The 57,671-nt window shown below is 66.2% G+C and carries 41 protein-coding genes, 2 pseudogenes and 1 riboswitch (2 of these 44 cut by a window edge); of the genes and pseudogenes, 24 read left to right on the top strand and 19 right to left on the bottom strand.

What is annotated here, in order from left to right:
* The 3 genes from ACCQ15_RS15955 to ACCQ15_RS15945 all read right to left on the bottom strand — a co-directional run.
* Window positions 1-1,084, bottom strand: the 5' portion of a protein-coding gene (locus tag ACCQ15_RS15955) for a glycoside hydrolase family 15 protein (protein WP_372380786.1). The gene continues 695 nt to the left of window position 1, outside the view; 1,084 of the gene's 1,779 nt are visible here — the first part of the coding sequence; the start codon lies at window positions 1,082-1,084; the stop codon falls past the left edge of the window.
* A gap of 48 nt (window positions 1,085-1,132) precedes the next feature.
* Window positions 1,133-1,891: a trehalose-phosphatase gene (gene otsB, locus ACCQ15_RS15950; RefSeq protein ID WP_031423849.1), complete on the bottom strand. Its 759-nt coding sequence runs from the start codon at window positions 1,889-1,891 to the stop codon at window positions 1,133-1,135.
* A 113-nt stretch (window positions 1,892-2,004) separates the two neighbouring features.
* Window positions 2,005-4,440 carry a TonB-dependent receptor plug domain-containing protein gene (locus tag ACCQ15_RS15945; RefSeq protein WP_372380785.1) on the bottom strand — a complete coding sequence of 812 codons (2,436 nt, stop codon included), beginning with the start codon at window positions 4,438-4,440 and terminating at the stop codon, window positions 2,005-2,007.
* Between the two features lie 219 nt (window positions 4,441-4,659).
* Here ACCQ15_RS15945 and ACCQ15_RS15940 point away from each other — a divergent pair, with 219 nt between their 5' ends.
* The 5 genes from ACCQ15_RS15940 (at window position 4,660) to ACCQ15_RS15920 (ending at window position 10,191) form a co-directional block, all read left to right on the top strand.
* Window positions 4,660-5,133, top strand: a complete 474-nt coding sequence (locus tag ACCQ15_RS15940) for a DUF3574 domain-containing protein (RefSeq protein ID WP_029820050.1) — start codon at window positions 4,660-4,662, stop codon at window positions 5,131-5,133.
* A complete protein-coding gene (locus ACCQ15_RS15935; protein WP_372168057.1) occupies window positions 5,100-6,164 on the top strand; it encodes an XAC2610-related protein in 1,065 nt (354 codons plus the stop codon). The genes ACCQ15_RS15940 and ACCQ15_RS15935 overlap by 34 nt, the downstream gene beginning before the upstream one ends.
* 137 nt (window positions 6,165-6,301) lie before the next feature.
* Window positions 6,302-7,903: a SulP family inorganic anion transporter gene (locus tag ACCQ15_RS15930; RefSeq protein WP_039416445.1), complete on the top strand. Its 1,602-nt coding sequence runs from the start codon at window positions 6,302-6,304 to the stop codon at window positions 7,901-7,903.
* Between the two features lie 8 nt (window positions 7,904-7,911).
* Window positions 7,912-9,069 (top strand): lysozyme inhibitor LprI family protein, encoded by a 1,158-nt coding sequence (locus ACCQ15_RS15925; protein ID WP_277574827.1) that lies wholly within the window; start codon window positions 7,912-7,914, stop codon window positions 9,067-9,069.
* Window positions 9,070-9,363: 294 nt separating this feature from the next.
* Window positions 9,364-10,191, top strand: coding sequence for a DUF3014 domain-containing protein (locus tag ACCQ15_RS15920; RefSeq protein WP_372380784.1), 828 nt, complete (start codon window positions 9,364-9,366; stop codon window positions 10,189-10,191).
* 222 nt (window positions 10,192-10,413) lie between these two features.
* Here the strand turns inward: ACCQ15_RS15920 and ACCQ15_RS15915 are convergent, their stop codons facing one another.
* A complete protein-coding gene (locus ACCQ15_RS15915; protein WP_372380783.1) occupies window positions 10,414-11,121 on the bottom strand; it encodes a glutathione S-transferase in 708 nt (235 codons plus the stop codon).
* 44 nt (window positions 11,122-11,165) lie between these two features.
* Window positions 11,166-11,492, bottom strand: coding sequence for a GIY-YIG nuclease family protein (locus ACCQ15_RS15910; protein ID WP_031423835.1), 327 nt, complete (start codon window positions 11,490-11,492; stop codon window positions 11,166-11,168).
* Window positions 11,493-11,671: 179 nt separating this feature from the next.
* On the opposite strand from ACCQ15_RS15910, the pseudogene ACCQ15_RS15905 reads away from it, so the two are divergent.
* From ACCQ15_RS15905 to ACCQ15_RS15840, 14 genes and pseudogenes are all read left to right on the top strand, one after another.
* Window positions 11,672-12,197: pseudogene (locus ACCQ15_RS15905) on the top strand (ATP-binding cassette domain-containing protein); the annotation flags it as partial.
* Window positions 12,198-12,466: 269 nt separating this feature from the next.
* Window positions 12,467-15,052 carry an ATP-dependent chaperone ClpB gene (clpB, locus tag ACCQ15_RS15900; protein ID WP_372380782.1) on the top strand — a complete coding sequence of 862 codons (2,586 nt, stop codon included), beginning with the start codon at window positions 12,467-12,469 and terminating at the stop codon, window positions 15,050-15,052.
* 149 nt (window positions 15,053-15,201) lie between these two features.
* Window positions 15,202-15,425: riboswitch (cobalamin riboswitch) on the top strand.
* Between the two features lie 114 nt (window positions 15,426-15,539).
* Window positions 15,540-17,417 (top strand): TonB-dependent vitamin B12 receptor, encoded by a 1,878-nt coding sequence (gene btuB, locus ACCQ15_RS15895; RefSeq protein WP_277574690.1) that lies wholly within the window; start codon window positions 15,540-15,542, stop codon window positions 17,415-17,417.
* A 279-nt stretch (window positions 17,418-17,696) separates the two neighbouring features.
* Window positions 17,697-18,290 (top strand): hypothetical protein, encoded by a 594-nt coding sequence (locus ACCQ15_RS15890; protein WP_372380781.1) that lies wholly within the window; start codon window positions 17,697-17,699, stop codon window positions 18,288-18,290.
* Complete coding sequence (locus ACCQ15_RS15885) at window positions 18,290-18,901, top strand: hypothetical protein (protein WP_008571050.1); 612 nt, start codon at window positions 18,290-18,292, stop codon at window positions 18,899-18,901. The genes ACCQ15_RS15890 and ACCQ15_RS15885 overlap by 1 nt, the downstream gene beginning before the upstream one ends.
* Window positions 18,898-19,509 carry a cob(I)yrinic acid a,c-diamide adenosyltransferase gene (gene cobO, locus ACCQ15_RS15880; RefSeq protein ID WP_372380780.1) on the top strand — a complete coding sequence of 204 codons (612 nt, stop codon included), beginning with the start codon at window positions 18,898-18,900 and terminating at the stop codon, window positions 19,507-19,509. Before ACCQ15_RS15885 ends, cobO begins: the two co-directional genes overlap by 4 nt.
* A 70-nt stretch (window positions 19,510-19,579) precedes the next feature.
* Window positions 19,580-20,494, top strand: a complete 915-nt coding sequence (gene cbiB, locus ACCQ15_RS15875) for an adenosylcobinamide-phosphate synthase CbiB (protein ID WP_029820040.1) — start codon at window positions 19,580-19,582, stop codon at window positions 20,492-20,494.
* Between the two features lie 93 nt (window positions 20,495-20,587).
* Window positions 20,588-21,571: a threonine-phosphate decarboxylase CobD gene (gene cobD, locus ACCQ15_RS15870; protein ID WP_372380779.1), complete on the top strand. Its 984-nt coding sequence runs from the start codon at window positions 20,588-20,590 to the stop codon at window positions 21,569-21,571.
* Window positions 21,568-23,043 (top strand): cobyric acid synthase, encoded by a 1,476-nt coding sequence (locus ACCQ15_RS15865; protein WP_372380778.1) that lies wholly within the window; start codon window positions 21,568-21,570, stop codon window positions 23,041-23,043. The genes cobD and ACCQ15_RS15865 overlap by 4 nt, the downstream gene beginning before the upstream one ends.
* A complete protein-coding gene (gene cobU, locus ACCQ15_RS15860; RefSeq protein WP_372380777.1) occupies window positions 23,031-23,555 on the top strand; it encodes a bifunctional adenosylcobinamide kinase/adenosylcobinamide-phosphate guanylyltransferase in 525 nt (174 codons plus the stop codon). The genes ACCQ15_RS15865 and cobU overlap by 13 nt, the downstream gene beginning before the upstream one ends.
* Window positions 23,548-24,579: pseudogene (gene cobT / locus ACCQ15_RS15855) on the top strand (nicotinate-nucleotide--dimethylbenzimidazole phosphoribosyltransferase); the annotation flags it as partial. The gene cobU and the pseudogene cobT, both read left to right, overlap by 8 nt.
* A 12-nt stretch (window positions 24,580-24,591) precedes the next feature.
* Window positions 24,592-25,206, top strand: a complete 615-nt coding sequence (locus ACCQ15_RS15850) for a histidine phosphatase family protein (RefSeq protein WP_122272434.1) — start codon at window positions 24,592-24,594, stop codon at window positions 25,204-25,206.
* Entirely contained in the window at window positions 25,203-25,937 is a 735-nt protein-coding gene (locus ACCQ15_RS15845) for an adenosylcobinamide-GDP ribazoletransferase (RefSeq protein WP_372380776.1), read from the top strand. Before ACCQ15_RS15850 ends, ACCQ15_RS15845 begins: the two co-directional genes overlap by 4 nt.
* Before the next feature lie 233 nt (window positions 25,938-26,170).
* Window positions 26,171-27,082: an AraC family transcriptional regulator gene (locus ACCQ15_RS15840; RefSeq protein WP_372168052.1), complete on the top strand. Its 912-nt coding sequence runs from the start codon at window positions 26,171-26,173 to the stop codon at window positions 27,080-27,082.
* On the opposite strand, the gene ACCQ15_RS15835 is transcribed toward ACCQ15_RS15840, so the two are convergent.
* From ACCQ15_RS15835 to ybaL, 8 genes are all read right to left on the bottom strand, one after another.
* Entirely contained in the window at window positions 26,986-28,275 is a 1,290-nt protein-coding gene (locus tag ACCQ15_RS15835) for a type III PLP-dependent enzyme (RefSeq protein WP_372380775.1), read from the bottom strand. The two genes, ACCQ15_RS15840 and ACCQ15_RS15835, sit on opposite strands and share 97 nt — an antisense overlap.
* Window positions 28,272-30,041 (bottom strand): IucA/IucC family protein, encoded by a 1,770-nt coding sequence (locus ACCQ15_RS15830; protein ID WP_372380774.1) that lies wholly within the window; start codon window positions 30,039-30,041, stop codon window positions 28,272-28,274. Before ACCQ15_RS15830 ends, ACCQ15_RS15835 begins: the two co-directional genes overlap by 4 nt.
* On the bottom strand, window positions 30,019-31,215 hold the full coding sequence (locus ACCQ15_RS15825; protein WP_372380773.1) for an MFS transporter: 1,197 nt from the start codon (window positions 31,213-31,215) through the stop codon (window positions 30,019-30,021). Before ACCQ15_RS15825 ends, ACCQ15_RS15830 begins: the two co-directional genes overlap by 23 nt.
* Window positions 31,212-33,014 carry an IucA/IucC family protein gene (locus ACCQ15_RS15820; protein WP_372380772.1) on the bottom strand — a complete coding sequence of 601 codons (1,803 nt, stop codon included), beginning with the start codon at window positions 33,012-33,014 and terminating at the stop codon, window positions 31,212-31,214. The genes ACCQ15_RS15825 and ACCQ15_RS15820 overlap by 4 nt, the downstream gene beginning before the upstream one ends.
* Window positions 33,011-34,237 (bottom strand): ATP-grasp domain-containing protein, encoded by a 1,227-nt coding sequence (locus ACCQ15_RS15815; RefSeq protein ID WP_029820031.1) that lies wholly within the window; start codon window positions 34,235-34,237, stop codon window positions 33,011-33,013. The genes ACCQ15_RS15820 and ACCQ15_RS15815 overlap by 4 nt, the downstream gene beginning before the upstream one ends.
* Before the next feature lie 236 nt (window positions 34,238-34,473).
* The gene (locus tag ACCQ15_RS15810) at window positions 34,474-36,615 is read right to left on the bottom strand and encodes a TonB-dependent receptor family protein (protein ID WP_055026846.1); all 2,142 of its coding nucleotides are present in this window, start codon (window positions 36,613-36,615) and stop codon (window positions 34,474-34,476) included.
* Window positions 36,616-37,377: an HpcH/HpaI aldolase family protein gene (locus ACCQ15_RS15805; RefSeq protein WP_277572556.1), complete on the bottom strand. Its 762-nt coding sequence runs from the start codon at window positions 37,375-37,377 to the stop codon at window positions 36,616-36,618.
* Window positions 37,378-37,714: 337 nt separating this feature from the next.
* Entirely contained in the window at window positions 37,715-39,412 is a 1,698-nt protein-coding gene (gene ybaL, locus ACCQ15_RS15800) for a YbaL family putative K(+) efflux transporter (protein ID WP_008571076.1), read from the bottom strand.
* Between the two features lie 431 nt (window positions 39,413-39,843).
* Between ybaL and ACCQ15_RS15795 the strand changes: the two genes are divergently transcribed.
* Window positions 39,844-41,037 carry a cytochrome P450 gene (locus ACCQ15_RS15795; protein WP_127167267.1) on the top strand — a complete coding sequence of 398 codons (1,194 nt, stop codon included), beginning with the start codon at window positions 39,844-39,846 and terminating at the stop codon, window positions 41,035-41,037.
* A 199-nt stretch (window positions 41,038-41,236) separates the two neighbouring features.
* Here ACCQ15_RS15795 and ACCQ15_RS15790 read toward each other — a convergent pair whose 3' ends face one another.
* From ACCQ15_RS15790 to ACCQ15_RS15775, 4 genes are all read right to left on the bottom strand, one after another.
* Entirely contained in the window at window positions 41,237-43,636 is a 2,400-nt protein-coding gene (locus ACCQ15_RS15790) for a TonB-dependent receptor plug domain-containing protein (protein WP_029820026.1), read from the bottom strand.
* A gap of 339 nt (window positions 43,637-43,975) precedes the next feature.
* Complete coding sequence (locus ACCQ15_RS15785; protein WP_372380771.1) at window positions 43,976-46,363, bottom strand: TonB-dependent receptor plug domain-containing protein; 2,388 nt, start codon at window positions 46,361-46,363, stop codon at window positions 43,976-43,978.
* 273 nt (window positions 46,364-46,636) lie between these two features.
* Window positions 46,637-47,062, bottom strand: coding sequence for a VOC family protein (locus tag ACCQ15_RS15780; RefSeq protein WP_008571081.1), 426 nt, complete (start codon window positions 47,060-47,062; stop codon window positions 46,637-46,639).
* A gap of 434 nt (window positions 47,063-47,496) precedes the next feature.
* The gene (locus tag ACCQ15_RS15775) at window positions 47,497-49,881 is read right to left on the bottom strand and encodes a TonB-dependent receptor plug domain-containing protein (protein ID WP_372380770.1); all 2,385 of its coding nucleotides are present in this window, start codon (window positions 49,879-49,881) and stop codon (window positions 47,497-47,499) included.
* A 179-nt stretch (window positions 49,882-50,060) separates the two neighbouring features.
* Between ACCQ15_RS15775 and ACCQ15_RS15770 the strand changes: the two genes are divergently transcribed.
* Entirely contained in the window at window positions 50,061-51,977 is a 1,917-nt protein-coding gene (locus tag ACCQ15_RS15770; protein WP_372380769.1) for an ABC-F family ATP-binding cassette domain-containing protein, read from the top strand.
* A 192-nt stretch (window positions 51,978-52,169) separates the two neighbouring features.
* Complete coding sequence (locus tag ACCQ15_RS15765; RefSeq protein ID WP_372380768.1) at window positions 52,170-52,664, top strand: YcxB family protein; 495 nt, start codon at window positions 52,170-52,172, stop codon at window positions 52,662-52,664.
* A 15-nt stretch (window positions 52,665-52,679) separates the two neighbouring features.
* Here the strand turns inward: ACCQ15_RS15765 and ampR are convergent, their stop codons facing one another.
* Entirely contained in the window at window positions 52,680-53,555 is an 876-nt protein-coding gene (ampR, locus tag ACCQ15_RS15760; RefSeq protein ID WP_008578086.1) for a LysR family transcriptional regulator AmpR, read from the bottom strand.
* 100 nt (window positions 53,556-53,655) lie between these two features.
* Here ampR and bla point away from each other — a divergent pair, with 100 nt between their 5' ends.
* Together bla and ACCQ15_RS15750 are read left to right on the top strand one after the other, a co-directional pair.
* Window positions 53,656-54,549, top strand: coding sequence for a class A beta-lactamase (bla, locus tag ACCQ15_RS15755; protein WP_014090815.1), 894 nt, complete (start codon window positions 53,656-53,658; stop codon window positions 54,547-54,549).
* A gap of 112 nt (window positions 54,550-54,661) precedes the next feature.
* The gene (locus ACCQ15_RS15750) at window positions 54,662-55,609 is read left to right on the top strand and encodes an alpha/beta hydrolase (RefSeq protein WP_372381572.1); all 948 of its coding nucleotides are present in this window, start codon (window positions 54,662-54,664) and stop codon (window positions 55,607-55,609) included.
* Window positions 55,610-55,826: 217 nt separating this feature from the next.
* Here ACCQ15_RS15750 and ACCQ15_RS15745 read toward each other — a convergent pair whose 3' ends face one another.
* Window positions 55,827-57,671, bottom strand: partial view of a phosphocholine-specific phospholipase C gene (locus ACCQ15_RS15745; protein ID WP_122272446.1) — the 3' portion only. It continues 303 nt past the right edge of the window; only the last 1,845 of its 2,148 coding nucleotides appear in the window; its start codon lies beyond the right edge, outside the window; the stop codon is at window positions 55,827-55,829.

Raw genomic sequence — 57,671 nt, 5'->3', positions numbered from 1 at the left:
TCAGGCGCAGGTCGAAGAACAGCTGTGTGGACGCCAGCACCACGCTGCCATAGACATCGTGCTGCTGCTGGATCCACGCCAGGTTGCCGCGCCGCACCGGGCCCATGCCGCGGTAGCCGGCCATGGTATCGACTTCGTGTTCTTCCAGTTGCGATTCGAAGCCGATGCCGTACAGCGGCTGCATGGTGCCGTCGGTAGTGGCGATATTGAAGATGTAGCCGATGAACTGCTCCATCGTGCGGGTCGCGCCGAGCCGGTTGAGCGCACGCACCACGAAGGCGGCGTCGCGCAGCCAGCAATAGCGGTAGTCCCAGTTGCGCGGCGTGTTGGGCGCTTCCGGAATCGAGGTGGTCATCGCCGCGATGATCGCGCCGCTGTCTTCGTACTGGCACAACTTCAGCGTGATTGCGCTGCGAATCACCGCTTCCTGCCAGTCCAGCGGAATGGACAGGTAGCGCACCCATTCGCGCCAGTATTCTTCGGTGCGTTCCTGCGCTTCCTGCACGTAACCGGTGAGCGAGCGGGTCAGCGATTCGTCCACGCCCAGCACCAGGCTCACCGGATGGCTGAGCACGAACGGCAAGCCGTCGCGTACAAAGCGCACCGGCACATCGGTGGTCAGGCGCAGGGTGAATTCCGGCAACACCCAACGGATGTGATTGCTGCCCCAGGTGGTGTCCGGCGTGCGGCCGCCCCAGTCGACCAGCGGGCGGGCGCGCACGATGATGCGCGGGTTGCCGCTCAGTGGCCGGATCTGGCGGATGATGCTCACAGGTCGATAGAAGCGTCCGTTGTTGCGCCAGCGCGGCGCGAAGTCGATGACTTCCAGCTCGCCACCGTGGCTATCGCGCAACACTGTGCGCAGCACGGCGGTATTGGGCAGGTAGTGCTGCTCGCTGCTGGCGAAATCTTCCAGTTCCACGGCAAAGTCGCCGCCTTCGGTCTTGGGCGAAAGCAGCGTGCAAAAGGCCGGGTCGCCGTCGAATGCCGGCAGGCAACTCCACACCACACGTGCCTGCCGATCGACCAATGCACCGAAACTGCAGTTGCCGATGACGCCCAGATCCAGGTTTGGCTCGGTCATGGAGTGCAAACGATCCTGTTGAAGTGAATGAGAGAAGGTGCGCTGTGCTCAGCGGCTGCGTGCGTTGCGTTGCAACCACGCGTGTACGTCGGCGGTGCCACCGACGCGAAAGCGCGCGCTGGTCTGTGCGCGATCGCCGACCAGCACGCTCCAGCCACCGAGCCGGTTGGCGGCGTCGAAGCCGAATTCGTCGGTGAGATCGTCGCCGACGAACACTGGGGTGCGGCCGGCGAAGGTGCCGTGCTGCATCAGCTGCTCGACCGCCAGACCCTTGTTGCTGCCTTCGGGCACGAATTCCACCACGTGGTCGCCTGGCTGCAGGCGATAACCGGAAAGCTGTGCGATTTCCTGCTGCGCGAAGGCGAGCACCTCGGGGCCGGCCTGCGGCCGGGCGCGCCAGTGCAGTGCCACGCTGACGCCCTTGTCTTCGACCAGCACGCCTGGATGCTGGTGCGTCAGCGCCGCGGCACGTTGATGCAGGCCGTGCAGCCACTCGGACGTGTCTTGCGGCATTGCCGCGCGTGCCGCGAGATCGCTACGCAGTTGGTGCCCGTGCAGACCGGCGGCCGGCAGCAGCAATGGCGCGAACAGGGCGTCCAGCTGGGCAAGCGGCCGGCCGCTGACCAGCGCAACGGCGCCGTTGAGACGCTCGCTCAGCAGGCCGATGGCCTCGCGCACTTCGGGCAATAGCTGCACCGCCTCGGGGCGGTCGGCAAAGTCGATGAGGGTGCCGTCCACGTCCAGAAACAATGCACAGGCATCGTCCAGCAATGGCGGCGACGGTAGGGGGGAATGCGCGTCTGCCATTGCGCTAGTGTGCGCAATGGGGTGTGAGATTCAGGTTATGGAACGGCCGGGATTTGGGAGTCGGGATTGGGGATTCGCACGAAGTACGATGTTTGCCAATCCCGAATCCCGAATCAGAAGCTGTACCGCACCCGCCCATACCAATACGCGCCGTTGCTGCCGATCGGCGAGAGCACGTCGTAGGGCAGGTTGCCGAAGTAGGCGATGTCGTCGATGGAACGGTCCGAGTAGTTGTCCAGGATGTTCTGCCCGCCGATGGCCAGCGTCCATTGCGTGCCCAGGTGGTATTCGGCTTCCAGGTCCAGTTGCCACTCGGTGCCGTAGGTCTGGCGCGGCACGAAGCCGCCACCGAAATCGAACACGCGCGTGGCGCTGCCGTAGCGGTTGACGCGGGTCTGCAGGTTCCAGTGCTCGTTGCTCCAGTTGGCGGCAAGCGAGGCGCGGGTGCGCGGTGCGGCGTCGGTGAGCGTGTTGCTTTCTTCCACGCCGAACAGCACGTACTCCGGGTTCAACGCGAGCAACTGGGCCGGGGTGGCGATGATGTTTTCCAACTCGGTCTTGGCGTAGCTGTAGGTGCCGGTCAGCAGCAGGTCGCCGCCGAAGGCGTACTGACGCCAGTTGGCGACCAGCTCGGCGCCGCGGGTGCGGGTATCGGCGGCGTTGAGGAAATAGCTGGCGCTCTGCACGCCGGTGACGCCGTAGTTCTGCTGCACGAAGCTGGTCAGCGCATCGCCGGTGATGTCTTCGGACAGCGCAATGCGGTCGTCGATATCGATCTGGAAAAAGTCCAGCGACACGTCGAAGTGATCGCCCAGCTTGCTGGTGAAGCCCAGGCTGTAATTGACCGACTTTTCCGGCTTCAGATCGGTGGCGCCCAGTCCGCGCGCGATGGGGTTGTTGACCGACAGCAGGCGACCCTGGGTCAGGCGGCCGGCGGCGTCGTAACCGGTGGAAGTGGCTTCATAGCCGATCTGGCTGAGCGAAGGCGCACGCACGTTGTTGGAGATGGCGCCACGCAGCGCAAAGGCCGGTGCGAATGCGTAGCGTGCGGCCAGTTTGCCGGTCCACTGGCTGCCGAAATCCTGGTAATGCTCGTAGCGGCCAGCCAGGTCGGTGGAGAACTTGTCGCCGAACTGGCTGGAGACGTTGGCGTAGGCGCTGGCCACGTTGCGCGACAGGTCGGCTTCGTCCTGCGGGGTGAGCCCGCCGCCGGCCTGCGAGCCGGTGGGACGATCGGTGAACGGGCCGGCCGCGTAGCTGGCCGGATCGCCGGCGTGGGTGCGGTACTGCTCGCGGCGGAACTCGGCGCCGGTGCCGAAGGTATGGGTGGCGCCGGCGGCATCGAACACGCGGGTCAGGTCGAAATTGCCCACCGTCTGCGCGAAGGCGAAATCACCGGTCTTGAAGCGTGTGGGGCTGCCGGGTCCCAGCGATGCATTGAGCGAGTTGCGTAGCCGGTAGGTGAAGTCGTTGCGGCCGTAGTTGACGCTGGCGTCGTAATCCCAGCTGCCCCATTGCCCGCGCGCACCGGCCACGAGTTGCAGGTCGCGATTCTCGCCTTCGGAGATCGGGCGGTAGCCATTGGGGTAGATCTCGCGCCAGTTGGCGCTGCCGTCCGGGTAACGGAAGTAATTGGCGCCTTCGGTATCGCGCTGGTTGTAGGTGCCGAAGGCGTAGAACTCGCCGCTGGCGCTGAACGGCACCTTGGTGTTGAGCCAGGCATTCAGGCCCTTGGTGGCGCCATCGCCGAGCACGTAATTGCGCTGGCCCCGCAGCGCCAGACTGGCCGGGGTCTGTTCTTCGAACGAGGGAATCTGGTCGAAGCCGGCGCGGTTGGTCGCCTCGCGGTTCTTCAGCTCCACGCCGACCTTGAAGAAGCCGCCGTCGTCGCCCAGCAGCGTGCCCACCTTTGCGCTGGCATAGCTGGTCTGGCCGTCGGTGACGCGGCGGTCGATCGGCTTCACGTCGGTGTTGTAGGCGCCGAAGCTGGCTTCCAGTTCGCCGCGCTCGGGGTTGTCGTCCAGGATCACGTTGATGACGCCGGCAATCGCATCCGAGCCGTATTGCGCGCCGGCCCCGTCGCGCAGCACTTCGATGCGCTTGATCGCGTTGATCGGGATGGAATTGAAATCCACCGGCGTGGTGCCCTTGCCGATCTTGCTGTCGGTGTTGACCAGCGCCGAGGTATGGCGGCGCTTGCCGTTGACCAGCACCAGCACCTGGTCGGGCGAGAGCCCGCGCAGCTGCGCGGCGCGGATATGGTCGGCGCCGCCGGAGTTGGACTGACGCGGGAAATTGAAGGAAGGCAGCAGCGCCTGCAGGGCGCTGCCCAACTCGCCGTTGACCACGCCGGCCTTGCGGATGTCTTCGGCGGTGAGCACGTCCACCGGCACGGTGGATTCCAGCACGGTGCGGTCGCTGGCACGGGTGCCGGTGACGATCACGGTGTCCAGGGTGGTGGCACCGGCATCGGCCTGCTGGGCTTGCGCGTTGGCGCTGAGCACGGCGGCGATGGCCAGGCCAATCACCGAAAGGGTGGGGCGGGTCATGCTGTTCTCTCTCCTGCAACTGCAACGCGCCGCGCGGTCGGCATCCGGCCGGGCTGGGGCGCAAGGGGGCGGATCGTCCACATTCATCCGGATGGAAAGATATTATCGCGTTGTTCAGGGCGGCGCGAGATGGCACAGTGCGTGCGCGCCGGCATGAGCTGATATCGGCCTTGCATGAGCCTGCCCCAAGTGCCCCCCAGACCTGTTGTGGAGAAGTCGATGAAGTTGCTGCCGTCTTGCCTGCTTGCCGCCATGCTGGCGTTGACCGCTTGCGCCACCACGCCCGGCACCGTGCCGACCGCGACCACTGCCAGCCTGCAGGGCGATGCAGCGCGGCCGGCGGCGGCACGGGGTTGGGTGCGCAGCGAGTTGTATTTCGGCGTGGGCGAAGAATCCGGCCCGGCCGACCGCCCGCAGACCCGCACCATCGACGAAACCCAATGGCGCGCGTTTCTGGACAAGGAAGTGACCCCGCGCTTTCCCGATGGTCTGACCGTGTTCGACGCCTACGGTCAATGGCTGTTCCGCGGCGCAAAGGAGCCGAACCGGCTGGGCACCAAGGTGCTGGTGATCCTGCACGAGGACACCCCGCAACGGCGCAACGACATCGAAGCGATCCGGCTGGCCTGGAAGCAGGCCACCGGGCACCAGTCGGTGCTGTGGTCGCGGCAGCCGGTGGAGGTGTCGTTCTGAGTCGGCTGGCCGGCTTGCGCACCGACAGGTCCGTGCAGTTGCCGACCGCCACGCTCGCCAGCGTCGATCGGCGTATGTCGCGCGTCTTCATGCATTGGCGGGCATCGCGTGCGCAGCCGGCGAGCGAGTGTCTGCGCACCGCGTCGAGCCAGCTGCGCATGCGCCTTGGCATCTTGCATTTGTCGCCCGTCCGCGCCGCCCGCGCACTGTGGGTTGCGATGGCAGGCGGGCTGGCGTTCGGCGCTGCGGCAGACGACACAAGCCTTCGTCTGACGCTGGATGCGCAGACCCGTGCGACCGCCACCTTGGTCGGCCAGCGCCTGCATGTGGTGCTGTCTCCCGGCGATGCCGAACAGTGGTTCGACGCGAATGTGGACGATGGCGAAGGCGGCGTGCAGCTGCGCAGCGACGACTACAACTTCGACGGGCGCCCGGATCTTGCGGTGTCGGCGATGCTGGGTCAGGTCAACGAGGCGGTCTGGGTCTTTGTGTTCGATCCTGCACAGCGCCGCTTTCATGCGCTCGCTGCGCCGACGCGCCCGGCGGTGCAGTGCGAGGGATTCTTCAATCTGGTTGCCGATCAACAGCAGCGCAGCCTGACCAGTTCCTGCCGCGGTGGGCCGATGTGGTATGCGGATGTCTACCGCTACGACGCTGGCGGGCGGTTGTACGTTTGGCGGACGCAGCAGCGGATCGAGTCGCCGCAGATCCAGGCGTTGCTGGATTCGGGAAGCGAGGATGGCATGCCGCTGTCGGTGTGGCCGATGTACGACCCGCGCGGCGTCAAGGTGGCAAGCGAAATCGGTACCACGCTCGAGGAACCGATGCCAGTGCAACTGCACGTACAGGTGAGGCGTTTGCCGCTGTACGCCACGCCGACGGCCACCGTCACCAAACGCTATCTGGTGCGCGGCGATCAGGCCGATGCGCTGGACGTCAGCGCCGATGGTGCGCGGCTGCAGGTGCGTTATCGCAGCGCCGGCCGCAGCGACAGCGTGGGCTGGATCGAGGTGGATGCGGCGATGCAGTAGCGGGCGATGGCGCCGGGCTGCCTGCTCACGGACAGCCCGACGGCCCCTGGCCACGACACGCTCTGATCCACCGCGCCGCTGTCGTCCCCGCAATGCAGCGGCTACCATCGGTCGATCCCCACGCTTCTCTGGTTCTCATGTCGGCTCCCTCTTCGCGTCCTGCGGCTGCGCCGCGCTGGTTCGTCGCTGGCGATCTCAATGGTTTCTTCGGCCTGGTGGTCGACAACCTGTCCATCCTTGGCTTCATCGCGATGGCCCTGGTCGGCATCTTCCAGTTCCCGGCCGACGTCGTGTTCCAGCGCATGTTCCCCGGCACCGCGTTTGGCGTGCTGGTGGGCAACCTGCTGTACACCCTGATGGCGCGGCGGCTGGCCGCACGCACCGGACGCGACGACGTCACTGCCATGCCGCTGGGCCTGGATGCGCCCACCAGCATCGGCATGGCGCTGCTGGTGCTCGGCCCGGCATTTGCCGGCTTCAAAGCGCAAGGGCTGGATCCGCAGGCCGCCGCGATCGCCACCTGGAAACTGGGCATGGCCGCGTTGGTGGTGATGGGCCTGCTCAAGCTTGTGCTGTCCTTCGCAGGCGAAGCGGTGACGCGCGCGCTGCCGCGGGCGGCCCTGCTCGGTTCCATTGCCGGTATCGCGCTGGTGCTGATGGGCTTGCTGCCATTGCTGGAAACGCTCCGTTCGCCGGTGGCCGGCTTCGTTACCTTGGGCCTGCTGCTGTATGTGCTGCTCGCCAAGGGCCGCCTGCCGACCAAATTGCCCGGCGTGCTGGTGGCGTTCGTGATCGGCACCGCGTTGTATTACGGGCTTGGCCTGGCGGGATTGGGTGCCCCCGGCTTCGCCTTGCCGGCGTGGAATCCGCCGCAGATCGTGCTGCCGCTGCCGACGCTGGGCTTTATCGACGGCCTGCCGGCCACGGTGGCGTACCTGCCGTTGCTGCTGCCGTTCGGCTTGTTGATGGTGGTGGGCGGCATCAACGTCAGCGAGAGCGCGCGCGCGGCCGGCGACGATTACCGCACCCGCGACATCCTGCTGGTGGAAGCCTTGGCCACGCTGGTGGCCGGCGTCTGCGGCGGCGTTGCGCAGACCACGCCCTACATCGGCCAGCCCGCGTACAAGCACATGGGCGCGCGCTCCGGTTACACGCTGCTGACCGGGGTGTTCATCGGGATCGGCGGCATGCTTGGCGTGATCAGCGGCTTGGTGCAGTGGCTGCCGCTGGCCGTGCTGGCGCCAATCATCGTGTATGTCTCCATCGACATTACCACCCAGGCATTCCAGGCCACGCCCAGGCAGCATGCCGGTGCGATGGTGCTGGGCTTTCTGCCGTCGGTCGCGTACCTGCTGACGATCAAGGCGCCGGGCTGGATTGCACCGGAGCAGCTGGTCGCGCTGACCACCAAGGTCGACGGCCACGGGTTGCCGGAGCTGGCAGTGATCTTCGCGCTGGGCAATGGCTTCATCATCACCGCGATGCTGTGGATCGCCACGGTGGCGGCGATGATCGACGGCCGCTTGCGACGCGGCGCGGCGTTCCTGCTGGTAGCTGCCGGGCTGACCCTGTTCGGCCTGATCCACTCGGTGGACCCGCGCGGCGGCATCTACCTGCCGTGGTCGCTGCAAGGCCTGGCGCGGGTGATCAGCTGGCAGTTCGTCGGTGCCTATGTGGCGCTGGCGGCGACGCTGCTGCTGCTGTCGCTGCTGCCGGCGCGCAAGGAGGCGTTGCAGTGACTTATCGGATGCGTGTCGTGCAGAGCATTGTGGCTGGCGCTTTGGTGCTGAGCGCTGGCGCCGCATGGTCGGCGTCGTTCGACTGCAAGCAGGCGGGCACGCCGGTGGAAAAGCGGCTGTGCGCGGTGCCGGCGCTCGGCCAGCTGGACGATCAGCTGGATGAGGCCTACCGCGGCGTGCTGGACACCACACCGCGCGCCTCGCTCACCGCAGTGCGCGATCAGCAACGCGCCTGGTTGCGCCAGCGCAATGCCTGCGCGCAGGACGCCAAGGTAGATGCCTGCCTGCAACGCAGCTTGAAGACAAGGGTCGATGCGCTGGGCAAGACACTCGACGCCCAGCAGCAAACGCTGGACCGCATCATCGCCAGCATCCCGAAAACGCCAGCGAACGCTGCGCGCCAGTTGCAGGGCTACGACGCGCCGCTGGCATCGGCATGGCTGGCGTATCTGCATGACTTCGTGCCTGCCGCTGGCGTGGATGCGGCGTTGGCGAGCGCGCGTTTTGAAAGCGCACGCAAGGCGTTGCGCAAGACCGACGATTTCGCAGCGTCCTTGCTCGACGATGTGGAAGGCGCGCCCGCCATGCAACAGCAACAGCGTGTGCTGACCTTGTTGCGCATGTGGATCGAGCGCGAAGATCGTTCCGAGCGGCCGTATGTGCATTGCTTCATCTTCGCTGCAGTGGGCGAGCCGGCTTATGAGGCGTTCGGCCCGCTCTATGGTTCGACACGCGACAGTTTCGCGCCGATCTGCGAGCCGCCCGGTGGGCTGTTCGCGCGACCGAGCTGGAAACAGCTGGATGACGGATTCGCAGGACTGATCGAAGCCTTGAGCAAGGACGCAGGCACCATTCGCTATGCCAGCTACGCCGAGTGGCAGATCATCGCGCTCCGGGCTGCCGTGTCGCCGGCACTGTATCTGCAGCCGGAGTTGCGCAAGCGCTACGGCAACGATCCGGAGCAGGCGATTGCTGCGTGGTCCGGCGACGACAGCGACTGGCCGGCAGCCGAGCGCAACGCTGCGCGCGCGCTGTTGCCGAAGGTGCGCGCAGAAACGGCCGCCTGGCTGGTAAGCGAAAAGCACATGCCGGCCAGGCAGGCCGAACAGGTTGCCGCTGCAATTGTCGCGGCTTGGGTGAACGCGCGATTGGATTTCGCCGGCTAAGCGGCGTGGATCGCGCAGCGAAGCTTCTGCCTCTCCGCTGCAGGGCCCTTGCCCGCCCACCATCGCAGGACACGCTGCAAGTACGTCTCTGTGGCTCCTTGGCGGCATTCATGCCGCCAAGAATCCCGCGACGGTGAGACAGCCGGCGAGCCGGGCGCTGCGTTTCCCATGGTTGCGAGCGTAGTGCGTCACGTCCAGCGTCAAGCGGCTCAACGAGCGACACCGTAAATCGATGGAACCACCGCAGCATCCCACGGTCACACACTGGATGCTGTCGATGTCAGGAGTTCCACGATGCAAAGCAAATCCTCGCGCTGGCCGTGGTTGTTGGCGGTCCCCTTGATCGCTGGCGCCGCGTGGTGGCTGTTCAGCGGCCCGCCCGATCCGCAGGGCACCTTGCCTGCACCCATCAGCCGTACCGCCAGTGCCGTGGCCGCTGCGGTCAGCCCACAGCCGACGCCGGCCAGTGGCGAGCCGCGTCATCCGGTGCCGGCAGCATCGGCCGACGCTGCCGACGCTGCCGATGCTGCGATTCCTGCGTTGGCGCAAAGCGACGATGCCGCGTGGCAAGCGCTGCTGGCGTTGGTGCAGGACGATGACGCGCTGTCGATCGTATTGCGCAAGCACCTGATCGAACGCGTGGTGGTGATGATCGACAACCTCACCCAACCCAGCATCAGCCGCCGTGCCTTGGTGCTGCAGCCGGTGCCTGGCGAGTTGCAGGTGGCCGGCGCAGGCGATCATCCGGTGCTCGATCAGGCCAATGCGGCCCGCTATGCACCTTACGTGGCCGCATTCACCAGCGTGGATGCGCAGGCCATGGCGCGCGGCTATGTGCGCTTCTATCCGCTGTTTCAGCAGGCGTACGCGGATCTGGGCGCGCCGGATCGTTACTTCAACGACCGCGTCATCGATGTGATCGACCACTTGCTGCGCACGCCTGAGCCGACGCAGCCGATCGGCGTGCAACGCGACGACCGTGGCCGCTACCGCTTCGTCGACCCATCGCTGGAATCGCTGTCGGTGGGGCAGAAGGCACTGCTGCGCCTGGGGCCGACGCAAGCGGCTGCAGTCAAGGCGCAACTGCAGCGGATTCGCACGGCCTTGCTGCAGGGGCGCTGAGGCCGCTGGCTTCCCGCTACCGGAGAGCGAACGCCGCATGTCAGGCGACCTGCGGCCTTCGCACCTGGGTGCGTACGTACACGACGTAACGCTGCACGCGTCGCTCAGGGTCAGGTGGCGTGGTTGCGTGATCGATCGCGGCAATCAGCACCGCGGGCCGCGCCGCACCCTCATGCGGCGCCAGCCTGTTGCGACCGGCCGCAGCGCCCTCGCCGCCGCTGCCTATGCCGCATCCAGCTCCGGGTAATGGCGGAAGATGCCGTTGGTATTGAAGGCCACACGTCGTTCGGACGCCAGATAGGCCGCAACGCGCGGCCGTTGCGCCACGTGCCGCTGCAGCGCCCTCAGTCCTGGCAAGTTTTTTGCCAACCTCGCCATGCGTTTGGGGAACATGTACTCCAGGCCACTGACCAACTGGAACAACGATAGATCCACGTACGAATGCGTGCCGAGCACGTGCGTGCCGCCAGCCTGTTGCAGGACCTGCTCGAAATAGCCCAGGAATTTGGGCAGGCGGTTTTCACGCAGGTCCTGCGCACGCCTGGCCGCTTCGGCTTGTTGGTCTTCGTAATACAGGCCGGTTGCGATCGGGTGGTGCGTATCGTGCACCTCGGCCACCAGATCGGCGATGGTCAGCTGCAATTGCAGCGCCTGTAGCCGCTGTGGTTCCGAATCGGGCACCAATTGCAGCTGTGGCCCGATGAAGTGCAGGATCGCCGCGACCTGCGCCACCACCACGTCGCCGGCTTTGAGAAATGGTGGTGCGAACGGCTGCGCGCCCACCTGCTCGCCTTGCAAAAACGCCGTCATGACCTCGTCGCCCTGGATACGTGCGACATCGGTGTAGGCCGCGCCGGCGTCTTCCAGTGCCAGTCGCACGAATTCGCCGCGGCCTTGCAGACCGGTCCAGTAATACAGCTGATAATGCATGCGCCGCTCCGCATGTCGGGCGCTGCAGGGTAGAAAAACGATGGCTAGACGGGCGTGATCGATGCGTCAGCAGGTTGTGACTCCGCACCGTTCGGTTGTGCCTGCAGCCAGGCGAGCTTGCGCGCACGTGGCTGGCGCTTGAGCGCGCACTCCGCGCGCGAAGCGCTGGCGCGGTCCGGGTACCGGTGGCTGGCGAGCAGCTGCACGGGCGGATTAGCGCGCGTGTAACGCGCACCAGTGCCACGCAGATGGGCCTGGAAGCGCCGCTCCAGATCGTTGGTAATGCCGGCGTAATAGCTGCCGTTGCGACATAGCAGCAGGTAGAGGTGCCAGGGCTTGGGAGCATCCATCGGCGCATTATCGCCACTCATGCGCGATTGTGCAGCGTGCATGCATGACAGAGCTTGGTGCATTCGCTACCGCCAACGCACCGGACTGAATAACCACCTAAGCATTGGTTACTAGACGCTTGGGGCGCCGGCAAACAGCATGCCGTATCGCATCGCTCGGTCGAGCTGGTCTTGTTGCCTGCACGCCAGTCGTGCGGCGCCGGGCCGGTCGCGCGCAGGCGCAGCGGGCGCTGGACGCGGTGGGCCTGGGCATGCGCGGCAACGCGTGGCCGTCCGCGCTGTCCGGCGGCCAACGTCAGCCGGTGGCGCCGGCACGTGCATTGGTGCATCGGCCGCGGCTGTTGCTGCTGGACGAACCGCTGGGGGCGCTGGATGCATCGAGCCGTATCGTGATGCAGCAGCTAATCGTGATGCAGCAGCAAATCGTGCGGTTGTGGCGGCAGCACGGGTTTGCGTTGGTGTTGGTCACCCACGACGTGGCCGAGGCGAGCGCGCTGGCCGATCGCATCGTGGTGCTCGATCACGGCAAGGTCGGCCTGGATGTGGCGGGCCCGTGCCGCATCCGCGTGCGCCCGGGCTGCCGGCGCTGGCGACGATCAGGAACAGCTGCTGTCGCGTCTGCTGGGCGCGACACAGGTGCCGGAGCCAGCTGCCCCGAAGGCGCAGGCGCGCCATGCGGCACCCCGCGAGACGACGGCACAGGAAGCCTCGCCGTTGCAACGCATCCCCCAGCTCCGCGCGTGTGGGGCTCAGTTCCTGCGACCATACCGGCCCCTGCGCACCGTTTCACCCACCGCCCAGGGCGACACGCGGCGTCGCTGGCGGGTGCGTCGCCCTGCGAAGCCATCTGCACGTACCCCGCTTCGCCAAGCCCGCCTGGACAGCGCCGGCCTGGCCGCTTCCACTCCAGCGCCGGCAAACCTTGAAACCTCGCTCGCCAACCGCATCTGCACGGTATCGCCGGCGGTGCCGGCCACCTGTTCAGAGGATCTCCCATGCGGATGGACAAGCTCACCTCGCGGTTCCAGCAGGCGCTAGCCGACGCGCAGTCGCTGGCTGTGGGCCGCGACCACAACATCATCGAGCCGGTGCACGTGCTGGCCGCGCTGCTCGACCAGAGCGGCGGCAGCACGCGCCCGCTGCTGTCGCAGGCCGGCGTCAATGTGCCGCTGCTGCGCGAGCGCCTGGGCGAGGCGCTGGACACGCTGCCCAAGGTGTCCGGGCAGGAAGGCAATCTGTCGATCGGCAACGATCTCAATCGCCTGCTCAACCAGACCGACAAGCTCGCCCAGCAACATGGCGACGCGTTCATCGCCAGCGAATGGTTCGTGCTGGCCGCTGCCGACGATGCCAGCCCGCTGGGCGTGGCGTTGCGCGCGGCCGGTGGCGACAAGAAGAAGATCGAAGCGGCCATCGACAAGCTGCGTGGCGGGGAAACCGTGCAGTCTGAAAACGCCGAAGAACAGCGCCAGGCGCTGGAGAAATACACCATCGACCTGACCGCACGCGCCGAGAGCGGCAAGCTCGATCCGGTGATCGGCCGCGACGAGGAAATCCGCCGCACCATCCAGGTGCTGCAACGGCGCACCAAGAACAACCCGGTGCTGATCGGAGAACCCGGCGTGGGCAAGACCGCCATTGTCGAAGGCCTAGCCCAGCGCATCATCAACGGCGAAGTGCCCGAAGGCCTGCGCGGCAAGCGCGTGCTCTCGCTGGACATGGGCGCGTTGATCGCCGGCGCCAAATTCCGCGGCGAATTCGAAGAGCGCCTGAAGGCCGTGCTCAGCGACCTGTCGAAGAACGAGGGCCAGATCATCCTGTTCATCGACGAGCTGCACACCATGGTCGGGGCCGGCAAGGCCGATGGCGCGATGGATGCCGGCAACATGCTCAAGCCGGCGCTGGCACGCGGCGAGCTGCATTGCATCGGCGCCACCACGCTGGACGAATACCGCAAGTACATCGAAAAAGACGCCGCACTGGAGCGCCGTTTCCAGAAAGTGTTCGTGGGCGAGCCGACTGTGGAAGACACCATCGCGATCCTGCGCGGCCTGAAGGAGCGCTACGCGGTGCATCACGGCGTGGAGATCACCGACCCGGCCATCGTGGCCGCGGCCACGCTGTCCAACCGCTACATCACCGACCGCCAGCTGCCGGACAAGGCCATCGACCTAATGGACGAAGCGGCCTCGCGTATCCGCATGGAGATCGACTCCAAGCCCGAAGAACTCGACCGCCTGGAGCGCCGCCTGATCCAGCTCAAGATCCAGCGCGAGATGCTCAAGAAGGAAAAGGACGAGGCCTCGCGGCAGCGCCTGGCCGATCTGGAAAGCGATATCGACAAGCTCGAACGCGAGTTTTCCGACCTCAATGAAGTGTGGAAGTCGGAAAAGGCCGCGCTGCAGGGCACCACCAAGATCAAGGAGCAGATCGAGCACGCAAAGCTGGAACTGGAGGCCGCACAGCGCCGCCAGGACTACGCCAAGATGAGCGAGATCCAGTACGGCGTGCTGCCGCAACTGGAAAAGCAGATGCTGCTGGCCAACGAGGTGGAACACCACGATTTCAAGTTGGTGCAGGACCGCGTGACCGCCGAGGAAATCGCCGAAGTGGTGTCGCGCTGGACCGGCATTCCGGTCAACAAGATGCTCGAAGGCGAGCGCGACAAGTTGTTGCGCATGGAAGACGAATTGCATCATCGCGTGGTCGGTCAGAACGAGGCGATCAAGGTGGTGTCCGATGCGGTGCGCCGCTCGCGTGCCGGCCTGTCCGACCCGAACCGCCCCAGTGGCTCGTTCCTGTTCTTAGGTCCCACCGGCGTGGGCAAGACCGAACTGTGCAAGGCGCTGGCGGATTTCCTGTTCGACAGCACCGAGGCGATGATCCGCATCGACATGAGCGAGTTCATGGAGAAGTATTCGGTCGCACGCCTGATCGGCGCGCCTCCTGGCTATGTGGGCTATGAAGAGGGCGGTTACCTCACCGAGGCCGTGCGTCGTCGTCCGTATTCGCTGATCCTGCTGGACGAAGTGGAAAAGGCGCATCCGGATGTGTTCAACATCCTGCTGCAGGTACTCGACGATGGTCGCCTGACCGATGGCCAGGGCCGCACCGTGGACTTCCGCAATACCGTCATCGTGATGACCTCCAACCTGGGCTCGCACCAGATCCAGGAGCTGTCCGGCGACGATAGTGCCGAGGCGTACACGCAGATGAAGGCCGCGGTGATGGGCGTGGTGCAGGCGCACTTCCGCCCGGAGTTCATCAACCGGCTGGACGACATCGTGGTATTCCATCCGCTGGACAAGGCGCAGATCAAGTCGATTGCGCGCATCCAGTTGCAAGGCCTGGAAAAACGCCTGGCCGAGCGCGGACTCAAGCTGGACCTGGACGATGCGGCGCTGGAGGTGCTGGGTAATGTCGGCTTCGATCCGGTGTACGGCGCGCGCCCGCTCAAACGCGCGATCCAGTCGCAGGTGGAGAACCCGCTGGCGCAGCAGATCCTGTCCGGCCAGTATCTCAGCGGCGAGAGCGTGCGCGTGCGCGCCGACGGCGGGCGGCTGGTGTTTACCAAGGACTGAGCGCGCGGCCCGCACGGCGTAGGAGCGCACCTGGGCGCGATGGCTTTACCGGGGAACGCCCATCGCGCCCAGGTGCGCTCCTACGTCGAGCTGGAACGTGCGTCTGGCCGGTCGCCGCAGATCTCGGCGGCGCAGTGCGCCAATCCTGCTACCATGCGCGCCCCTGAGGTGACTGCCGGTTGGCCGGTGGTTTAAACGGGAATCCGGTGCGCGCGTCGCCTTGGGCCAGGCGCAATTCCGGAGCTGCCCCCGCAACGGTGGGCGAGGTCAGGTGCCGCAACATGCCACTGTGCAGCCGCATGGGAAGGCGCGGCATCGGAAGCACCAGCTTCCACTCGCGAGCCCGGAGACCGGCCTGAGGGATTGACCCGGCACGCGGTGGGCGTGGCCTTGCTCGTCTGACGCTGCGCGCCGGACGCCTGGCCCGTTGCTGCTTGCCGCCCGATTGCCCACGCGCGGGTTGGCGCGGTTCCAGGAGCAGCAGTTGATGTCCCTTTCTTCCGTTTCGCCGCGTCGTGCCGTGCTCGTCGTGGGGCTGTCGCTGTGCGCTGCCACCGCGGCCCAGGCCGAGGCCGCCATCGATCTGGACCAAGTCGTGGTCACCGCCTCGCGCACCGCACAGACCCAGGACCAGGCCCTGGCACCGGTCACGGTGATCGACCGCGCACAGATCGAGCGTCGTCAGGTCAATTCGCTGCAGGACCTGTTGCGCGGCGAAGCGGGCGTGTCGCTGGCCAACAATGGCGGACCCGGCAAGGCGACCTCGCTGTTCCTGCGCGGCACCGAGGCCGACCAGGTGGTGGTGCTGATCGATGGCGTGCGCATCGGCTCGGCGACCGCCGGCGGTGCGGCGCTGCAGGATGTGCCGATCGAGCAGATCGAACGCATCGAAATCGTGCGTGGCCCGTTTTCCAGCCTGTATGGCTCCGAAGCGCTGGGCGGTGTGATCCAGATCTTTACCCGACGCCCGCAAGGCAGTGTCGTGCCGACCTTGAGCGTGGCGGCTGGCAGCGACAACGCGCGCCGCTACGGCGCGGGCATCGCCGGGCGCAGCCCGGGCGATCTGAGCGATGCCGGTGGTTGGTATTCGGTGAACGCCGTGCACGACGAAACCGACGGTATCAACGCGTATCTGGATACCAGCTCCAGCGCCTATGACCCGGACCGCGACGGCTATCGCAACGATTCGTTGAGCGCGCAGGGCGGCTGGCGTTTCAATCGCCAGTGGGATGCCGATGTGCATGCAATGCGCGCGCAGAGCCGCAACGAATACGACGGTTCGGCATTCGGCGGCAATCTGGGCAAGGGCGTGCAGCAGGCCATCGGCGGCCGCGTGCGCTATGCGCCGAGCGAGGCGCTCACGCTCACTGCCAGCGTGGGCGCCAGCGCCGATCTGAGCGATGCGTATTACCAAGGCGCCTACCTGTCGACCTACGACACCCGCCGCAAGCAGGGTGCGTTGCAGGCCGATCTCGACACCGGCCCCGGTCTGCTCACGGTCGGCTTCGATTGGCAGCGCGACGCCATCGCCAGCAGCGACAATTACGATGCCGACAGCCGCATCGACCGCGCCGCATTTGCGCAGTGGCAGCAGACCTTTGGCAGCCAATCGCTGCAGGCCAGCCTGCGCCGCAACGACAACAGCCAGTTCGGCGGCAAGACTACCGGCAGCCTGCTGTGGGGTTGGGATCTGGCCGAGCATCTGCGCTTGACGGCCAGCTACGGCACTGCGTTCAAGGCACCCACCTTCAACGAGTTGTACTACCCCGATTACGGAAACCCGCTGCTCGGGCCGGAAACCTCCAGGAGTGCCGAGCTCGGTCTGCGCGGTCGCTACGATTGGGGCACCTGGACGCTCAGCGCGTTCCAGACCCGTATCGACGATCTCATCGCCTACGACGCGTCGTTGGTGGATGCCACGCACCCGTTCGGGCAGCCGAATAATATCGATCGGGCGCGCATCCGCGGCGTGGAAGCCGGCTACGACACCGCGCTGGCCGGCTGGACCGTGCGCAGCGCGTTGACCTGGCTTGCGCCGCAGGCCGATGGTGAAGTCAATCATGGCAATTGGTTGCCGCGGCGTGCACGCCAGAGCGGGCGTATCGATGCCGACCGCAGCATCGGTGCATTCGGCATTGGCGCGAGCCTGTTCGGTTCGGGTGCTCGCTACGACGATCTGGCCAATACCGATCGGTTGGCCGGCTACGGCTTGCTGGATCTGCGCGTGAGTTATGCAGTGAATGCGGACTGGAAGGTGCAATTTGCCGCCAACAATGTGTTCGACCGCCACTACGAAACCGCACGCTGGTATGCCCAGCCAGGCCGCAATTATCTGCTGACCTTCCGCTACCAACCGGCGCACTGAGAGCAGCCGACGACACGACCGCGCAGCCACCGCATGGTTGCGGGCGGTGCCCGGATCCGCATGGACCAGGCGGATACTGCGTCTGCTCATGCTGTCTGCATGCGCCTGGCGAGTGCGCGCGACATTGTGTTAGCCCGTCCAAGCGCGCCGCCGACACCGGCTGCGCGGTCGGCGCTTGCCGCTGGGTGCAAGGATCGCTACGGTTTGCAGGGGGCGATCATTTGCCAGATGTCTGTTGCGCCATTTGGGTGGCGATCGAAAATCTGAAGGAAACTATCGATGCCGCCTTTATCCCGCTCGTGCGAACGCCTGGTGTTCATCGCTTCGATGCTGCTGATGACCGCGACCCGCTTCCATCATGTCAGTGACTGGCTGCACCTGCCGGATGCCTCGATGGCGGTGTTCTTTCTCGGTGGCCTGGCATTGCGGCGGCACGGCGACTTCGTTGCCTTGCTGGGGTTGTCGGTGGCGATCGATTGGGCTGCAGTGCGCCTGGCCGGCGTCAGCGACTTCTGCATCACGGCGGCCTACGCGGCCTTGCCGGTGGCCTATGGCGTGCTCTGGTACGCCGGGCGCGCGTTTGTCGCACGTGGGCGGCCAGGCGCTGCGTCGCTGAGCATCGCCTGGGGTCTGGGCACCTTGGCCGCCGTGCTGTCGTTCTTGATCTCCAATGGCGCGTTCTACTGGTGGGGCGGGCGCTATGCCGACCCGCACTGGGCGCAGTACCTGCAGCGCGCCTGGCAGTGGGGGCCGTTGTTCGTGCGCACGACAGCGCTGTATCTGGCGGTGGTGCTGGCAGCCGCATGGTGCGTGCTGCGCTGGCGTCATCTGCACGCCGCAGCGCCGTTGTCCACGCCATCGGATGTGTCGTGATGGTGGCGCGGCGCGCTGCAGCGACACCGTTGCCGTTGCCGTTGCACGGCACAGCGGCCAGAGCGTGCGGCATCGCACTTGCCGGCTTGATGGTCTGTGCGCGCGGCGAGCATTTTGCAAATGTGGATGCCTTGCCCACGGCCTCATGGGCGGTATTTTTTCTGGCCGGTGCGCTGCTACGCCCGCTGTGGATGTTGCCGCTGCTGTTCGGGATCGTATCGCTGCTGGATCTGATCGGCCTGGCCTCGGGCAGCAGCAGCGACTGGTGCCTGTCGCCGGCGTACTGGGCGTTGGCATTGGCGTACGCCGCGTTGTGGTGGGGCGGGCTGCTGTTTGCATCGCAACTGCAGCGCCAGGCCTGGCGTCGCGTCACCGGGCCGCTGTTGGCCTTGCTGATCAGCGGCAGCGCCGCCTATGTGCTCTCCAAGGCCGGTTTCTATTTCCTGTCTGGTCGCTACCCGCATGCCACGCTCAGCGGGTTCATTGCGCGCGTGCCGGCGGACTATCCACACGCACTTGCAACACTGGCCGGCTATATCGGCCTGGCTTTCGCCCTGTTGGCTGCACACCGCGCCGCTGGTGCACGTCCACCCATGGGAGCACGCGCATGACCACCCCCGAGCACGATGAGGCGCATTACCGCGAACGTGCGCAGCGCAAGAAGGAATTGGTCGACCGGCGCATCGCACGTGCAGTGATCGACCGCGGTGTGCTGCTGGTCAATACCGGCAATGGCAAGGGCAAGAGCTCGTCCGGCTTCGGCATGCTGGCGCGCTCGCTTGGGCATGGCCTGCATTGCGGCGTGGTGCAATTCATCAAGGGCACATTTTCGACCGGCGAAGAGGCGTTTTTCCGTCGCTTTCCGGATCTGCTCGATTACCACGTCATGGGCGAAGGCTTCACCTGGGAAACCCAGGACCGCGCACGCGACATCGCCGCCGCGCAGGCGGCCTGGCAGCGTGCGCGCGGCATGCTGGCCGATGCGCGCTACGACTTCTTGCTGCTGGACGAACTCAACATCGCCCTGGTGAAGGACTACATCGCGCTGGATGAGGTGCTTGCCGCCGTGGCCGCGCGGCCGCCCGGCCAGCATGTGGTGATTACCGGGCGCGGCGCGCCGGCCGGGTTGATCGAGGTCGCCGACACCGTGACCGAGATGCGCCTGGTCAAGCACGCCTTCAATGCCGGCATCAAGGCGCAACTCGGCATCGAGCTGTAGCCGTGGGCGTGCGCGCGCAATGCCTTGCATGGCTCGGCATGTTGGCTGGCATGCGCCGGGACTGCACGCCATGCTGCTGGTGACTGCCACCGTTGCCGTGCTGCTGGATTTGCTGCTCGGCGAGCCGCGGCGCGGACATCCGCTGGTGCTGTTCGGCACCTGGGCGCAACGTATCGAAGCGCGCCTGCACCGCAACCGTCGCAGCGCGGGCGTCCTGGCGTGGTGCGTGAGCGTGTTGCCGTTGACCTGTGTCGCTGCAGTGGTGCAATGGGGGCTGTGGTGCGTGTCGCCCTGGGCGGCGGCCGCGTTCGCCGCGATCACGCTGTATCTGGCGCTGGGCCTGCGTAGCCTGGGCGAACACGCGCAAGCGGTGATCGATGCGCTGCAGGTCACTGATCTGCCTGCCGCCCGCGCTGCAGTGGGTCGTATCGTCAGCCGCGATACGGCTGCGCTGGACGCCACCCAAGTCGCTGCCGCAGCGACCGAGTCGGTCTTGGAAAACGGCAGCGACGCCGTGTTCGCCGCGCTGTTCTGGGGCGTCGCGCTGGGCGCACCGGGCGCGGTGTTGTACCGGCTGTCCAATACGCTGGATGCCATGTGGGGCTATCGCACGCCGCGCTACGTCAACTTCGGCTGGGCCGCGGCGCGCATCGACGATGCGTTGAACTGGCTGCCGGCGCGGCTCACCGCAGCGACTTACGCCGTGCTGGGTCGCACCCGTGCGGGCATGCGCTGCGCGTGGCGGCAGGGACGCGGCTGGAAGAGCCCCAATGCCGGCCCTGTGATGGCGGCGGGCGCAGGCGCGCTGCATGTCCGATTGGGCGGGCCTGCGCCGTACCACGGCCATTGGCAGCCGCGCCCCGCGCTGGGCGAGGGCGCGGCAGCAAGCGCAAACAGCGTGCAACGCGCATTGCGGCTGGTGCGCGCCGGGGTCGCGTTCTGGCTGCTGCTGGGCGCGCTGGCAACCGCGCTGGCGATGCGATGATCGGCACGCGGATGGCCTGGCGTTGCACCAACACGCACCGGCGCACCGTTCACGCCGGCGCAGGTAGCGCCGTTCCATCGCCGGGAGTGCGCAATGCTTGAACATGGCGGGCGCCTGCGCCGCGCTGCGCAGGCTTACAACATTCCGCTCGCGCACTGGCTGGACCTGTCCACCGGCGTGAGCCCGTTCGCCTGGCCGGTGCCCGCCATTCCGGAACATGCGTGGCAGCGCTTGCCGGAAGACGACGATGGCCTGGCAGAGTGCGCGGCTGCCTATTACGGCGCGCCGCAGGTACTGCCGGTGGCCGGCTCGCAGGCGGCGATTCAGGCCTTGCCACTGCTGCGCGCGCCCGGCCGCGTCGGCGTACTTACGCCTGGCTACGCCGAGCATGCACAGGCATGGCGGCGTGCCGGGCATCAGGTCGTGCCGATGAGCGCGGCGCAATTGCTGCACGCAGGTGAGACGCTGGATGTGGCCGTGCTGATTCATCCCAATAATCCATGCGCCGAGTGCTTCGATCCCGACACGCTGCTGCAGCTGCATGCGCGGCTTGCAGCACGCGGCGGGTGGCTGGTGATCGACGAGGCCTTCATGGATGCGACCCCGCAACACAGCGTCTGCGCCTTCAGCCAGCGGCCCGGTCTGGTGGTGCTGCGGTCGGTGGGCAAGTTCTTCGGCATGGCAGGCGCACGTGCGGGCTTTGTCTGCGCAGATCGCGCATTGCTGGATGCCGTGCGCGAACGCTTGGGACCATGGACGCTGAGCGGGCCGGCGCGATGGGCCGTGCAGCAGGCATTGGCCGATACGCCGTGGCAGGTTCAGGCACGTGCGCGTCTGCACGCGGCATCGCAGCGGCTTGCGCAGCTGTTGCATGCGCATGCGATCGTACCTACCGCAGGCACGGCGTTCTTTCAGTGGTGCCAGCACGACGACGCGGCTGCCTTGCACGTCGCGCTGGCGCAACGCGGCATTTTGACGCGGCTGTTCGACACACCGAACAGTCTGCGCTTGGGTCTTCCACCCGACGCCGCGGGCGAGGCGCGCCTGGACGTGGCACTGCGCCAGGTGCTGGCATGAGCGCGCGCGTACTGATGGTGCAGGGCTGCACCTCCGATGCGGGCAAGAGCACGCTGGTGGCCGCGCTGTGCCGGTGGCTGCATCGGCAGGGCATTGCGGTGGCGCCATTCAAGCCGCAGAACATGGCGTTGAATTCGGCAGTGACGGTGGACGGTGGCGAAATCGGCCGCGCGCAGGCATTGCAGGCACAGGCATGCGGGCTGGAGCCGCAGACCGATTTCAACCCGGTGTTGCTCAAGCCCAACAGCGATGCCGGTGCGCAGGTCATCGTGCACGGGCATCCGGTCGCCACCCTGGATGCGGTGGGCTATCACGCCTACAAGGCGACCGCATTCAACGCCGTGTTGGCCTCGCACGTGCGCCTGGTCGAGCGCTTCGATGTGGTGCTGGTGGAAGGTGCCGGCAGCCCGGCCGAGATCAATCTACGCGACAACGACATCGCCAACATGGGCTATGCCGAAGCGGTGGACTGCGCCGTGATCCTGGTGGCCGACATCGACCGCGGCGGCGTGTTCGCTCATCTGGTCGGCACGCTGGCGTTGCTCTCGGCCAGCGAGCGCGCACGCGTTGCCGGTGTTGTGATCAACCGGTTTCGCGGAGATCTGGCGCTGCTGCAGCCCGGCCTGGCGTGGCTGGAGCGCGAAACGGGCAAGCCGGTGCTCGGCGTCCTTCCGTATCTGCACGGCCTGCAGCTGGATGCCGAAGATGCGGTGCCACGCAACGCGCCGCAGAAACCACAGTCGCAATTGCGCGTGGTGGTGCCAGTGCTGCCGCGCATCAGCAATCACACCGATGTCGACGCGTTGCTGGCGCATCCGCAGGTGGATGTGCGCTTGATCGGTCCCGGGCAGACGCCGCCGCCGTGCGATCTGATCCTGCTGCCGGGCAGCAACTCCACCCGGCACGATCTGCAGTGGCTGCGTACGCACGGGTGGGACGCCGCCATTGCCCGTCACCTGCGCTACGGCGGAAAACTGCTTGGCATCTGCGGTGGACTGCAGATGCTGGGCACCCATCTCCACGACCCGGATGGCATCGAGGGGGCAGCGGGCAGCAGCCCCGGTCTTGGGTGGCTGTCGCTGCAAACCACGCTGCAGCCGCACAAGCAACTGCTTCGCGTGCACGGGCGCCTGCTGCTGGGCGATGCCAGTGTCAGCGGCTATGAAATTCACTGCGGTCTCAGCAGCGGCGCCGCATTGGCACGGCCATTGCTGCAGCTGGACGATGGGCGTACCGATGGCGCCATCTCCGACGACGGCCAGGTGCTCGGCACCTATGTGCATGGGGTGTTCGACCACCCGCAGGCACTGGCTGCATTGCTGGCGTGGGCCGGTCTGGCGCAGGCCGCGCCACTGGATCTTGCGGCGCTGCGCGAAGCCAGCCTGGAGCGTCTGGCCGATGCGGTGCACACGCATCTGGATACCGCGGCACTGACACGCCTCATCAGCAGGGAACCGGCATGCAGCAACTGATTCTTGGCGGCGCCCGTTCGGGCAAGAGCGCACTGGCCGAGCGCATCGCGGCAGCGTCCGGGCGCGCAGTGACTTACCTGGCTACAGCGCAAGCCTTCGATGACGAAATGCATCGGCGCATTGCCCATCACCGCAGCGAACGCCCCGCGCATTGGCAGTGCGTGGAAGAGCCCATCGCGCTGGCGGCGACGTTGCAGGCGCATGCCGCGCCGGATCGCTGCGTGCTGGTGGATTGCCTGACCCTGTGGCTGAGCAATCTGCTCAGCCACCCGGATGCAGGCGTGTTCGCGCGCGAGCGCGATGCGCTGCTGGCAACGCTGCCGCAGTTGCCGGGGCAGATCCTGCTGGTCAGCAACGAAGTGGGGCAGGGCATCGTGCCGTTGGGCGAACTCACGCGTCGGTTTGTGGACGAGGCTGGCTGGCTGCATCAGGCATTGGCGCTACAGTGCGAGCGTGTGGTGTTGGTGGTGGCAGGATTGCCGATGGTGTTGAAGGAGAGCGCGTGTGAGTAGCGATTGGATCTTTGGTGCCTGCGCAGTGCCGGACGCGCGCATGCGCTCTGCCGCGCTTGCCCGGCAGGAACAGCTGACCAAGCCGCCCGGCGCATTGGGCCGGCTGGAACACCTGGCAGTGCAGCTGGCCGCCTGGCAACGCACCGACCGGCCCGGAGTGCAGCGGGTCTGGATCGCGGTGTATGCCGCCGACCATGGCGTAGCGGCCGAAGGAGTCTCGGCTTTTCCGCAGGCAGTGACCGGCGAGATGGTGCGCAATTTCGCACGCGGTGGCGCCGCCATTGCGGTACTGGCGCGCGAGCTGGGCGCGCGGCTGGAAGTGGTGAATCTGGGCGTGGTCAACGACCCCGGCGACCTGCCGCGGGTGCGGCGTGCCTGGATTGCGCCTAGCAGCGCCAATATCTGCGAGCAGCCGGCGATGACGGCCACCCAATTGCGCGATGCGTTCGCCGCCGGTGCCGACAGCATCGCGCAGGCCAAGAGTTGCGATACCCAGCTATTTGTCGGCGGCGAGATGGGCATCGGCAACACCACCGCCGCCGCGGCGCTGGGCTGCGCCCTGCTGTCGCAGTTTCCGCAGGCGATGGCCGGCGCAGGCACCGGCCTGGATGCCGAAGGCATTGCGCACAAGGCCACCGTGATCACGCGTGCGCTGGCCTTGCATGCCGATGCATCGAGCCCGCTGGAGCGTCTGCGCCGGCTGGGCGGATTCGAAATCGCTGCCTTGGTCGGCGCCTATATCGCCGCCGCGCAGGCCGGCATCCCGGTGCTGGTGGATGGCTTCATCACCACGGCGGCGGCACTGGTGGCCACTCGCCTGAATCCCGGCGTGCGCGAGTGGTTGTTGTTCGGGCATCGCTCGCAGGAGCGTGGGCATGCAGCGCTGCTGCGCGCAATGGATGCCGAGCCCTTGCTGCAACTGGACCTGCGTCTGGGCGAAGCCAGCGGCGCGGCGGTGGCGATTCCGCTGCTGCGCAGCGCCTGCGCCTTGCATAACGGCATGGCGACGTTTGCCGAAGCCGGGGGTGTCGGACGCATGAGCGCGCAAATCACCTTGTTGCGGCATGGCGACACCGGGCAACGCAGCTATCGCGGCCAGCTCGACGACCCGCTCACCGAACTGGGCTGGCAGCAATTGCGTGCGGCCACTGCCGATGGCACGTGGGACGCAGTCGTGGCGTCCACGTTGCAGCGCTGCGCGTTGTTCGCCACCGAGCTTGCCCACGCGCGTGCCATTCCGCTGCAGCTGGACCGGCGCCTGCGCGAATATCACTTCGGCCGCTGGCAGGGCGTGCCGGTGGCCGATATCGATCGCGACGAAGGGCAAGCGCTGGGCCGCTTCTGGGCCGACCCGCTGCGCTACCCCCCGCCGCAGGCCGAACCGTTTACCGACTTCTGCGCGCGCCTGTCGGCCGCGCTCGATGCCATCGTCGCCCGCTACCCGGCACAGCGCGTGCTGGTGGTCACCCACGGCGGCGCCATCCGCGCGTTGCGCTGCCTGGTCGCCGGGAGTGGGTTCGGCCGGATGACCGAATTGGCAGTGCCGCATGCGTCGCTGCATCCGCTGGCCTGGCCGCCGACCGACGCGGCTGGCGGCTTGAGATCTCCGGTCTTATCCACGGCATTGCCACCGGCGCACGACACCGAATGATCGACGGGCTGCTGGTAGCGATCGGGTTCCTGACCCGCATCCCGGTGCCCGCCCGGGTGTTCACGCGCGCAGGCGCGCAGGCGCGTTCGCTGTGCTGGTACCCGCTGGTGGGCGTGTTGCTCGGTGGGGTGGTGTGCGGGTTGGCCTGGTGCCTGCGCGAGGTGGCGCCGTTGCTGGGCGCAGCGCTGCTGTTGAGCGCCTGGGTATGGCTGACCGGCGCGTTGCATCTGGATGGCCTGGCAGACACGGCCGATGCCTGGGTCGGCGGCATGGGCGATCGCACGCGCACCCTGGCGATCATGAGAGATCCCACCAGCGGCCCGATGGCGGTGACGGCGATCGTGCTGATCTTGCTGCTCAAATGCACGGCGCTGGCCGCCCTGTTGCCCACGGCGCCGGGTGGGGTGTGGCTTGCTCCGCTGCTGGCGCGCACGGCGCTGGTAGCGGCTTTTTTGACGACGCCGTACGTGCGTGCCGGCGGGCTTGGCAGTGGCCTGGTTGGCAGTTCGCGTGCTGGCTTGCTGTTGTCGTTGCTGCTCGGGCTGGCCTGCGCCTTCGCCGTCGGGCGCTTGCGCGGCATGCTGGCCTGTGCAGTGGCGGGTGTGGTGTTGGTAATGTGGCGTCGTGCCTGCCTGCAGCGCCTGGGCGGCATGACCGGCGATACCTGCGGTGCATTGGTGGAGATCAGCGAAACAGCGGTGCTGGTGGCCTTGGCGCTGCAAACGAGCTGAAGGCTGGGTGCGACGCGATTGCGCTGAAAACGGGCAAGCAGGCCCGCTGCGTGGAGTGGTTTGGAGCGCTGCTTTGTTTCAACGCCGCAGCTGCCCGACGACTGGCGAACGGGGGCCAACCACTGTATGCCGCTGGACCCGACCAACGCGGCCAGGTGCCGCAAATGCGCAAGATCGGGACCGCGCCGGATGCCACTGTGCGCGATGCTCACCGCCTTCCAGAGGAGTCGCCCATGCCAGCAGCAACCTTGGTCGTCTTCCATCGGCAGCGTGCAGTCGAGCGCGTCGTGGCCCATTTGCAGGCCAGCATCCGCGCGGGCGAACCGCTGCCGGACCTGGCGACGCTGGCCGCGCTGGCGCATCAATCGCCGCCGCATTTCCATCGTGTTTACCGGGCCTTGGCGGGCGAGACATTGGGCGTCACCACCGCGCGGTTGCGTCTGAGTTATGCGCTGCATCTGCTGGGCGAGCAGGGCCGCTCGGTCACCGAGGTGGCATTGGCCGTCGGCTATCACACCCCGCAGGCGCTGGCGCGCGCGTTTCGGACGGTGCTGCAGGCCAGCCCTTCAAGCCTGCGTAACGCACCGCAGCTGCGCGCGCAGAAATTGCAGCAACTCGCCGGCCCGACGCTGCCAGCGCAGGCGCACGAGGCGCCATTGCAGGTGCTGGTGCAGGTGCTCGACCCCCTGGAAGTGGTGGTGCTGCGCAGGCGTGGCGCGTTCGATGACCTGGACCGTGGCTTCGGCCGCATCGCCGCGTGGGCCGAGCGCAGCGCAGTGATCGACCACTTGCAGGCGCTGATCGGGCTGCCGCTGAGCGACCACCGCGATGTACCGCCGCCGCAGCACGTGTTCGAGTGCGCGATGGCATTCGACACCGCCGTGGCGCCATCAGCGCCCCTGCACCTGCGCCAACTCAGCGGTGGCCTGCATGCGGTCGTGCGTCATGTGGGAAATTACGCGGGACTGGAAGACGCACTCGACCACGTGCTCGCATGCTGGCTGCCGGACAGCGGCTACGCACTGCGCGAGGCACCGCTGCATTACCTCTATCTCGATGATCCGGAAACCGTCGCCGAGGCCGAGTTGCGTGCGGACATTCGGTTGCCCGTGCAGCGGTCGGGCGAGGTCGCGTTACCGAGGTAATGTGTCGCTGGCAAGAACACCATCTGCGGCGGCGGGTGCATCAGAAAGTGCTGGTGCGAAATATTCCACGCATACGCGCCCGCCAGCGGGAAGGCCAGGCAATCGCCGGGTGCGAGTGCGGCCACCGGTTGCTGGCGTGCCAGCACGTCCTTGGGCGTGCACAGCTGGCCGACCAGGGTGACCGGCGTGTCGCTGATCACGGGGGTGCGGGTGCCGCGCAATACGCGGAATGGATGATCGTGCGCCTGCGCGGCCGGCGTGCGGAAGTGATGGGTGCCGCCCCGTGCGATCGCAAACCAGGCGCCGTGGCTGCGTTTGAGATCGAGCACCTCCATCAGGTACCAACCGCAGCTGGCGCTGAGGTAACGGCCCGGCTCCAAACGCAAGCGCAGGTCCGTACCGTGTTCGCGCAGCACGGCAGGCAGCTCGGCGCAGAAGCCGGCCCAGTCGAAAGACGCGTCCGGTGCCCGGTAGTCCACACCGAAGCCGCCACCGGCGTTTACCCGCAGTGGACCAAGCGCATAGGTCTGTCGCCATTGCTGCACGGCGCGCAGGTAGGCGGCCACCAGATGCAGCTGCGCGGCGGCGCTGCGTTGATGCGACATCAGATGGAAATGGAAGCCTTCCAGGCGCAGCGATGGATTGGCCTGCACTCGCCGGACTGCTGCATCCAGATCGCTTGGATCCAGGCCGAACGGCGAGGGTTGCCCGCCCATCATCAAGCGCGTGCTCTGCGCGCCGGGTACGGCGATATTCATGCGCAGGAACACGGGCACGCAGCGGCCGGTATGCGCTGCAATTGCCGCCAGGCGTTCGAGTTCGCTCAGGCTTTCCACATGCACGGTGCAGTCGGGCAGGGCGGCTGCCTGGGCGAGCTCGGTATCGAGTTTGCCCGGGCCACCGAACAACAACGGTGCCTGCGGTTGCTGCGCATGCAGCCAGGCGAGTTCGCCGCCGGATGCGGCTTCGAAGCCATCCACGTGCGCTGCCAGCGTTTGCAGAATCGGCGGTTCTGCATTGGCTTTGGCTGCATAGAACAGCTCGCACTGCGCCGGCAGCTGCGCACGCATCCAGGCCGCATGCGTGTCCAATGCCGCCAGATCGTAGACATACGCGCAGATCGGGCCTTCGCAGCGGTCGCGCACCTGCGGCAAGGCAGCAAGCAGTGCGGCGGTGTCGATGTGCAGACTCACGCCGCCACCTGCCGCTGCGCCGTGATGCGGGGGATGGGGTTGGGCAGCGCGGTGTAGTTGGATTGGCGGTCGGCACGCTGCCAGAGACGGGTACCCAGATTGTTCTTGCCCGGCAGCGGCGCGCCGTCGACCAGACCCTGCAGCGCCGCTTGCGCGCCATGGCGTTGTTGCCAGCGCAGCGCGATCTCGCCCACGCATTGCCATAGCCGCGCTTCGAGTGCGGCATCACCTTCGCCCAGATGAAAGATGGCCTCGGCCAGATTGTTGACCAGCGCGCAATACGCCACCCGGTTCCAGCCCTGTTCTGGGGTGTAGTACAGCGATTGGCGTGCGCGTTCGCCGACGCCGCGCAGGCGCGCCGCCGGCCAGTGATGGGCGAGCAGCTTGGTGCCTTCCAGGTCGCGGACCCACACCCGCGTCGGCCAGCCGTCGGCAAAGCCGATCACGGTGTTTTGCAGATGCGGCTCCAGCGCGATGCCGTGCTGGAACAGCGCGCTCCACACTCCGTCCAGCAGCAGGCCGGCGTAGGCGCGGAACCACAGCAGCGTTGCGGTTCGGTGGCCCATCTGCGCGCTGCCGAGCGCCCGCAGGCGCGCGGCGCACACGCTATTGCCCTGCGCATCGCAGGTGAACAAGGCCGCAGCCACCTGCGGTTGCCAGCGTGCACGTTGCGCGGCGGGAATGTTTTGCCGGTACAGAATGCCGAAGCTCTCCGACAAGGTGCGCGCCGCCAACGGGTCGGCGGCATGCAATGCGGGATCGACCGACGCTACGTCCAGCGAAGTCGCCGCCGGCTCCAGCATCACATCGAAGCCCGGCACCTGTGTGGCCAGGGCACGCCAGCTCGGTGCCAACAGCTCGGTGAGCGCAACCGCGCTCTCCAGTTCGTACCATGCATTCTTGCGCACGCAGTTGGTGAGCCGCACATGCACCGAGCACTTGAGGAAATACGCAAGTTCCGGGTGGTACAGCGTGCGGACCGACGAGGTGGGCCGCAGTGCATCGCCTAATGGGCCGACCGACGTAATCAGGCCGCGTGCCTGCAAGCTGCGCAGCAAGGGGGCGTCGAGCAGCCGCTGCGCTTCCCAGGGGTGGCAGGGATAGAGATCGTCGCTGCCGCTGAGCTGCTTTAATGTCGCGCGCACGTCGCGTCCCTGGATGCGCAGCAGGCGCGGGTCGATGCGGAACCAGAACAGCTGGAACGACGCGCGCGCTTCCGGTGCGCAGGCCAGCACCTGATCCAGATCCACGCCTTCGCGGCTCTTGGGCGTCGGGTGCAATGCATGCCCCCACAGCATCGATTGTTCGGCGTCGATCATTACCTCGCCGGTGGCGGCGGCGACCTGGGCCTTGCGCAATAACGCAGCGGTGACGGCCACGCTATTGGCGCTTTGCGCCAGCAGCTCCGGGTTGATGTCCTGCGCGCTGCCCAGGGCCTGCAACAGGCAGCGTGCCAGCGTTTGCGCATCCAGGCTATGCCACGGCTTGCCGGCGCTCTTGAGAAACGGCGCGGAGGCGAACCGGCAGCGGCCCAGGCGATCGGCATAGGCGATGCGCACGCACAGCGTCCCGACCTCGCCCAGATCGATGCGCAGCCAGCGTTGTTCGGCCACGCGCGGGCCGGGTCGATCCAGCCCGCGATAGTCGAACTGCACCGCATGCTGCGGAATCGCGAATTCGCGCAGATAGCAGTTCAACCAGCAGCTGCAGGCCTGCGCGTCGGCCATGCTGTCGTACCAGGGGTCATGCATCGTGTGCGGCGACATCGGCAGTTCTCCTCGAAGGAAAGCGCACCAGAACGGTGAGCGCAGCAGCGGCCGCAGCCAGCGCCGCAGCCAGGAAAGGGGTGGCGGGGCCGGACGCCTGTGCCAGTGCACCGGCAGCGGCACCGGCGAACACGCCGGCCCATTTGCCGCAGGCATCGAAGCGGCCGAACAGGCGCCCGGCGCCATGCCCGCTGGCAATGTGCGCCAGGCTGCGGTTGAGCCCACGCAGCCCGAACAACATGCCGAAGCCAAACAACAGCCGCGCTGCCGCCAGTGCGAGGGCATCGTGCAACAGCGCCTGCCACACGCAGGCCACCGCGAACAACGCCAGGCCCGGCACAAGCCACGCCTCGCTATCGCCGCGTCGCCACCAGGGCAGCACCACCAGATAGACCAGATGCGGCAGGCTGTAGAGCAAACCGGCAAGCGCATCGTGGCCGGCGCCGCGCGCAAGCGCATACGGAATGAAATACGGGAATGTCACCACCATCGCAAAGCAGAACAAGAACTGCGCGAGCAGCAGGGCTGGCCACAACGGCGCGGCATGGGTGCGTGGCGATGCAGGCGATGAAGCTGCGTGCCCGGAAGACGTAGCAGCCTTGCCGGCAGTGTGTTCTCGCGCAGCAGGCCGATCGGCCGGCAGTCGCCACGTCAACGCAAACGCCATCAATGGCAGCAACGCCAGTGCGCGATACAGCGATTGCGCAGGACCCAGCGCCAGTGCCATGCCCAGCAGTGCCGGTGCGCTTACCATGGCAAGGCGGGCCGAATACTGTGTCCAGTCCAATGCACGCGCCAACGGGCCGGCCTGCGGCTGGCTGGCCAGATACGCATTTGCCGCCGCCAGCGAACCACCACAGGTGCCTTGTACGAGCAGGCCGATCACCAGCCAGGTCAGCGACGGCGCGAAGCCGGCAATCGCAAAGCCCAGCGCCAGGCCCAGTTGTGCGCGCAGCAGCGAACGTTTGCGTCTATGGCGGTCCGCCCAACGCCCCCAGCTGCTTGCCGTCAGTGCAGTGCAGAGCGTGGGCAAGACATACAGCACGCCGCTCCAGCCCACCGCGGCCGATGGTGCGAGTTCGGCCAACACCTGCGGCAGAAACAGCGGCATGCCCAACGCCGTGAATGCCGCCAGATAATGCGCAGCCAGCACCGGACCCAGGATGCGCCTCATCGCGGCACGCCCGCTTGCCTGCGCGGCGGTTGTTGCGTATCGGCGAACGCATCGCCGAATGGATTGGGCGCGCTGTCGCCGTAGAACTTGTTGATGTCGGTGGCGCCGGTGACGTGCTTGCTGAGCAGGCTGCCGGCGCTGAGCAGGTATTTCACCGGCAGCCGTGGCGCAGCCAACAGCCGGCGCGCAGGGCCGGTATCGATGCCATCGGCGTCCAGTTGCGCCAGCGTCGCAACGAACTGGTCCTGCAGCTGCGCGTATAACGGTGCGCGCAATGCGGGTTGCCATTCGGCCAGGCCTTCCAGCACTGCCTGCAGATCCAGCTGCAGAACGATCGTGCAGAACATCTGCGTCAACGCCTGCGGATCGTCCACCGCAATACGCGCATCCTGCAGCGGGCCCATTGCATCCGGCTCCGGCAGCGCCGCGCGCAACTGGGGCAGCGCAATCCGCGCAGCGTCGTTGTCCTTCATCAACAGGCGCGTGGCTTGGCCATCGGCATACACCAGCACGCTGTTTTGCTGATTGGCTTCCAGTGCAATGCCATAACGCAACCACAGGCGCAGATGTACGGCAAGCAGCAGTTCGGTGTAGTCGCGCCACCAATGCAGCAGGTCGCCATGCGCAAAACGCTCGGCAAGATGGATCGCCATCGGGCGGCCATCGGGCATGGGCGCGCATAGCGCAGCCACCGGGACCAGCGTGGCATCGTCAAGCGCTGGGTAGCGCCGCACCAGATAGGCCAGATGCCGCGTCTGCCCGACATGCCCGCCGTGCGACTCGTCGACGAACACGCAGCGGCCTTGCAGCGCAGGATCCAGCGCATCGATGCGCCGCAACGCGCGCTCCATCCAGTGCCCGTCATACAGCGTGGACGGCTTGATCAAACGCAGGTTGAGGGCGCCCAGCGTGCGCATCGGAATGGGCAATTTGAGATGCAGGTGTGGATGCCGCAGCGGCACCAGCGTGCGCACCGACAGCGTCGGGCGCACGTCCAGCCGGGCGTTGGGCGCTCGCAGCACGTTCTCGGGCAGTGCGAAGCCCTCCTGCTCCAGGCGCTCCCACACCAGCGGATGCACCGGCCAGGGCAGATGCGTGGCGGCCAACTCGGGCGGCAGGCCCAGGCTGGCGAAATCCGGCCACAGCTCGGCCGGCGGGGCGCTGGTGCATTGCGCCAACGCCTGCGGAACCGCCAGCCAACGCAGCGCGAAGGTCGGCGCGAATTCCGGCGCGTAGTGGCGCAGCTCGGCCGCATCCAGCCCGGCCTTGGCGCGCGCGGTGGGATAGAACGGATGGTCGCGGTAGCTGGCCAGTTGGTCGCAGCGGTAGGCGCGCTCGGCGGCATCGCGGTGATGCAGCGCAGTGCGCAACGCCGGTGCCTGCGCGTGGTAGGCCTGCCGCGCCAGCCCGCGGTGCGCGGCGGCGCAGTCGGCTTCGTCGGCGTAGGCGCGATGCAGCTGTTGCGTTTCGCTGTCGAGTTCTGCGCTCAGGCGGTGCAGCCAGGCGTGCGCGCCACGTTCGACATGCACGCTGTCGTCGCTGCGCACAATCCAGCTGTCGCCGCAGGCACCGATGTCCTGCAGCACGCCTTGACGATGGATCGGCACCCACATCGTGCCGCCGGGCAGATGAGCGATGCGCCACCATCCATGCACCGGGCTGGGGTCGGTCCACTGCGCCAGCACCTGCGCATCCGGCACCGCCGTACTGCCGCGGGTCACAATCCCACGCAGGTCTTCGCGCAGGCAGGCATCGATGATGCGGGTGGCGATGTAGCGTTGGTCGTCCATGCTGCTCATGCGCGCAGTTCCGCGCCGTCGATGCGCCACTGCAGGCCCGCTTCGGCCTGCACCACTGCGTGTTGCAGTGTCTGCGCATCGCGTGCCAACGCACTCAGCACGCCCAGGTAATCCTTGTTGGAATGGCTCAGGCGGATGCGCTCGCCCGGTGCGCGCATCCGCCGGTACTGCACGTCGCTGTGCGCATCGCGCTGGCGGCGGTCTTCGCTGGCGGCGACCAATTCGCCGTCGTGTTCGGCCACGTAGTAGCGCAGCAAGGCATGCGCATGGGCACTGCGGAGCTGTGGCAACGGCAGGCCCAGATGCGGTGCCAGCGCCGCGTTGAACCATTGCTTGGAAAACATCTCGTCGAGCAGGAATTCGCGCCGATCGCCGATGCTGCGGTAATTGATTTCCACCAGCACCGGGCCATCGGCGGTGAGGATGAATTCGCTATGGCACAGCCCGAAGCCGACACCGAACGCGCGCAGCTGTTGCAGCGCCTGCGCGATCACCGGCGTGTCCACGTTGGCATCCCACTGCGCTTCGCATTCGACGAAATGCGGCGGCGGCGACAATCGCACCTTGAAGCCGCCGATGGCTTGCAGGTGCTTGCCATCGCCCAGCGTTTCCAGCGTAAAGAGCGCACCTTCCAGCATGCTTTCCAACAGCACGGTGCGCTGCGGATGGCGCTGCCATCCATCGTCCAGGTACGCCTGCAATTGCGCTGCATCGGTGCAGCAGCGCACATCCAGGCTCGCCACGCCCTCGCGGGGCTTGGCCACCACAGGCCATGGAATCTGGGCCGGCAACGCCGCGCCCGGCGCCAGCGTGCAAAACCACGGGCAGGGCAGTCCACGCGCACGCAAGCGTTGGCGCATCGCAGCCTTGTTCTTGGCGGCGTAGCACACCTGCCAGTCCTTGCCCGGCAGGCCAAGCGCTGCGGCCACCAGCGCGGTGCTGGTCTGCAGATGGTCGCTATTGCTGAACACCGCGCGCGGGGTGATGTCTGCATCGTGCAGTACGTCGAGGACGCCGAGCGGATTGAACACATCGCATTCGATCACCCGCTGCGGTGCATGGGCGGGATGCTCGCGGAAATAGGCCAGGTGATCGAGCCGGTGGTCGGTCAGCAACCACACCGGCAGGCCCAGCGCGCGCGCGGCGGGCAGGAAACCTTCGGTGATGGCCGGATGGCAGACATGGGTGAGGATCACCAACGGTGCAGCGGATGTCGCAGTCATGGCAGCTCTCGTTCGACAGGACGGTGGGGGAAACCGGTACTGAACGGGCTGCCTGGCGCCATGGCGGCGTTGGGTGGCCTGCGATACGTCGATCGCATGCCGCGTGCTGCGGCAATGATGCGTGCCTCATGCACGCCGTGTTGTCTTGGCGGCTGTCAGTACGACCGCCGTCGCTTCGCGCGCAACCTACGCCTGTGTGCGTCGGTCGTGTGCAGCGCTTGCCAGGTGATGCAGGTTCAAAACGTGTACTCCAGTCCGGCAGTGACGGTGCGCGCAGGCGCGGCCTGACGCCCCCAGGGGCTGGTGTCCACGCCACGGAACCAGTATTGCCGGTCGAACAGGTTGTTGATCGCCAACGATGCGCTGAACTTCTGTCCATCGCGTTCGAACAAGGTATGGCTCACTTGCGTGTTCCATACCATGTAGGCCGGCAACTGACCCACCGAAGCGATGGCATTCTCCTGCACGGTGTTGGCAGCGTCGCTGAAGGCCTTGCTGAAGTAATAGCCGGAAAGCGCGACAGTGGTGTGACCAAGCGCGTAAGTGCCGCCCAGCGTGATCTGGTTGCGCGAGGTGTAAGGCACGCGCAAGCCGCGGAATGCACCCGATTCCTGGCTGGCATCCAGATAGGCATAACTGGCGTTGAGGGTGAGCGCACGCAGTTGCTCCGGGCTCCATTGCAGTTCCAGCTCGCCACCTTGATGGCGGGTCTTGCCGAGATTGCGGAACACGCGCGTGGTGTTGTCGAGCTGAATCTGCTGATCGAAATCGATGAGGTAGCCGCCCAGCTGGACACGTGTCCGCTCGTTGGGCTGATAGCGCGCGCCCGCCTCGTAATTCCATGCCAGTTCGGCATCCAGGTTGTTGCCGAAGATGATCTGGGTGACCTGCGGCGCACGCATCGAACGCTGCCCGTCGGCGTAGAAAAACCATTGCTCGTTTGCCTGGAAGCCCAACGTCAGCCCCGGCAGGACATCGCGCGTCTGGTTGAGCGTGCTGACGCCGGTGGCGCGATTGAAATAGCGCGAATCCAGGCGTTCGTAGCGCAGGCCCGGCGTAATCGTCACGCGCTCGCCCGGCAGGGTGATGGCGTTGCTGAGGTATGCGGCCAACGCGCGGTCTTCGAACCGCCAATCGCGCACGGTGGTGAACAGCCCGTCGCGCAGACGCAGATTGCCCACCAGAAAATCGATGTCCTCGCGCACTGCACGCACCCCGGCAGTCCACTGCTGACGCACGCCACCGGCATCGCCCATGCTCCAGCTCAGCCGTGGCTCGCTGCCGACCACGCGGAAATCGCGCGGTGCGGTCTGGCGCAGTTGCGGCGGCAGGTCCGAGCGCCACGTTTCGGTGGAGGCCTGGCGCATGCCGACAATGAAATTGCGACTGCTGCGTGCACTGAAGTTGCTCCAATCCAGGCGCACGTCCTGCATCGGACCCCAATCGCCCAGCAGCTGTTCGTAGCTCAGCGACGCACGTGTGGTGCGGCCGTTGAAGCTGTCCAGCGGGCGGGTGGACTGGCGTGGGTCGCGCCGGTAATCGTCCGGACTGAGGGCGCCGGCCAGATCCATGTCGACCAGATAACGCTGCACGCTGGCCTTGAGCAGCTTGGTGTCGTCTAGCCACCATTCGGCACGGACGCGCAGATTGCTGATGTCGGTGTCGCTATGCGCGCGCCAGTACTCGCCATAGGTGCGATTGGCATCGACCTGCATCCCGAAGTTATCGGTGAGATATCCGCCGCTGCTGAGCGCACTGTCCTGCAGGAACCGGCCCTGGCCGCCGGCAGTGACCTTGTGCGCCAGCGTGGTGCTCCACGCGCTCGGGATCTCCTTGCTGACCAGGTTGATCACCCCGCCCACGTTGTTCGGCCCGTACTGCACCGCCGCGCCGCCGCGCACGATGTCGATGCGGTCGATCTGGTTCAGTCCTACCGGAAACAGCGACAGGCTGGTCTGCCCATACGGGGCCAACGCCAATGGAATGCCGTCTTCGAGCACCTGCACGCGACCGCTGCGGCTTTCGTACAGACCGCGCAGCATCAGCTGCGGCAGTGCGCCGGTGCCGGTTTCGTCGAAGATCTTGATGCCGGGCACGCGCTGCAATGCATCGTCCAGCGAACGGTTGCCGCCATTGCGCAACTGCTCGCGGTCGATCACCTGGCGGCTGCCGGCGTAACGCTGCACATCGTCGGGTTTGGAGCGACCGAGCAGGCTGCCTTGCACCTGGATCGCATCCAGTGCGCGAATCGGCGTGCCGCCACCGCTGGCATCAAGCGCATCGGTCGTCGGCGTATCGCTTGCGCGCGCCAGCTGCGGCAGCGTCAGCGTGCTCGCCGCGATAGCGATGGCCAGGGCGTGGAAACGGAACGTCGACATCTACGGCGTGCTCCTGCAGGCGGGAGGTGATTGGGGGACGGCAAGGCTGGCCAAATGGCCGCGCAGGGCGCGTTGGATCAGCGCGCGGTCTTCGCCGGCCAGCAGCCAGCGCAGCTCCGGCTGCTGCAGCCAGTGCGCACGCTGCGCGTCAGTGCGCGGGTTGGGGCAGAACGGGACGTTTGCAGCAAGACACTGCGCATGCAGTTGCAGCAGCAATTCCCACACCTGCGGATGAGTGGGCTGCGGGCCCAGACCCAGATCCAGCGCAAGATCCAGCGCACCTTCCATCACCAGGGCCACGCCTGGGATGGCAAGAATCTCCGGCAGGGCAGCCACGCCGGCGGCGCTTTCGATCATCGGCACGATACGGGTGTTCGCATTGGCATGCGCGATGTAGGTGGGCAGATCGACATTGCCAAAGCCGGTGACACGGCCGCCGGTGATGCCGCGCCGGCCCAGCGGCGGGAAGCGCGCCGCGGCGATGGCGTCGCCGATCTGCGCCGCAGACTCGGTACGCGGAACCACGATTCCGCGCGCGCCGGCATCCAGCACGCGGCCAATCAGTTTTTCGTCCACCTCCGGCACGCGCACCCAGGCCTCGCAGCCCGACAACTCGCAGGCGCGGATGGCATGTTCCAGCGTGTCGGGCGCGTGCAGCACATGCTCCAGATCGAGCACAGCGAAGCCATAGCCGAGGCGGCCCAGCAACTCGCAAAGCTGCACGCTTGGCAATGCATTGAGGATGCCGACTGCAACCGCCATGGAAGAGGCCGCCGAGGAAACGGGCGCTCATCCTGCACTTGATGGGAATGATTATCAAGTGTGTCTGGCGATGCTCTTTTTTGAGTTTTGGTCGTGGCGGTGGACAAGGGTCAGATCGATGTTTTCAATCTGAACTAACCGCCCGCAACAGAAGCGCCCGCAGGGCTTGCACACCTGCAGGCTTCGATGCCTGGCTTATCTGGGCGGAGGTCGCTGCTGGCGGCGACGCTCGTGCCCGTGCAGGCGCGCCAACGCCAGAAAAGTAACTGGTGCACAGAGGTGGCGTCTCCCGGCAGGGGCTTTTTGGACGGCACTCCGCATGCGTGCGCTAGTGCAACTACGACGCCGGCACGTTCAACGCGCGGTACGGCGGGGTGGACATCACCATTTCGGCCAGCGAATAGGCCAGTTCGCGCTCGGCCAGTACCGCGCCGTCGGCGCCGTGTTCGAGCAGGTGCTTGACCTCGGCGTCGCTGTGGGCGCGCGCCAGCAGTGTCAGCGAGGGGTTGATGGCGCGCAGCTTGGCCAGTGCTTCGCCGGCTTCCAGCGGCTGCGGAATGGCCAGGATTGCGATCTTGGCATGCTCCGGGCGTGCCTCGGCCAGCACGCGGTCGGCCGCTGCGCTGCCCCGGATGCCGGGAATACCAGCCGCATGGGCCTTGGCGACGTGGTCGCCGTTGTCGTCGATCACCAGCACCGGCACGCCGCGGCTGCGCAGCAATTGCGCCAGCGAACTGCCGACGCGGCCGTAGCCGATCACGATGGCATGCCCATCGGCCGGCAATGGCGGGCCAGGCGGTAGTTCCGGTTCCACGGCGGCGGGCGCGTCCTGCGCCTGCTTGGCCTGCCAGCGGTCCAGCCACGAGAACAGGAACGGGTTGGCCACGATCGACAGTAGCGCGCCGGCCAGGATCAGGTCGCGCCCGGTTTCCGGCAGGATCGCCAGTTGCACGCCCAGGCCGGCCAGGATGAAGGAAAACTCGCCAATCTGCGCCAGACTGGTGGAAATGGTGAGCGCCGTGCCGGTGGGGTGGCCGAACGCGCGCACGATCAAAAATGCCGCCAGCGACTTGCCCACGGTAATGGTCAGAAAGGTCGCCAGAACCTGCCACGGGTGCGCGATCAGGATCATCGGGTCGAACAACATGCCCACCGAGACAAAGAACAACACCGCAAACGCATCGCGCAACGGCAGCGAATCGTTGGCGGCCTTATGGCTGAGTTCCGATTCCTTGAGCAGCATGCCGGCGAAGAACGCGCCGAGCGCGAACGACACACCAAACAACGTAGCCGACACGAATGCCACGCCCAGCGCGATACCGAGCACGGCCAGGGTGAACAGTTCGCGCGAGCCGGTTGCCGCCACTTTTTCCAACGACCAGGGGATCACGCGCCGGCCGATCACCAGCATCGCTGCGACGAACGCCACCATCTTGAGCAAGGTCACGCCCAGCGCGGCCAGCAGCGAGGGCGATTGCGCATCGTGCGTCGTGGCTGGTGCGCCGCTACCGAGCACATCCGCCAGCGCCGGGAGCAACACCAATGCCAGCACCATCACCAGGTCTTCGACAATCAGCCAGCCCACCGCGATGCGGCCGCGCTGGGTGTCCAGCAAACGGCGTTCTTCTAGCGCACGCAACAGCACCACCGTACTGGCCACCGACAGCGCCAGGCCGAACACCAAGCCGTGAATCAGCGACCAGCCCATGCTCCACGCCAGCGCCCAGCCGAGCAGGGTGGCCACCACGATCTGCGCCAATGCGCCAGGCACCGCGATCCACTTCACTTCCATCAAATCGTCGAGCGAAAAATGCAGCCCCACGCCGAACATCAGCAACATCACACCCAGTTCGGACAACTGGTTGGCGATGGTCTGGTCGGCCACGAATCCCGGCGTAAACGGCCCTACGCACACGCCGGCCAGCAGGTAGCCGACCAACGGCGAGAGCTTCACCTTCTGCGCGAGCGTGCCAAGGATGAAGGCGACCGCGAGGCCGACGGCGATGATGTCGATGAGGCTGGTGTCGTGATGCATTCCAATCCGTTGTGAGAGTGTCCGGGAGATCGTCGAGCCAGCCAACGGCACTGCGCCGGGCATCGCCTGCGGGCATTGCGTGGTCATGGCTGGAGTCCGGCAGGGGGAACTGGACCGCAAGACAGGTCCGGTTGGCCGGACGCCCATAGTACACAGCGCATGATTAACGCGATGCGACACGCAGCGCATGCGTGCAGACAGATGCATGCGTCAGGTGGCGCGTAAACCGCTGTCGCCTGCGCCTGCGAGCTGAGACGCACGGCGCAAGTCCGGCATGCCGAGTCAACATTGACGACACCGCTTCGCGCTTGCGCAAGGCCGGGGCGCGATGCGTGCAGATAATCCGGGCATTCCGTGGAGCACCTGTGTCCTTGGGCAGGTGCACGCATGCATCGCCCCTATTTCGGGGGTGATGCCACATGAGCCAGGCCATGCATCTCAGCGATTTGGCAACACCCCAGTTCCGCCACGATCCCTATCCGACCTACGCACGCCTGCGCGAAGAAGGCCCACTGGTGCAGGTGGCGGACGGGCGGCTGATGTCCGGCCGCTACGCCGTGGTCGATCGCCTGCTCAGCGACCGACGGGTCGGCCGCGACTATCTGCAGAGCGTTCGTCTGCGCTACGGCGAGGCGGCGGTGCACCTGCCGCTGTTCCAGGGCATGAGCCGCATGTTCCTGCTGCTCAATCCGCCGCTGCACACGCAGTTGCGCGGACTGATGACGCAGGCCTTCGGTGCGCGGCAGATGGAGTCCATGCGTGAGGTAGCCAGCGATACCGCCGCCGGGTTGATCGACGCTTTCCAGGCCAACGGCCACTGCGATCTGCTGGCCGAGTTCGCGTTCCCGCTGCCGATCGCCATCATCTGCCGGATGCTGGATATCGATGCAGCCGATGTCACCGCGCTGAGTCACGCGACCAGCGCGCTGGCGAAAGTCTTCGATCCGATGATGACGGCGGAAGAACTGCAGGCCACCAGCGTTGCGTACGACCAGCTGGCAACATATTTCCACGGCGTGATCGCGCAACGTCGCAGCGCTGGCGGCGACGATCTGATCGCGCGCTTCATCCAGGCCGAGGACAACGGCCGCCGCCTGAGCGAGGAGGAGATCGTCTCCAACGTGATCCTGCTGTTCTTTGCCGGCCACGAAACCACCTCCAACATGATCTGCAATGCGCTGGTCGCGCTGCATCGGCATCCGCAGCAATTGCGCCTGCTGCAGGAAACCCCGGGCCTGCTGCCCAATGCAGTGCTCGAATGCATGCGCTACGACAGCTCGGTGCAGATGGCCACGCGCACCGCCTTGCAGGATTTCGAGATCGAGGGCGTGGCGGTTCCCCGGGGCGCCATGCTGTATCTGATGCTGGGCGCGGCCAATCACGACACGCTGCAGTTCACCGACCCGCAGGTGCTGGATATCCGCCGCCAGCAGGGCCGCGCGCTGTCGCTCGGTGGTGGTATCCACCACTGCCTGGGCAACCGGCTGGCCATGATCGAAGTGGAAGCCGCGCTGGCCTGCCTGCTTGCGCGTCTGCCGGCGCTTCGGTTGGAGCAGCTGGACACGCTGAGCTGGAACGACCGCGCCAACCTGCGCGGTGTCGACACGCTGCTCGCCTCCTGGTGAGCCGCGGCCAGGCAGTGCAGTGGCGTGACCTGCCGGGACGGCATCGCAGCGGCAATCACTGCGCTGGCGATCGTCGCGGCAGATGACGCACGGCCGCGGCACCCGAATCGAGATGCCCACAACGACAAACACCGCCGATCACGCGGCGGTGTTTGCGGATACACATGCGCGGATCGGCAGGTTCGCTCGAGCCGGCCGATCAGAAGCGGTAGGTCACCCGGCCGTACCAGTAGCGACCGTTGAAGCCGAACGGCGACAACGAGGAATACTGCAGACCGCTGGCGCGATCGTCGTAGCCGGTGGTCAGCTGTGCCTTGGTCGGATACTGGTTGGTGACGTTGTCGGCACCCACGGTGAAGGTCAGCGCCTGCCAGGTGTAGTTGGCCGCCAGATTGAGGATCCAGCGCGCCGAATAGGTCTGGTCCTGGCTGCCGTCGGCCGGATCGCCGATGCGCTTGATCGCGCCATAGCGGGTGGCATTGCCGTTGAGCGAGAAGCCGCCCAAGGTCCAGTCCGCTGCCAGCATGTACTTGGTGCGTGGCGTGGATTCGGTCAACAGGCCCTGGCTGGCACGTCCGAAGTTCGGATTGGACAGCTCCAGGATCTTGGTCTTGTTGTAATTGGCGCTGGCGCTCAGGTTGAGGCTGCCGCCGGCACCGAGATCGGCCCGATAGCTGTTCACCCAGTCGACGCCGCGCGTGCGGCTGGTGGCGCCGTTGACGAAGAATTGCACCGCACCCACCTGGCCGATCGGCTGGGCGAGTTGGATCTGGTCCGAATACAGGATCTGGTCCCAGATGCGGATCTGGTACACGTCCAGCGTCGAGGTGAAGTTGGCGGTCGGCTGCCAGACGCTGCCGATCCCGTAGTTGGTGGACTTTTCCGGGCTCAGCGGGCGCGCGCCCAGCTGCACGGCGATCGGGTCGGAAGTGCGATAGGTGCCGACCTGGATCAGCTGCCCGTCCTGCGGCAGGGTCACCACCGAGGCGTAGTTCTGCTGCGCCAGCGAGGGCGCACGGAAGCCGTTGGAAACCGTGGCACGCATGGAGAACGTATCGGTGAACGCATAGCGTGCCGACAGCTTGCCCGAGCGGGTGGAACCGGCATCGCTGTAGTTCTCGTAACGCCCGGCGATGCCACCGGACAGCTTGTCGGTCAGGTCCGCTTCCAGCGCTGCATAGGCCGCGTTGCTGTGACGGCCGAACTTGCCCGCTACCGAGGGCTCCAGACCGGAGAACACCTGCGCACCGCCGGGGTACGGGGTTCCGGTCTCCGGGTTGATGGTGTCGGGGTCGAAGAAATACGACGCCGGCGAGCCGGCGACGATCTCGTAGCGGTCCTGGCGATGTTCCACACCGAAGGCCAGATTGACCGGATAGGCCAGGCCCCAATCGAAGGACTTGTTGAAGTCGGCGTTGAGCGTGCCTTGTTCGGTTTCGAAACCACCGGAATTGAAGTTCGTCGGCGAGCTGCCCGTGCTCCAGTACAGATTGGTGTTGATGCTGTTGAGGATGTTGAAGGTCATGTCGTTCTTGCCATAGGTGGCCGACACGTCCCAATGCCAGTCGCTGGCCGTGGTGCCCTTGACGCCGAGCACCGCCGAGCGGTCGTTGATCGGGTTGTAGATCTGCGGCAGGAAGCCGTTGGGATACACCGCCTGCACGTTGCGGTCGGTGTTGTCGTAGGCACGGTAGTAGCCGTTGGAGGTCACTTCGCGGCGGCTCACGCTCAGATGGCCATACAGCTCGACATTGGGCGTGAAGTCATAGCCGAACGCGACCAGGCCCTGGTAGAACCTGGCATCCGGATCGCCATGGCGCTGGTAGGGCACGCCGCTGGGATTGGCGGCGCCGGCAAGCGTGGTGGCGCGATTGGTGTTCTCGCTGCGGTTGGTGTCCATCGAATTCTGGTAATTCCACGACAGCCGCACCCAGCCAGGCGCGGTGTCGCCGCTGGTGGCGCCGAACGGCAAGCCGACCGAGCCGTCGACGCCGTTCTGTGCGCCGTCGCCCTTGTCCATGATGCCGCCATTGACCGAAATGCTGTTGCTGCCGGCCGCGGCGCCATGCTTGAGCACGATGTTGACCACGCCGGCGATCGCGTCGGAGCCGTATTGCGCCGACGCGCCATCGCGCAGCACCTCGATGCGGGCGATCGCCGACATCGGCAGCGAGTTGAGATCGGCCGGCGCCGAACCACGACCGACATAGGGGTTGTAGTTCACCAGCGAGGAGGTGTGATAGCGCTTGCCGTCGACCAGCACCAGCACGTTGTCCGGCGACAGCCCGCGCAGCGTGGCGGGACGGGCGGCGTCGTTGCCGTCGGCGATGGCCGGGCGCGGGAAGTTCAGCGACGGCAATAGCTTGCCGAGCGCGGTGGCGACATCGGTGGCGCCGGTGGCCTGCAGGGACTCCTCGGAGATGATGTCGATCGGCGATTCGGATTCGGCCACGGTCCTGTCGCTGACGCGCGTACCGGTGACGATCAGGGTGTCGAGGGTTTTCTGCGGCTGGGTCGATTGCGACTGCGCACTGGCAGCGAAGGAACAGACGGTGAGTGCGACTGAAATCGCCAGCGAGAGTGCGTTGGAGTTGTGCATGGGAGTCAAGGCTCGAAAGGAGTGATGGACGTAGCGACGAAGCACCGTAAATACCGGGGGAATGCAACTGCGAACGGGTAATCGGCCATGCCTGCGCGCCGCATGCGTCCGCAGGACGGAGCAGTGCGCACGAGTGCAGCAACCGGCAATGCGCGGTGTGGCGCCTTGCGCGCTTTGCTGCGCGCATCCTTGCTGAAGCGGTGCAACGTGCAGCGGAAAGCGTCTAACCTGGCCACCTCATGTGTGCGAGGGTGGCCAGGGACGGTGACGTCGGCGACACGTCGAACATGCAGTGCCGCGCGACTCAAATGCCGGCCGTGACCGACCGGCATTTGGGAGTTACCACTTGTAGTTCACGTTTGCATAGACCAGCGCGCCGTTGAAACCGAACGGCGAGGCGCTGCTGTAGGGCAGGTAAGTGCGCGTGCCCAAGCCGGCTTGCTGGCGGTCCGGATATTCGTTGAGCACGTTGTCGCCACCAATGGTGAAATTCCACGCGCCCAACTTGTAGGACGCGGCCAGATCCAGCGTCCACTTGGCCGCGTAGGTCTGGTCGCTGCCGGCGTTGGTGCCGAACGTACTGAACTCGCCCCAGCGCGTGGCGGTGCCGGTGAACGACCAGTTGCCCGGCGACCAGGTCCCGCCGAGGAAGAACTTGTCGCGCGGCGTGCCTTCGGTGATACGGCCGATTTCGGCGCGACCGATGCGCACCGCACTCGGATCGATCGCCATCAGCGCTGCCGGGTTGTCGGCGATGCGTTTGATTTCGGTCTTGTTGTAGTTGTAGCCGGAGGTCAGCTCTGCGCTGCCGCCATCCAGGTTCCAGCGATAGGTGCCGACCGCATCGACGCCTTGCGTCTTGGTGTCTACCGCATTGGTGAAGTAACGCCCGCCACCGATGCCCGGGAACCCATTGGCCTGCAGGTAGTTGCGGACCGCAGTCGAGGTGAGGTTTTCAGACAGCACGATACGGTCGTCGATATCGATGCGATACGCATCCACCGTGATGTACAGATTCTCCACCGGCTGCAGCACCACGCCCAAGCCGTAATTCTTGGACTCTTCGGCCTTGAGCGGTTCGGCACCGAGCGCGATCGCGGCAGGGTTGTCGGTACGGAAGGTGCCGATCTCGAACGGAATCGCGGTCACCGTGCCGTTGGGCTGCGCCACGTTGAGGAACTGGGTGGCGATCGACTGGAAGTTCTGCTGCTGCAGCGACGGCGCGCGGAAGCCGGTGGATGCAGTCGCACGCACCGCCACCTTGTCGGTAAAGGCATAGCGCAGCGACAGCTTGCCGGTGGCGGTGTCGCCGAAGTCGCTGTACTTCTCGTAGCGCCCGGCCAGCCCGGCCGAGAACTTCTCGGTCAAATCGGTTTCCAGATCGGCGTAGAACGAATGACTGTTGCGGTTGTAGTAACCGGCATCGGAGGGCTTGAAGCCTGGAAACACCTGCGCGCCGGGAATCAACGACCCGTTGGCCGAGGGAATACCGCCGTTGGCCGAGGAAGCCGCATCGCCAGGCGATTCGTTGAATTTCTCGCCGCGCCATTCGGCACCGAAGGCCAGCGTCAGCGGATAGGCCAGGCCCCAATCCAGCGTCTTGGTGAAATCGGCATTGAGTACGTTCTGCGTCACTTCCAGCGTACCGGCGTGGAAGTCGGTCGGGCTGGCCAGCCCCAAGCTGTTGTTCAAGCTGTTGCGCACATCGAAGGTGAGATTGTTCTGGCCGTAGTTGTAGCTCAGATCGATGTTCAAGCCCCCTTCGGTGGAGGTCTTCAAGCCGCCTACCCACGAGACGTCCTTGCTGACGTTGTAGATCTGCGGCAGGAAGCCGTCCGGATAGATTTCCGGGCGGTTGCGATTATCACCGGCAAAGCGGAAATAGCCGTTGGACAGCACTTCGCGCCGGCTCACCATGCCGAACGAATAGAACGTGAGGTAATCGGTGGGGCTGTATTCGCCGTTGAACGAGAGCGCGCCCTGGTCGATGTCGGGGTCGCCATAACGCTGCTCCACACGGCCCTGGAACGGCAACGCGCGGTTGGTCTGATCCGAGTGCCCGGCCTGTGCGGCCAGGTGCACCTTGCCGGTGCCGGCGAAGCTGAAACCGGCATCGCCGGACAGTTGGTACTGCTCGCCGTCGCCAGCGCTGTACTTGCCGTAGCGGCCATTGATGCTGCCGCCTTCGCCGCTGCCCTTGAGCACGACATTGATCACGCCGGCGATGGCGTCCGAGCCGTATTGCGCAGACGCACCATCGCGCAGCACTTCGATGCGCTCCACCGCGGCGATCGGGATGGTGTTGAGGTCTGCCGGCGAAGAGCCACGCCCCTGGGTATCGTTGAGATTGATCAACGCCGTGCTGTGATAGCGCTTGCCGTTGACCAGCACCAGCACCTGATCGGGCGACAGGCCGCGCAACTGTGCCGGGCGCACCGCGTCGGAGCCGTCGGAGATGGCCGGGCGCGGAAAATTGAGCGAGGGAATCGCGCGTGAGAGCGCGGTCGCCAATTCGGTGGTGCCGGTCGATTCCAGTGCCTGCGGCGAGATGATGTCGATCGGCGATGCCGATTCGGCGACCGTGCGATCGGCCACACGCGTGCCGGTCACGATCAGGGTGTCCAGTGTTTTCTGGGCCGGCGCCTGCGATTGCGCAGACGCGGTTGAAGCGGAAAACGACAGTGCAAGAACAACGGCGACTGCGAGTGGACTGGTCTTGCAATTCATGCGGTGACAACTCCGAGTGGGGAACGGATGCATCGCAGGGGCCCCCTCCCGGGCCGCGTCCATCGCGGCAGCTGCGGTGCGTTCTCAACCATTAACCACGTGTAACCGCATGTCAAATTTTGGTTACGTTGCGCAAGCAACTGTCATCTCTGACGTGCTACTGGCAACGTTGTCATCGTGCACCAAAGTGATGCGACGCCTGCACCAGACCTGCTGGGGCAGGCGCTCGCTTGCACCATAGTGGACGGCAATACCAGTTATGAAACTTGTGCATCAGAATGTGATCTGCACCGCATCAGCACTGCGTTGCGCAACACCATGGAAGACCGCTTCGATGTTGTTGCCGTCCGGATCGAGCACGAACGCGGCGTAGTACTGCGGGTGATAGGGGCGCAGGCCGGGCGCACCATTGTCGCGACCACCATGGGCGAGCGCCGCTTGATGGAAGGCATGCACCATTGCCACATCGCGTGCCTGAAATGCCAGGTGGTGGCGGCCGGTGAGCACGCCCTGTGCCACCGTGTCGCGGTCGGAAACGAATAATTCGTCGGCCCAGAAGAACCCATCGCCTTCGCCGCCGACCGGAATCCCAAGAACGTCCAGCACAGCCTGGTAGAAGCGCCGGCTGGCCGGCAGGTCCTGCACCACCAGGTGCAGATGGTCGATCAAGCGTCCGCGCGACAGCTGCGATGTTTCCATGGAGCGTGCTCCGGCAATGACGGGAGCACCGTTGATACCACCGCAGCTGCCGGCAGGTCTTCACCTCGCAGCGATACGGTGCGCACAGTGGCGACCAACGCGTCGCGCGTAGTCCGTCAGGTGCGCGCCGACGGCGACACCAACCGCAGTGCACACAGAGTCGATGCCGCGGCCGCGTCCGCCTGGTGCCGGCAGCGAGTTTGTGTGCCGTTCCAAAAAGACCTTAGGCAGATGCGCACACGCCCCGGGCTGGCCGGGGCGCGTGGTCGACCCTGGATGTCGAAGGATGCAATGGCGACACGCCATGCATGCAGCGAAGTTGCATTTGCTGATCACAGCAAATGCGGCGGATGTCTCGCGCTGATCGCGAGATGGCCGATCGCATCGCCCGCCTCACGATCACAAAGACAACCTCGGCTGCTCAAGCGCAGCGCTTACCAGCGGTAGTTGATGCGCCCATACACGTACGCACCATTGAAGCCGAACGGCGACAGATTGCTGTACGGGAATTGTCCGCTGGTGGAATTGGCGAAGTTGTTTTCGTCCGGGTATTGATCCAGCACATTGTCTGCGCCCAGCGTCAGCGTCCAGCGATCGATCTTGTAGCTGGCCGATGCATCCACCACCCACTTGGCGCCGAAGGTCTGGTCGTTGCTCGCGTCCGCTGGGCGGGTGCTGTACTTGCCATAGCGCGTGGCCCCCAGGGCCAGCGTCCAGTGTTCGGAGTTCCAGCTGCCGTTGATCAGGAACTTGTCGCGCGGGAAGCCTGCTTCGATGCGGCCACGCTCGGTGCGGTCGATGCGCTCCAGGCTCAGCCCGTTGGCCGACAACGCGGCCGGGTTGGCGGCCACGCTGCGCACTTCGGTTTCCGAATAGTTATACCCGGCAGTCAGGTCCACGCTGCTGGCGGCCAGCTGCCAGCGGTAGCTGCCCACCACGTCCACGCCGCGCGTACGCGTATCCACCGCATTGGTGAAGTAACGCCCGCCATTGATGCCGAAGATGCCCTGCGACTCCAACAGATTGCGCACGCCCGCGCCGGTCAGGTTGGACGACAGCACGATACGGTCGTCCACATCGATCTGGTACGCATCCACGGTGAGGTAGAGCGCATCAGTGGGCTGCAGCACAAGGCCCAGGCTGTAGGACAGCGAGGTTTCCGCATCCAGCGGCTCGGCGCCGAGCGCGCGCGCCACGGTGCTGTCGGCGGGGAAGGTGCGAATCTCGAACGGGTTCGGGTTGCCGGCCAGGAAGGTGGTGCTGGTGGACTGGAAATACTGCTGCGCCAGCGACGGCGCGCGGAAGCCCGAGGACACCGTGCCGCGCAATGCGATCCTGTCGGTGAACGCATAGCGCGCGGAGAACTTGCCCGAGGCCTGGCTGCCGAAATCGCTGTAGTCCTCGTAGCGGCCGGCCAGGCCGGCAGAGAACTTGTCGGTGAAGTCGGCTTCGATGTCGGCGTACAACGCGTAGCTGTCGCGCGAGTAGCGGCCCGACACGCTAGGAGCGAAGCCGCCGAATCCCTGCGCGCCACCGGCCAGCGTGCCGGCCTGGAAATACGAGCCCACTTCGCCCGGCGACTGGTTCCACTTTTCGTTGCGGTATTCGGCGCCGAAGGCCACCGTCACCGGATACGCCAGGCCCCAATCGAAGCCGCGCTTGACGTCCAGGTTGACGATGTTCTGCGTAGTTTCCAGCGCGCCGTCGTAGAACGCCGTGGGCGAGGTCGGCCCCAGGCTGACGTTGAGCGTATTGCGGGTGTGGAAATCGATGCGGTTGTAGCCGTAGTTGTAGCTGGCGTCCCAGTCCCAACCGCTGGCAGTGGAGCCGCGCACGCCGGCCACCAGCGAACGGTCCTTGGCGTAAGTCTGGATTTCCGGCAGGAAGCCCTGCGGATACACCGACAGGATGTTCTGGCTGCTGCCCGGCGCGCGGAAGAACGCGAACGAGGTGATGTCGCGGTTACTGGCGGTGGCGAACGCATAGCCGGTGATGCTGTCGCTGAAGGCGAATTCGGTATTGGCCGAGACCGCCTGCGCATTGACCTCCGGGTCGCCGATCTTGAACGCCTTCTGGCCGACTGCCGGCTGCGAGACGCTGGGCGCGCCGGCGTAGGCGCGTGCACGGTCGGTCGGGTCCTGCTGGTTGAGCTGGGCGGCCACGTGCAGCCAGCCGCGATCGCCGCCATAGGCCACGCCGGTGTCGCCGGAGAGCTCGTAGTTGTTGCCGTCGCCAGCCGAATACTGGCCGAAGCCGGCTTGCAGGCTGCCGCCCTTTTCTGCGCCCTTGAGCACGATGTTGACCACGCCGGCAATGGCGTCGGAGCCGTACTGCGCCGAGGCGCCGTCGCGCAGCACTTCCACCCGCGCGATGGCCGCGACCGGGATGGTGTTCAGATCCACCGCCGCCGCGCCACGACCGATGGTGCCGTTGAGGTTGAGCAGCGAGGAGGTGTGGCGGCGCTTGCCATTGACCAGCACCAGCACCTGATCCGGCGACAGGCCGCGCAGCTGCGCGGGACGGATCGCGCTGGTGCCGTCGCTCAGGGCAGGGCGCGGGAAGTTCAGCGATGGCAGGGCGCGCGCCAGTGCGGTGGCCAGTTCCGGGGTGCCGGTGGCTTGCAGCGATTCGGCGCTGATGATGTCGATCGGCGACTGCGACTCGGCCACGGTGCGGTCCGATACGCGGGTACCGGTGACGATGACCGTATCCAGGGTGTTGGCCGGGGCGGTCGCCGGGGCGGCGGTCTGGGCCAGGGCGGGTGAAGCAAGCAGTGCAGCGACCACGGCGGTCGCAAGCGCGGAAAGGGGGGCGTTCATGACAACTCCGAAACGTGGGTCCAGGCAGGACCAGGCAAGGCTAGGCAGGCGGCGGTCGCGGGAGGGCGAACAAGACGGCGGCCACGCTGAAGGCGCTAATTATTCGTTAACGCTAGAATGGCGTCGCAGGAATGCTGCTCATCTGCTCATTCCTTTTCGTTCTATCGGACTGTCCATCAATGATTTCCCTGCGTAACTTCTCCATGCGACGCGGCGAGCGTCTGCTGCTCTCCAACGTCGACCTGACCATGCACGCCGGCTACCGCGTCGGTGTGGTGGGCCCTAACGGCACCGGCAAGTCCAGCCTGTTCGCTGCGGTGAAGGGCGAGCTGGAGGCCGACAAGGGCGATGTCGATCTGCCCGGCAAGGTGCGCACGGCCAGCGTGTCGCAGGAAACTCCCTCGCTGCCCGACCCGGCGCTGTCGTTCGTACTGGGCGGGGACATCGAGGTGTCTGCGGTACTGCAGGAAGAAGCCGCAGCTACCGCGCGCGAGGACTGGGAGGCAGTGGCCAACGCACATCAGAAGATGGCCGAGATCGGCGCCTACGACGCCGAAGCGCGCGCCGGCAAGTTGCTGCATGGCCTTGGGTTTCCGGCAGACACGCACCATCGCGCGGTGTCGTCGTTTTCCGGCGGCTGGCGCGTGCGGCTGAATCTGGCGCGCGCGCTGATGATGCCCAGCGACCTGCTGCTGCTCGACGAGCCGACCAACCACCTGGACATGGATGCGGTGCTGTGGCTGGAGCAGTGGTTGCTCAAGTACCCGGGCACGCTGCTGCTGATTTCGCACGACCGCGAATTTCTCGACAACGTGGCCACCCACACCCTCCACCTGCACGGCGGCACCGCCAAGCTGTATGTCGGCGGCTACACCGATTTCGAACGCCAGCGCATCGAGCACCTGCGCCAGCAGCAGATCGCGCACGAGAAGGAACAGGCCGAGCGCGCGCATCTGCAGAGCTTCATCGACCGCTTCAAGGCGCAGGCCAGCAAGGCGACCCAGGCGCAGAGCCGTATGAAGCGGCTGGCCAAGATGGCCGGTACCGAGGCGGTGCGTGCCGAGCGCGAGTTCCGCATCCAGTTCGCGCAGCCCAGCCGGCTGCCGTTCTCGCTGATCCGGCTCAATCACGTGGAAGCCGGCTATGCCGCTGCGCCGCGGGAATCGGGAATCGGGAATGGGGAATCGCAAAAGCGTGGTTCCAGCGATGCCATTACCGTGCTGCATGATGTCGGATTCGGGCTAGAGGCGGGTGACCGGATTGGTTTGCTTGGGCCCAATGGCGCAGGTAAGTCCACCCTGGTCAAGACCTTGGTGGGCGAACTGGCACCGCTGGCAGGCGAGCGCAGCGCGCATCCGGATTTGCGCATCGGCTACTTCGCCCAGCACACGGTGGAGTCGCTGCACGAAGGCCAGTCGCCGATGGACCATTTCCGTGAGTTGTCGCCGGATGGTTCCAACCAGGCGTTCCGCGACTTTTTGGGGAAATGGAATTTTGCCGGCGACCGCGCCTTCGAAGTGGTGGATGGTTTCTCCGGCGGCGAGCGCGCGCGCCTGGCGCTGGCGTTGATCGCCTGGCAGCAGCCGAACGTGCTGCTGCTGGACGAACCGACCAACCACTTGGACCTGGAAATGCGCGAAGCGCTGGCCGAGGCGTTGAGCGATTTCGAAGGGGCCATCGTGATGGTCTCGCACGATCGCCATCTGATCGGCCTGGTCTGCGACAGTTTCTGGCGCGTGGCCGATGGCGTGGTCGAGCCGTTCGCCGGCGATCTGGACGAATACGCCGCCTGGTTGCGGAGCCGCCCGGCCGCGCAGGGGACCAAGCAGAAGATGGCCGAGGCGGCGCCGACCCCGCCACCGCCGACCAAGCCGCTGCCGCCGAAAAAAGCCGTCAACCCGCACAAGCTGGCCAGTGCCGAAAAGCGCGTCGGCGAGCTGGAAGCGGCGCTCGCTGCGCTGGATCGCGAGCTGGCCAATCCCGGCAACTACGCCGACAGCGAAAAGATGGCGGTGCTCGGACGCGACCGCGAAGCAACCGCGCAGCAGCTGGCTGAAGCCGAGACCGCATGGATGGAGTTGATCGACGGTGCGTAAGCGTCACTGACAAAAACGCCTGCGCAACCGTACGATGGCGTGTCAGATGGTCGTTGCGAGATGTACCAGGCGTACATCGCGGTTGCCGCGCCTGGTCTACACCTAGCGGCTGCCTGCGCGCTGCGTCGTGTTGGCCACGATGAAAGCGCGTGGGTTACGCTGCGCGTTGAGCCACACACGGATGTCGCGCGCATGATCAGCGTCACCATCAGTCTGGAAGACCATCTGGCCGCGCAGCGCTTGCATGCGCGTCACGATGCGAAACGCCTGCTCGTGTTTCTGGCAGTCCTGCTGTTGATCGAGCTGCTGCACCTGAGCGGCGCGAGCGAGATCATCGGCCCGGTGCTGATCGGCGGCGGTGGCGGTGGGTTGCTCGGCCTGGTGGCGTTGCACGTGTGGGGCCTGCCGCGGCGGATCAAACGCCTGCATGCGCAGCAGGCCTCGCTGCGGCATACCTACACCTACGCATGGGACGAAAACGGTCTGGAAGTCACCTGGGCGGACGGGCATTTCCGCCGGCCCTGGACCGATTACATCCGCGTCCGCGAGAACGACCGGGTGCTGTTGCTGTACCACAACGACCGGCTGTTCGAGCTGTTCTGCCCGCACTGGTTCGCCGACAGGGCGCAGTTCGAGGCGTTTCGCCAGTTGGCCTTGCGGGTGGGAAAGACATCCAAGGCGCTCTGAGAGTGGCAGCGCTGCTCAGCTGCTGACGTGCTGTTGGGCCAGTAGCCAATCGCGCAACCGGCGCCCGGCATCGCTTTGCGGCCGCGACCGTAGCCGCGTCAGCCAGTAGCGCCCGGCGTCGATGGTGATCGGGAACGGGCAGACCAGGCGCCCGGCATCCAGGTCCTGGCGAAACATCGGCAACGGCAACAACGCCACGCCGGCGCCGGCTGCCGCTGCGCTGGCCAGGGTAAGCGACGAATCGAACATGCTGCCGCGCGCAGGCACCTCCGTCGCACGCGCCGCGCGGAACCACTGCGGCCACTCATCCAGGCGATACGAGCGCAATAGCGGCACACGCGCCAGATCCTCCGGCACGCGCAAGCCGCGCGCCATTGCCGGCGCGCACACCGGCGCGAAGGGCGCTTCCATCACGGCTTCGGCAACCTGGCCCTGCCAATCGCCATCGCCGAAGCGGATGGCCAGATCCAGGCCCTCTCCGGCCAGGTCGACGCGGTTGTTGTGGGTGGACAGGCGCAGTTCGATATCCGCGTGCGTTGCATGAAATGCAGCCAGCCGTGGCAACAGCCAGCCGGTGGCGAAGGTGCCGACCACGCCCACGCTGAGCACCTCGCGGTAACGGCCATCGGCAAAGCGTTCCAAGGTGGCGGCGATGCGGTCGAAGGCCTCGCCGAGCACCGGCGCCAGCGCGGCGCCTTCGTCGGTCAGCGCTACACCGCGCGGCAGGCGGTGAAACAGGCTGGTGCCCAACTGCTGCTCCAGCGCCTTGATCTGGTGACTCAGCGCGGCCTGGCTGACGCATAGCTCATTGGCCGCGCGGGTCAGATTCTGATGGCGCGCGGCGGCTTCGAACGCGCGCAGGGCATTGAGCGGCAGGCGGGGGCGGGGCATGGGTAGAGATTAGTTCAATTCATGCCTGAGATCGAAACATCGCGATGGTCGGCTGCATCCTGCGCATCGATACTGCGGGCTCTCTCAAGGAGGCAACCGCATGTTGAATCGGCGACAGTTCCTGCACGCAACCGGCGCTGGCGTGCTGCTTGCAGCGTCCAGACCCGCATGGGCACTCACCCCCGCGGTAAACGTGGACGACATGCTGCGGGCACAGTGGGCGCAGATCGAACGTGGCACCGGAGGCCGGCTGGGCATCTGCCTGCTCGACAGCGCCACCGGCAAGCGCCTCGGGCAGCGCGAGGACGAGCGCTTTCCAATGTGCAGCACCTTCAAATTTGTATTGGCTGCCGCGGTGCTGCGGCGGGTGGACCAGGGCAAGCTGACGCTGGCGCAGCAGGTCAGGATCCGTGCCTCCGACATGCTGGAGCATGCCCCGGTGACCGAACGCCATGTCGGCGGTTCGCTCAGTGTTGGCGAGCTCTGCCGGGCCACGATGATTTATAGCGACAACCCGGCCGCCAATCTGCTGTTCCCGCTGGTCGGCGAACCGGCCGGGGTGACTGCGTTCCTGCGCGGTATCGGCGATGCCCAGACCCGCACCGACCGCTACGAGCCGCAGATGAACCGGTTCGCCGACGGCGACCCCCGCGACACCACCACGCCTGCGGCAATGGCCGCCACGCTGCGCACGCTGCTGCTTGGCGACGCGCTGCAGCCAGCCTCGCGCAAGCAGCTGACCGACTGGATGATCGACAATCGCACCGGCGACGATTGCCTGCGTGCGGGGCTCACGGCCGGCTGGAAGATCGGCGACAAGACCGGCAGCAACGGCACCGACACGCGCAACGACATCGCCATCCTCTGGCCACCGAAGGGAAGCGCGCCCCTGTTGCTGACCACGTACTTGAACGGTGCCAAGGTCGACGACGCGGCACGCGATGCGGCGCTGAAGGCGGTGGCGGTCGCGGTGCGCGAGAGCATCGCGGCGTGAGTGCGAGGTCCGGTGTCTCACGCGCGTCATTCGCGCATGAGTTCACGACGTGCTTTCTGTTTCTTCAACCCTTCAAGGTCCAATCGTGCAAATCAGGTCGTGTCATGGGTGGATGGCAGTTGCGCTGCTGCTTGTGCATGGGCTCGCACCGGCGCGCGCCTGGCAGCCAGCGCCTGGTCAGGTCGAAATACCGCTTTGGCCGCGCGCGGTGCCTGATGCGGTGCGCCACCCGAAGCCCGAATCAGTGGGCACCGGCGAGGGGCGTTACCCATGGACCAAGGTCAGCGATGTCAGCCGCCCGACGATGACGGTATACAAGCCCAAGGCTCACAACACCGGCGCGGCGGTGCTGGTGTTCCCGGGCGGTGGTTATCAAGTCCTGGCCATGGATCTGGAAGGGACCCAAATCTGCGACTGGCTGACCGCGCGCGGTATCACCTGTGTGCTGTTGAAATACCGTGTACCGAACTCGGGGCCGACCTGGGTCAACGACCGCCGCTATTACCCGAAGGTGCAAACAGCCCTGCAGGATGCCCAACGAGCGTTGGGGATGGTGCGCGAGCAGACGGACCAGTTAGCCGTGGATCCGCACAAGATCGGTGTGCTCGGCTTTTCTGCCGGTGGTCACCTGGTGGCCGCGATCAGTACGCATTTTGCAGCGCGCACGTATCTGCCGGTGGATGCCGCCGATCGCGTGAGCTGTCGCCCGGATTTCGCCATTGCCGTGTATCCGGGCCATTTGTGGGCGCACGAGGACGAGGATGACGCCACCCGCGATCCCACCCACCTGGACCTGCGCCCGGACATTCGCGTCGTCGCCGATACCCCGCCGACCTTCCTGTTGCAGGCGCAAGACGATCACGTGGACGGCGTTTCGCAGGTGCTGGCGTACTACGTCGCGCTCAACCATGCCGACGTGCCGGTGGAAATGCATGTGTACGCCCAGGGTGGCCATGCCTTCGGTCTGCGCGCCAAAGGGCTGCCGATCGCGCAGTGGCCGCAGTTGGTGGAAACCTGGTTGCACACGATCGGCGTGCTTGATGCGACTGGCGCGCGCTGAGTGTGACTGTGCGCAAGCCTGCTGATCAGGCAGCCCCATGTGTACGCAGCGCATACCGCCGCTGCAAGACTTGGAACGGCCATCAAAAACCGAGCGAACAGTCGCCAGGAGGGTCTGAGGCAGCGCGCTTAAAACTGCGGTGTAAGAGTGGGAGATTCCGCGTCGAGGATCGGCCGCGCCCATCCGGCGGTGAGCGCTGTGGTCTTGTTAGCCACGCTTAGCCGAGTGCGCCGATCGAGACAGGCATGTCCTGCTGCAATCGCGCCGGCCCACCCATGGCCGGGTCGCTGACGCTGTCTGCACCGGTTTCGATGCGCCCGGCCAGATGCTGGGCCGCGCTGTCGTGGTGCACCCACAGGTCGTACCAGCCGCCGGTTGCTGCCGCCTTCCAGCGCCGTTGCACGGTGGTGTCGGGTGCAAGACTCAGGCGCTCGCGCGGCTGTGCGGCTGTATATGCACCTGGCTGCAGCTCAATCTGCACGGCAATGTTGCCGCTATGACGTAGCGATAGCAGCACGCAAGTGCAATCGTTCGGATCCTGCGTGATCTCGGCCAGCAGCGGCGCTGCATCGAGGTCGCCGCGGTAATGGCGATGGAAGCCGTTGGGACCGAGCAGCCACAGGTCGTAGCGGCCGTCGTAGGTGGTCCACGTGCCGTCCACGATGGCGTCGTTTCCCACTGTGTAGCGGCGTGGAATTGCCGCTAGATCGAAGCGGTCGTAGACATGCAGCACCGCCGCCGCGCCCGCATTGGCCATGCGGAGCGTCACTTCGCCGCGCTCGGGCAGGTGGGCCAGCTCCACGCTGGGACGATATGGCAGCCCACGCGAGCGGCGCACGCCGAACGGTTGTTCGGGCGGCTGCAACGTGGCCGGCAACGGCGGCAGTGCGTGTTCGCGCAAGGCGGCCGCGCGCGTAGCGGTTGCACCGACATCCGGCAGCGCGGCGACGAACGCGCGCGCATCGGCCTGGCGGAAATCGAAGGCATTGGTCAAATCGCCGCACACTGCACGCCGCCAGGGCGTGATTTCCGGCGCGGGCACGCCGAAGCGGCGTTCGAGCAGGCGCAGCACCGAGGTGTGGTCGTACACCTGCGAATCCACCCAGCCGCCGCGGCTCCATGGCGAGACCACATACATCGGCACGCGCGGGCCAAGCCCATAGGGCCGCCCGCGTAGCTCGGGAAGATCCACGTTCTGCTCGCCCGGCGCCGGGTGGCGGTGATAGTCATCGTCGGTGGCCAGCGTCGATGCGCCGGCAAACCCGCCCGTTGCGTGTGCATCCGGCGACGGCGGTGCGGGCGGCGGCAGATGGTCGAAGAAGCCGTCGTTCTCGTCGAACATCACCAGCAAGGCGGTGCGACTCCACACCGCCGGATCGGCAGTGAGCGCATCCAGCACGCGTGCGGTGTAGGCCGCGCCCTGGGCGGGGCTGGACGGATCCGGATGCTCGCTGCCGGCCGCGTCGGCAATGATGTAGCTCACTGCAGGCAGGCGCCCGCCCAGTACGTCCTGGCGCAACTGCGCGAGACCGCGCGTGCTCACGCCACGCGCGCGCAATTGCGGATCATGTCCGGGCGCGGCGCTGTACGCCTGTCGAAATGCCGCAAAGCCGGCCAGCGGGTTGTCGGTGAAGTTGTCTGCCATGTCCTGATAGATCTGCCAGGACACACCGGCGTTCTGCAGGGCTTGCACGTAGGTGCCCCAACGATACGGCTCGGCAAAGCCGCCCAGTTCCGCAAAGTTGTCGTGCGAATTGCCGATCACCGGGCCGCCTGCGCGCGCCTGCGGATCGTTGCCGCCGGTCCACAGGAACACGCGATTGGAATTGGTGCCGGTCTGGATCGCAGCGTGGTACGCATCGCAGATGGTGAAGGCGTCGGCCAGCGCGTACTGAAACGGAATGTCCGCGCGCGTGTAATAGCCCAGTGCATGATTGTGCTTGGCGGCAGCCCAGTGCCCGAGCCGTCCATGGTCCCAGGCCTGTTGTGCATCCGGCCAGCTATGCGGGGTGCCCTTGACACGCATGAAGCCGAACTGCGCGGCCGTGTCCAACGCGAATGG

Source organism: Xanthomonas sp. NCPPB 1754 (genome assembly GCF_041475725.2).
Lineage (GTDB): Bacteria > Pseudomonadota > Gammaproteobacteria > Xanthomonadales > Xanthomonadaceae > Xanthomonas > Xanthomonas euvesicatoria.
The sequence above is the reverse complement of the archived record's forward strand: the minus strand, read 5'-3'. Positions and strand labels throughout refer to the sequence as shown.

Excerpts from the sequence above, each read along its gene's own strand:
- cobD (WP_372380779.1), top strand. The coding sequence starts at position 20,588 with ATGCTTGAACATGGCGGGCGCCTGCGCCGCGCTGCGCAGGCTTACAAC.
- ACCQ15_RS15945 (WP_372380785.1), bottom strand. The coding sequence starts at position 4,440 with ATGACCCGCCCCACCCTTTCGGTGATTGGCCTGGCCATCGCCGCCGTG.
- cobU (WP_372380777.1), top strand. The coding sequence starts at position 23,031 with ATGCAGCAACTGATTCTTGGCGGCGCCCGTTCGGGCAAGAGCGCACTG.
- ACCQ15_RS15940 (WP_029820050.1), top strand. The coding sequence starts at position 4,660 with ATGAAGTTGCTGCCGTCTTGCCTGCTTGCCGCCATGCTGGCGTTGACC.
- ACCQ15_RS15840 (WP_372168052.1), top strand. The coding sequence starts at position 26,171 with ATGCCAGCAGCAACCTTGGTCGTCTTCCATCGGCAGCGTGCAGTCGAG.
- otsB (WP_031423849.1), bottom strand. The coding sequence starts at position 1,891 with ATGGCAGACGCGCATTCCCCCCTACCGTCGCCGCCATTGCTGGACGAT.
- ACCQ15_RS15785 (WP_372380771.1), bottom strand. The coding sequence starts at position 46,363 with ATGAATTGCAAGACCAGTCCACTCGCAGTCGCCGTTGTTCTTGCACTG.
- ACCQ15_RS15825 (WP_372380773.1), bottom strand. The coding sequence starts at position 31,215 with ATGAGGCGCATCCTGGGTCCGGTGCTGGCTGCGCATTATCTGGCGGCA.
- btuB (WP_277574690.1), top strand. The coding sequence starts at position 15,540 with ATGTCCCTTTCTTCCGTTTCGCCGCGTCGTGCCGTGCTCGTCGTGGGG.
- ACCQ15_RS15920 (WP_372380784.1), top strand. The coding sequence starts at position 9,364 with ATGCAAAGCAAATCCTCGCGCTGGCCGTGGTTGTTGGCGGTCCCCTTG.
- ACCQ15_RS15795 (WP_127167267.1), top strand. The coding sequence starts at position 39,844 with ATGCATCTCAGCGATTTGGCAACACCCCAGTTCCGCCACGATCCCTAT.
- ACCQ15_RS15830 (WP_372380774.1), bottom strand. The coding sequence starts at position 30,041 with ATGTCGCCGCACACGATGCATGACCCCTGGTACGACAGCATGGCCGAC.
- ACCQ15_RS15750 (WP_372381572.1), top strand. The coding sequence starts at position 54,662 with ATGGCAGTTGCGCTGCTGCTTGTGCATGGGCTCGCACCGGCGCGCGCC.
- ACCQ15_RS15930 (WP_039416445.1), top strand. The coding sequence starts at position 6,302 with ATGTCGGCTCCCTCTTCGCGTCCTGCGGCTGCGCCGCGCTGGTTCGTC.
- ACCQ15_RS15780 (WP_008571081.1), bottom strand. The coding sequence starts at position 47,062 with ATGGAAACATCGCAGCTGTCGCGCGGACGCTTGATCGACCATCTGCAC.
- cobO (WP_372380780.1), top strand. The coding sequence starts at position 18,898 with ATGACCACCCCCGAGCACGATGAGGCGCATTACCGCGAACGTGCGCAG.
- ACCQ15_RS15925 (WP_277574827.1), top strand. The coding sequence starts at position 7,912 with ATGCGTGTCGTGCAGAGCATTGTGGCTGGCGCTTTGGTGCTGAGCGCT.
- ACCQ15_RS15885 (WP_008571050.1), top strand. The coding sequence starts at position 18,290 with ATGGTGGCGCGGCGCGCTGCAGCGACACCGTTGCCGTTGCCGTTGCAC.
- ACCQ15_RS15915 (WP_372380783.1), bottom strand. The coding sequence starts at position 11,121 with ATGCATTATCAGCTGTATTACTGGACCGGTCTGCAAGGCCGCGGCGAA.
- ybaL (WP_008571076.1), bottom strand. The coding sequence starts at position 39,412 with ATGCATCACGACACCAGCCTCATCGACATCATCGCCGTCGGCCTCGCG.
- ACCQ15_RS15865 (WP_372380778.1), top strand. The coding sequence starts at position 21,568 with ATGAGCGCGCGCGTACTGATGGTGCAGGGCTGCACCTCCGATGCGGGC.
- ACCQ15_RS15770 (WP_372380769.1), top strand. The coding sequence starts at position 50,061 with ATGATTTCCCTGCGTAACTTCTCCATGCGACGCGGCGAGCGTCTGCTG.
- cbiB (WP_029820040.1), top strand. The coding sequence starts at position 19,580 with ATGCTGCTGGTGACTGCCACCGTTGCCGTGCTGCTGGATTTGCTGCTC.
- ACCQ15_RS15850 (WP_122272434.1), top strand. The coding sequence starts at position 24,592 with ATGAGCGCGCAAATCACCTTGTTGCGGCATGGCGACACCGGGCAACGC.
- ACCQ15_RS15810 (WP_055026846.1), bottom strand. The coding sequence starts at position 36,615 with ATGTCGACGTTCCGTTTCCACGCCCTGGCCATCGCTATCGCGGCGAGC.
- ACCQ15_RS15820 (WP_372380772.1), bottom strand. The coding sequence starts at position 33,014 with ATGAGCAGCATGGACGACCAACGCTACATCGCCACCCGCATCATCGAT.
- ACCQ15_RS15890 (WP_372380781.1), top strand. The coding sequence starts at position 17,697 with ATGCCGCCTTTATCCCGCTCGTGCGAACGCCTGGTGTTCATCGCTTCG.
- ACCQ15_RS15790 (WP_029820026.1), bottom strand. The coding sequence starts at position 43,636 with ATGCACAACTCCAACGCACTCTCGCTGGCGATTTCAGTCGCACTCACC.
- ACCQ15_RS15775 (WP_372380770.1), bottom strand. The coding sequence starts at position 49,881 with ATGAACGCCCCCCTTTCCGCGCTTGCGACCGCCGTGGTCGCTGCACTG.
- bla (WP_014090815.1), top strand. The coding sequence starts at position 53,656 with ATGTTGAATCGGCGACAGTTCCTGCACGCAACCGGCGCTGGCGTGCTG.
- ACCQ15_RS15910 (WP_031423835.1), bottom strand. The coding sequence starts at position 11,492 with ATGAGTGGCGATAATGCGCCGATGGATGCTCCCAAGCCCTGGCACCTC.
- clpB (WP_372380782.1), top strand. The coding sequence starts at position 12,467 with ATGCGGATGGACAAGCTCACCTCGCGGTTCCAGCAGGCGCTAGCCGAC.
- ampR (WP_008578086.1), bottom strand. The coding sequence starts at position 53,555 with ATGCCCCGCCCCCGCCTGCCGCTCAATGCCCTGCGCGCGTTCGAAGCC.
- ACCQ15_RS15765 (WP_372380768.1), top strand. The coding sequence starts at position 52,170 with ATGATCAGCGTCACCATCAGTCTGGAAGACCATCTGGCCGCGCAGCGC.
- ACCQ15_RS15815 (WP_029820031.1), bottom strand. The coding sequence starts at position 34,237 with ATGACTGCGACATCCGCTGCACCGTTGGTGATCCTCACCCATGTCTGC.
- ACCQ15_RS15805 (WP_277572556.1), bottom strand. The coding sequence starts at position 37,377 with ATGGCGGTTGCAGTCGGCATCCTCAATGCATTGCCAAGCGTGCAGCTT.
- ACCQ15_RS15845 (WP_372380776.1), top strand. The coding sequence starts at position 25,203 with ATGATCGACGGGCTGCTGGTAGCGATCGGGTTCCTGACCCGCATCCCG.